The 57531-nt window shown below is 57.8% G+C and carries 60 protein-coding genes (1 of these 60 only partly in view); 12 read left to right on the top strand and 48 right to left on the bottom strand.

Annotated elements, in window-relative coordinates; genetic code table 11:
- The 3 genes from RRB22_08325 to RRB22_08315 form a co-directional block, all read right to left on the bottom strand.
- Window positions 1-359 carry the 5' end (the start) of an ATP-binding protein gene (locus RRB22_08325; protein MDT8384407.1) on the bottom strand. It extends 1591 nt beyond the left edge of the window, so 359 of the gene's 1950 nt are visible here — the first part of the coding sequence; it begins with the start codon at window positions 357-359; its stop codon lies beyond the left edge, outside the window.
- Between the two features lie 170 nt (window positions 360-529).
- On the bottom strand, window positions 530-2917 hold the full coding sequence (locus RRB22_08320; protein MDT8384406.1) for an EAL domain-containing protein: 2388 nt from the start codon (window positions 2915-2917) through the stop codon (window positions 530-532).
- Window positions 2918-2946: 29 nt separating this feature from the next.
- Window positions 2947-4005, bottom strand: coding sequence for a substrate-binding domain-containing protein (locus tag RRB22_08315; protein MDT8384405.1), 1059 nt, complete (start codon window positions 4003-4005; stop codon window positions 2947-2949).
- A gap of 339 nt (window positions 4006-4344) precedes the next feature.
- On the opposite strand from RRB22_08315, the gene RRB22_08310 reads away from it, so the two are divergent.
- From RRB22_08310 to RRB22_08290, 5 genes are all read left to right on the top strand, one after another.
- On the top strand, window positions 4345-5235 hold the full coding sequence (locus RRB22_08310; protein ID MDT8384404.1) for a class I SAM-dependent methyltransferase: 891 nt from the start codon (window positions 4345-4347) through the stop codon (window positions 5233-5235).
- Window positions 5228-6067 (top strand): carboxylating nicotinate-nucleotide diphosphorylase, encoded by an 840-nt coding sequence (gene nadC, locus RRB22_08305; protein MDT8384403.1) that lies wholly within the window; start codon window positions 5228-5230, stop codon window positions 6065-6067. The genes RRB22_08310 and nadC overlap by 8 nt, the downstream gene beginning before the upstream one ends.
- A 159-nt stretch (window positions 6068-6226) precedes the next feature.
- Window positions 6227-6640, top strand: coding sequence for a hypothetical protein (locus RRB22_08300; GenBank protein MDT8384402.1), 414 nt, complete (start codon window positions 6227-6229; stop codon window positions 6638-6640).
- A gap of 111 nt (window positions 6641-6751) precedes the next feature.
- Window positions 6752-8476 (top strand): proline--tRNA ligase, encoded by a 1725-nt coding sequence (locus tag RRB22_08295; protein MDT8384401.1) that lies wholly within the window; start codon window positions 6752-6754, stop codon window positions 8474-8476.
- Window positions 8477-8481: 5 nt separating this feature from the next.
- Window positions 8482-9087: a lytic transglycosylase domain-containing protein gene (locus RRB22_08290; protein ID MDT8384400.1), complete on the top strand. Its 606-nt coding sequence runs from the start codon at window positions 8482-8484 to the stop codon at window positions 9085-9087.
- A gap of 86 nt (window positions 9088-9173) precedes the next feature.
- On the opposite strand, the gene RRB22_08285 is transcribed toward RRB22_08290, so the two are convergent.
- From RRB22_08285 to RRB22_08220, 14 genes are all read right to left on the bottom strand, one after another.
- Window positions 9174-9605: a hypothetical protein gene (locus RRB22_08285; protein ID MDT8384399.1), complete on the bottom strand. Its 432-nt coding sequence runs from the start codon at window positions 9603-9605 to the stop codon at window positions 9174-9176.
- Between the two features lie 61 nt (window positions 9606-9666).
- A complete protein-coding gene (locus RRB22_08280; protein ID MDT8384398.1) occupies window positions 9667-10050 on the bottom strand; it encodes a cupin domain-containing protein in 384 nt (127 codons plus the stop codon).
- Window positions 10051-10078: 28 nt separating this feature from the next.
- On the bottom strand, window positions 10079-10345 hold the full coding sequence (locus RRB22_08275) for an acylphosphatase (protein MDT8384397.1): 267 nt from the start codon (window positions 10343-10345) through the stop codon (window positions 10079-10081).
- The gene (locus RRB22_08270) at window positions 10345-11166 is read right to left on the bottom strand and encodes an efflux RND transporter periplasmic adaptor subunit (GenBank protein ID MDT8384396.1); all 822 of its coding nucleotides are present in this window, start codon (window positions 11164-11166) and stop codon (window positions 10345-10347) included. The genes RRB22_08275 and RRB22_08270 overlap by 1 nt, the downstream gene beginning before the upstream one ends.
- Window positions 11163-12554 (bottom strand): TolC family protein, encoded by a 1392-nt coding sequence (locus RRB22_08265; GenBank protein MDT8384395.1) that lies wholly within the window; start codon window positions 12552-12554, stop codon window positions 11163-11165. Before RRB22_08265 ends, RRB22_08270 begins: the two co-directional genes overlap by 4 nt.
- A complete protein-coding gene (locus RRB22_08260; protein MDT8384394.1) occupies window positions 12551-13117 on the bottom strand; it encodes a thioredoxin family protein in 567 nt (188 codons plus the stop codon). Before RRB22_08260 ends, RRB22_08265 begins: the two co-directional genes overlap by 4 nt.
- Before the next feature lie 90 nt (window positions 13118-13207).
- Window positions 13208-13726 carry a TlpA disulfide reductase family protein gene (locus tag RRB22_08255; GenBank protein ID MDT8384393.1) on the bottom strand — a complete coding sequence of 173 codons (519 nt, stop codon included), beginning with the start codon at window positions 13724-13726 and terminating at the stop codon, window positions 13208-13210.
- Window positions 13727-13931: 205 nt separating this feature from the next.
- A complete protein-coding gene (gene uvrY / locus RRB22_08250; GenBank protein ID MDT8384392.1) occupies window positions 13932-14579 on the bottom strand; it encodes a UvrY/SirA/GacA family response regulator transcription factor in 648 nt (215 codons plus the stop codon).
- Window positions 14580-14716: 137 nt separating this feature from the next.
- Window positions 14717-15400, bottom strand: coding sequence for a nucleotidyltransferase family protein (locus RRB22_08245; GenBank protein MDT8384391.1), 684 nt, complete (start codon window positions 15398-15400; stop codon window positions 14717-14719).
- 45 nt (window positions 15401-15445) lie between these two features.
- Window positions 15446-16516, bottom strand: coding sequence for a phosphotransferase (locus tag RRB22_08240; GenBank protein ID MDT8384390.1), 1071 nt, complete (start codon window positions 16514-16516; stop codon window positions 15446-15448).
- A gap of 86 nt (window positions 16517-16602) precedes the next feature.
- Window positions 16603-17922, bottom strand: a complete 1320-nt coding sequence (locus RRB22_08235) for a tetratricopeptide repeat protein (protein MDT8384389.1) — start codon at window positions 17920-17922, stop codon at window positions 16603-16605.
- A 237-nt stretch (window positions 17923-18159) separates the two neighbouring features.
- Window positions 18160-18597 carry a hypothetical protein gene (locus tag RRB22_08230; protein ID MDT8384388.1) on the bottom strand — a complete coding sequence of 146 codons (438 nt, stop codon included), beginning with the start codon at window positions 18595-18597 and terminating at the stop codon, window positions 18160-18162.
- 123 nt (window positions 18598-18720) lie between these two features.
- Complete coding sequence (locus RRB22_08225) at window positions 18721-19554, bottom strand: hypothetical protein (protein ID MDT8384387.1); 834 nt, start codon at window positions 19552-19554, stop codon at window positions 18721-18723.
- A gap of 100 nt (window positions 19555-19654) precedes the next feature.
- Window positions 19655-20227 carry an RNA polymerase sigma factor gene (locus tag RRB22_08220; GenBank protein ID MDT8384386.1) on the bottom strand — a complete coding sequence of 191 codons (573 nt, stop codon included), beginning with the start codon at window positions 20225-20227 and terminating at the stop codon, window positions 19655-19657.
- A 308-nt stretch (window positions 20228-20535) separates the two neighbouring features.
- Between RRB22_08220 and RRB22_08215 the strand changes: the two genes are divergently transcribed.
- Window positions 20536-21414 carry an SDR family oxidoreductase gene (locus RRB22_08215; protein ID MDT8384385.1) on the top strand — a complete coding sequence of 293 codons (879 nt, stop codon included), beginning with the start codon at window positions 20536-20538 and terminating at the stop codon, window positions 21412-21414.
- Window positions 21415-21441: 27 nt separating this feature from the next.
- Here the strand turns inward: RRB22_08215 and RRB22_08210 are convergent, their stop codons facing one another.
- The 3 genes from RRB22_08210 to RRB22_08200 form a co-directional block, all read right to left on the bottom strand.
- The gene (locus tag RRB22_08210; protein MDT8384384.1) at window positions 21442-23280 is read right to left on the bottom strand and encodes a PAS domain S-box protein; all 1839 of its coding nucleotides are present in this window, start codon (window positions 23278-23280) and stop codon (window positions 21442-21444) included.
- Between the two features lie 60 nt (window positions 23281-23340).
- Entirely contained in the window at window positions 23341-24186 is an 846-nt protein-coding gene (locus tag RRB22_08205) for a sulfurtransferase (protein ID MDT8384383.1), read from the bottom strand.
- A gap of 70 nt (window positions 24187-24256) precedes the next feature.
- Window positions 24257-24691, bottom strand: coding sequence for a secondary thiamine-phosphate synthase enzyme YjbQ (locus RRB22_08200; protein MDT8384382.1), 435 nt, complete (start codon window positions 24689-24691; stop codon window positions 24257-24259).
- Between the two features lie 280 nt (window positions 24692-24971).
- On the opposite strand from RRB22_08200, the gene RRB22_08195 reads away from it, so the two are divergent.
- The gene (locus RRB22_08195; protein ID MDT8384381.1) at window positions 24972-25397 is read left to right on the top strand and encodes a helix-turn-helix domain-containing protein; all 426 of its coding nucleotides are present in this window, start codon (window positions 24972-24974) and stop codon (window positions 25395-25397) included.
- A gap of 515 nt (window positions 25398-25912) precedes the next feature.
- Here the strand turns inward: RRB22_08195 and gpmI are convergent.
- From gpmI to ruvB, 13 genes are all read right to left on the bottom strand, one after another.
- On the bottom strand, window positions 25913-27472 hold the full coding sequence (gpmI, locus tag RRB22_08190) for a 2,3-bisphosphoglycerate-independent phosphoglycerate mutase (GenBank protein MDT8384380.1): 1560 nt from the start codon (window positions 27470-27472) through the stop codon (window positions 25913-25915).
- Window positions 27473-27622: 150 nt separating this feature from the next.
- On the bottom strand, window positions 27623-29245 hold the full coding sequence (locus RRB22_08185; GenBank protein MDT8384379.1) for a fused MFS/spermidine synthase: 1623 nt from the start codon (window positions 29243-29245) through the stop codon (window positions 27623-27625).
- A gap of 54 nt (window positions 29246-29299) precedes the next feature.
- The gene (locus RRB22_08180; GenBank protein MDT8384378.1) at window positions 29300-30034 is read right to left on the bottom strand and encodes an SAM-dependent chlorinase/fluorinase; all 735 of its coding nucleotides are present in this window, start codon (window positions 30032-30034) and stop codon (window positions 29300-29302) included.
- Entirely contained in the window at window positions 30031-30720 is a 690-nt protein-coding gene (gene queC / locus RRB22_08175; protein ID MDT8384377.1) for a 7-cyano-7-deazaguanine synthase QueC, read from the bottom strand. The genes RRB22_08180 and queC overlap by 4 nt, the downstream gene beginning before the upstream one ends.
- Window positions 30717-31421 (bottom strand): 7-carboxy-7-deazaguanine synthase QueE, encoded by a 705-nt coding sequence (gene queE / locus RRB22_08170; protein ID MDT8384376.1) that lies wholly within the window; start codon window positions 31419-31421, stop codon window positions 30717-30719. The genes queC and queE overlap by 4 nt, the downstream gene beginning before the upstream one ends.
- Before the next feature lie 96 nt (window positions 31422-31517).
- Window positions 31518-32381: a tol-pal system protein YbgF gene (gene ybgF, locus RRB22_08165; GenBank protein MDT8384375.1), complete on the bottom strand. Its 864-nt coding sequence runs from the start codon at window positions 32379-32381 to the stop codon at window positions 31518-31520.
- Between the two features lie 96 nt (window positions 32382-32477).
- Window positions 32478-33056: a peptidoglycan-associated lipoprotein Pal gene (gene pal, locus RRB22_08160; GenBank protein MDT8384374.1), complete on the bottom strand. Its 579-nt coding sequence runs from the start codon at window positions 33054-33056 to the stop codon at window positions 32478-32480.
- A 223-nt stretch (window positions 33057-33279) separates the two neighbouring features.
- Complete coding sequence (tolB, locus tag RRB22_08155; protein ID MDT8384373.1) at window positions 33280-34617, bottom strand: Tol-Pal system beta propeller repeat protein TolB; 1338 nt, start codon at window positions 34615-34617, stop codon at window positions 33280-33282.
- Between the two features lie 104 nt (window positions 34618-34721).
- Window positions 34722-35612, bottom strand: coding sequence for a cell envelope integrity protein TolA (tolA, locus tag RRB22_08150; protein ID MDT8384372.1), 891 nt, complete (start codon window positions 35610-35612; stop codon window positions 34722-34724).
- A gap of 44 nt (window positions 35613-35656) precedes the next feature.
- The gene (gene tolR / locus RRB22_08145) at window positions 35657-36061 is read right to left on the bottom strand and encodes a protein TolR (GenBank protein MDT8384371.1); all 405 of its coding nucleotides are present in this window, start codon (window positions 36059-36061) and stop codon (window positions 35657-35659) included.
- A gap of 36 nt (window positions 36062-36097) precedes the next feature.
- Window positions 36098-36772, bottom strand: a complete 675-nt coding sequence (gene tolQ, locus RRB22_08140; protein MDT8384370.1) for a protein TolQ — start codon at window positions 36770-36772, stop codon at window positions 36098-36100.
- Window positions 36762-37202 (bottom strand): tol-pal system-associated acyl-CoA thioesterase, encoded by a 441-nt coding sequence (gene ybgC, locus RRB22_08135; GenBank protein ID MDT8384369.1) that lies wholly within the window; start codon window positions 37200-37202, stop codon window positions 36762-36764. Before ybgC ends, tolQ begins: the two co-directional genes overlap by 11 nt.
- Window positions 37203-37343: 141 nt before the next feature.
- The gene (ruvB, locus tag RRB22_08130; GenBank protein MDT8384368.1) at window positions 37344-38402 is read right to left on the bottom strand and encodes a Holliday junction branch migration DNA helicase RuvB; all 1059 of its coding nucleotides are present in this window, start codon (window positions 38400-38402) and stop codon (window positions 37344-37346) included.
- Window positions 38403-38669: 267 nt separating this feature from the next.
- On the opposite strand from ruvB, the gene RRB22_08125 reads away from it, so the two are divergent.
- On the top strand, window positions 38670-40412 hold the full coding sequence (locus RRB22_08125; protein ID MDT8384367.1) for a c-type cytochrome: 1743 nt from the start codon (window positions 38670-38672) through the stop codon (window positions 40410-40412).
- A gap of 42 nt (window positions 40413-40454) precedes the next feature.
- On the opposite strand, the gene RRB22_08120 is transcribed toward RRB22_08125, so the two are convergent.
- The 5 genes from RRB22_08120 to RRB22_08100 all read right to left on the bottom strand — a co-directional run bounded on the left by RRB22_08120 (window position 40455) and on the right by RRB22_08100 (window position 44038).
- The gene (locus tag RRB22_08120) at window positions 40455-41054 is read right to left on the bottom strand and encodes a hypothetical protein (protein MDT8384366.1); all 600 of its coding nucleotides are present in this window, start codon (window positions 41052-41054) and stop codon (window positions 40455-40457) included.
- Between the two features lie 51 nt (window positions 41055-41105).
- Window positions 41106-41708: a Holliday junction branch migration protein RuvA gene (gene ruvA / locus RRB22_08115; GenBank protein ID MDT8384365.1), complete on the bottom strand. Its 603-nt coding sequence runs from the start codon at window positions 41706-41708 to the stop codon at window positions 41106-41108.
- Between the two features lie 20 nt (window positions 41709-41728).
- Entirely contained in the window at window positions 41729-42277 is a 549-nt protein-coding gene (ruvC, locus tag RRB22_08110; protein MDT8384364.1) for a crossover junction endodeoxyribonuclease RuvC, read from the bottom strand.
- A 48-nt stretch (window positions 42278-42325) separates the two neighbouring features.
- Window positions 42326-43069 carry a YebC/PmpR family DNA-binding transcriptional regulator gene (locus RRB22_08105; GenBank protein ID MDT8384363.1) on the bottom strand — a complete coding sequence of 248 codons (744 nt, stop codon included), beginning with the start codon at window positions 43067-43069 and terminating at the stop codon, window positions 42326-42328.
- Window positions 43070-43165: 96 nt separating this feature from the next.
- On the bottom strand, window positions 43166-44038 hold the full coding sequence (locus RRB22_08100) for an NAD(P)-dependent oxidoreductase (GenBank protein MDT8384362.1): 873 nt from the start codon (window positions 44036-44038) through the stop codon (window positions 43166-43168).
- A gap of 245 nt (window positions 44039-44283) precedes the next feature.
- On the opposite strand from RRB22_08100, the gene RRB22_08095 reads away from it, so the two are divergent.
- On the top strand, window positions 44284-44487 hold the full coding sequence (locus RRB22_08095) for a DUF2892 domain-containing protein (GenBank protein ID MDT8384361.1): 204 nt from the start codon (window positions 44284-44286) through the stop codon (window positions 44485-44487).
- A 105-nt stretch (window positions 44488-44592) separates the two neighbouring features.
- Here RRB22_08095 and nadA read toward each other — a convergent pair whose 3' ends face one another.
- From nadA to RRB22_08075, 4 genes are all read right to left on the bottom strand, one after another.
- A complete protein-coding gene (gene nadA, locus RRB22_08090; protein MDT8384360.1) occupies window positions 44593-45705 on the bottom strand; it encodes a quinolinate synthase NadA in 1113 nt (370 codons plus the stop codon).
- A gap of 282 nt (window positions 45706-45987) precedes the next feature.
- Window positions 45988-47787, bottom strand: a complete 1800-nt coding sequence (aspS, locus tag RRB22_08085) for an aspartate--tRNA ligase (GenBank protein MDT8384359.1) — start codon at window positions 47785-47787, stop codon at window positions 45988-45990.
- Window positions 47788-47907: 120 nt separating this feature from the next.
- Complete coding sequence (locus RRB22_08080; protein MDT8384358.1) at window positions 47908-48567, bottom strand: DUF502 domain-containing protein; 660 nt, start codon at window positions 48565-48567, stop codon at window positions 47908-47910.
- A gap of 124 nt (window positions 48568-48691) precedes the next feature.
- On the bottom strand, window positions 48692-48985 hold the full coding sequence (locus RRB22_08075) for a zinc ribbon domain-containing protein (protein ID MDT8384357.1): 294 nt from the start codon (window positions 48983-48985) through the stop codon (window positions 48692-48694).
- 243 nt (window positions 48986-49228) lie between these two features.
- Here RRB22_08075 and RRB22_08070 point away from each other — a divergent pair, with 243 nt between their 5' ends.
- Window positions 49229-49657, top strand: coding sequence for a YkgJ family cysteine cluster protein (locus tag RRB22_08070; GenBank protein MDT8384356.1), 429 nt, complete (start codon window positions 49229-49231; stop codon window positions 49655-49657).
- Window positions 49658-49671: 14 nt separating this feature from the next.
- Here RRB22_08070 and yrfG read toward each other — a convergent pair whose 3' ends face one another.
- Window positions 49672-50352, bottom strand: coding sequence for a GMP/IMP nucleotidase (yrfG, locus tag RRB22_08065; GenBank protein ID MDT8384355.1), 681 nt, complete (start codon window positions 50350-50352; stop codon window positions 49672-49674).
- Window positions 50353-50481: 129 nt separating this feature from the next.
- Between yrfG and RRB22_08060 the strand changes: the two genes are divergently transcribed.
- The gene (locus RRB22_08060; protein MDT8384354.1) at window positions 50482-50949 is read left to right on the top strand and encodes a cyclic nucleotide-binding domain-containing protein; all 468 of its coding nucleotides are present in this window, start codon (window positions 50482-50484) and stop codon (window positions 50947-50949) included.
- 49 nt (window positions 50950-50998) lie between these two features.
- Here RRB22_08060 and RRB22_08055 read toward each other — a convergent pair whose 3' ends face one another.
- Both RRB22_08055 and RRB22_08050 read right to left on the bottom strand, forming a co-directional pair.
- The gene (locus RRB22_08055; protein MDT8384353.1) at window positions 50999-52138 is read right to left on the bottom strand and encodes a hypothetical protein; all 1140 of its coding nucleotides are present in this window, start codon (window positions 52136-52138) and stop codon (window positions 50999-51001) included.
- Between the two features lie 101 nt (window positions 52139-52239).
- The gene (locus RRB22_08050; protein MDT8384352.1) at window positions 52240-53460 is read right to left on the bottom strand and encodes a VWA-like domain-containing protein; all 1221 of its coding nucleotides are present in this window, start codon (window positions 53458-53460) and stop codon (window positions 52240-52242) included.
- Window positions 53461-53609: 149 nt separating this feature from the next.
- On the opposite strand from RRB22_08050, the gene RRB22_08045 reads away from it, so the two are divergent.
- Complete coding sequence (locus RRB22_08045) at window positions 53610-54002, top strand: MAPEG family protein (protein ID MDT8384351.1); 393 nt, start codon at window positions 53610-53612, stop codon at window positions 54000-54002.
- 132 nt (window positions 54003-54134) lie between these two features.
- Here RRB22_08045 and RRB22_08040 read toward each other — a convergent pair whose 3' ends face one another.
- From RRB22_08040 to RRB22_08030, 3 genes are all read right to left on the bottom strand, one after another.
- Window positions 54135-54953 (bottom strand): class I SAM-dependent methyltransferase, encoded by an 819-nt coding sequence (locus tag RRB22_08040; GenBank protein MDT8384350.1) that lies wholly within the window; start codon window positions 54951-54953, stop codon window positions 54135-54137.
- A 205-nt stretch (window positions 54954-55158) separates the two neighbouring features.
- A complete protein-coding gene (locus RRB22_08035) occupies window positions 55159-55974 on the bottom strand; it encodes a hypothetical protein (GenBank protein ID MDT8384349.1) in 816 nt (271 codons plus the stop codon).
- A gap of 642 nt (window positions 55975-56616) precedes the next feature.
- The gene (locus RRB22_08030) at window positions 56617-57453 is read right to left on the bottom strand and encodes a transposase (GenBank protein ID MDT8384348.1); all 837 of its coding nucleotides are present in this window, start codon (window positions 57451-57453) and stop codon (window positions 56617-56619) included.
- Between the last annotated feature and the right edge of the window lie 78 nt (window positions 57454-57531).

Here is a 57531-nt window from a genome sequence, read left to right as displayed (position 1 = left end):
AGGGGAACGTGTTTATTGGTCTCCGCGCCGGGGCGACGCCAGCCGATGATGCGCTGGCCATCCGCACCAACGATCTCCAGTTGATCAACATGCGGCACCAGACGCGTGAACTCGCCCAACAGTTTATTCAAGACCAGTTGTTGCGGGCCTTCTGCTGGGGCCGTCGCTGCCGCCGCCTCTGGCCACAACAGAATCTCCACCACGCCATCCCGCAATAACAACAACTGCTGTTCAATCTGGATCTGGGCTCTGGCCAAAAGCTGGGTAGATTCCCGTGCATGGATGAACTCACCGGCCGCATAGGCAATCAGCCCTGCCAGCAACAACAGGACAAACCCCAGCTGCGCCCAGAGCGGCATCGGTTGGCGTCGTCGCGGAGCGGTTTGCGAAGCTGAAGGGTTCGGTTTTGTCACAATATTCGATCCAATCAATACTCCTAAGCACTACGCAGAAAACCCGATTTATGCAATTCCGAAAGCAATCCCAAAAACATAACTGAAACAACATACGTCACGTTGTTGATGATCGACTAGCCCGACGCAGATACCGGCCAGTGGCTGGATGATGCCAGACGGGCGAATTCCTCTGCCGACACCGGTCGCGAGATAAAATAGCCCTGCGCAATGTCGCAGTTGAGCGAGCGCAGGAAATCCCAGGTCTTCTGATCAGCAACACCTTCGGCAACAGTCTTTAGCCCCAGGTTATGCGCAAGGTCGATGGTCGCCTTCACAATCACCTCGTCATTCTCGTCCTCGATCATTTCCATGACGAAGGACTTATCAATCTTCAGCTCACTGACGGGCAACTGTTTCAGATAGCTTAATGAGGAATAGCCTGTGCCAAAGTCATCAACCGAGAGGGCGATCCCCATCATATCGAGTGTCTCGAGTATCTCTCGCGCACGAATCGGATTTGACATGATGTCGCCTTCCGTGATTTCCAGCGTGAGGCACGATGGCGGCATATGATGTTCATCAATCAGGCGCCGGACCTGATCAAGCAATGCCGCATCATGCAGATTGTGCACGGACAGGTTCACGGCCACATTGAATTCAGGCCAGATGCTCCGCCATTCCAGACACTGCTGCACGGCCATGTCCAGCACCCAGGTAGTCAGCGGTTTGATCAGGCCTGTTTGCTCCGCCAGGGGAATAAATTCATCCGGTTCAATGCAACCCCGCTGGGGATGATTCCAACGCAACAGGGCCTCGGCACCGATAATTTCCCGGGTCGAAAAATCCACCTTGGGCTGATAGACAATATCCAGCGAGCATTCCTCGATCGCCGTCCTGAACTCGGTCATCAGGGCCAGACGACCAACGCTGTGCGTATCCTTGTCGGGGTCGTAAACACTGAACCCCAGATTGTTGCGTTTGGCGATATACATGGCGACATCAGCACGCTGCACAAGAATGTTGACGTCATCACCGTGCGTGGGACATTCCACCAGCCCCATGCTGATCCCCAGGCTCAGATTATTGCCTTCCACCACGAAGGGGATCTCAAACGCCTCAACCACCTTTTGTGAAATGTGCCTGGCCTGCTCAAGGGACGTCTCGGGCAACAAGATGGCAAACTCATCACCCCCAAGCCGCGCCACGCTGTCGGTTTTTCGGAAGGTACGGAACAGACGTGTCGCAGCCTGTTGCAACACAATATCACCCACATGGTGCCCCAGGGTGTCGTTAATCTCCTTAAAGTGATTCAGGTCACTCATGATTAACACCAGGGATTTTTTATTACGTCCGACCCGTAATATCTCCTGTTGCAGACGATTGTTCAGCAGTTTTCGATTCGGCAGCTCTGTCAGGGGATCGTGCAGGGCCTGATATTCCAGCGCTGCCGTTTCTGATTCAACGGCATCCGCCAAACGATTGAAATTGCGCTCCAGAATATCGATCTCATCCCCGCCACTCTCTTCCGGAGCTTCGTCATGATTGATGTGTTTTGAAAACTTCACGACATAGCTGGTAAATTTCTGTAGCCGACGTGTCACCAGATACATGATCAGTACAAAGGACACGATAAACGCCAGCGCCGTCATTCCACGCACCATCCGCTCTTCGGAGATTACTTCCCGGGTGAGCATTTTCATCTCGGCCATAGACACGAATGAGGCCAGCTCAATAATAATATCGGTCGCACCATAGTCGAAAAAACCCTGGCCGATCATCAAATAGCCGCTCTTCAGATCACCCAGATAATTGCCGGCCTGGATAAGCGCGGGATTACTGCTTACCAGTATTAGTGGATCATGTTCTGCCAACAGGGCGATCGCACTCTGATCCGACAACAGGGAGCCTTGCGAGGCAATGAGGAACTGCTCATCCAGCGGTGAAGCCAGCACAAGTGTCGCTACAGCCTTGCCGGTTTTATCCAAAATCTTTTCCGAGGCGACCAGATAGGGCGCATTGTCAATTTTCGTCAGATATCCTTGATCATGACTTAGCCGCAGCAACATGTTATCCGGCCGTAACAACTTATCGGGCAGACCTTCCTTACTCGCCTGATAAACTTCACGCACATGATTATCGGTGTCCAGCAACAACAAATAGCGAGGCTGTAGAAAATTTCGCATAACCGAAAGCCGCGGCAACCAGCTGGGCGGCCGGCTGTAATATTTAATGTCCTTGGTCACAGCGGGTTTGGTGGCCCAGTCGGTATTCTCGATATAGTCGTGCAGATGGGAAGTGGTAACGAATAGCTTTACGGCGGTGTGGTGTCCTTTTACATAACGGTCAAACATGATCCGCTGCTTTTCCGCCTCGCGACTCAGGCGTTCGGATAGTTTTTCGCGAAACACCTCGCTGAGCACCGAGGTCTGCACCGCATCGGACAGCGCCCATACCACTACGCCAACCACTGCCGTCAACAGCAGCATCTTAAGGGTCAGCGAACAATTCCGCAGGGACACCATCAGGCCTCGCACAAATTCACCGTCATTGGTTAATGGCCATGATGGCTCATGTCGGTTGCCGCAGCATCCATTCCCGGCTCACCCACCAACTCATCGCCCAGGAATTTCCAACCTGCCGCCTTTAATCGTGATACCGGAATAAAGCCGATCTCCGCATGCACCTTTTCCACGTGCTGGCGCAGGTAGTTGATCAGTTTAATGGCCTCATCATTGATCTTATTTTTGGTGGTCCAGGCAGAGAGGCTATAACTGCGGTACAACGGATATTTTCCGGTTAATACATAATCAATATCCGAAGGCGAATGCCCATCAATATCCAGCACCTTCACATCGCCCTTGTCCTGATAGACGTCCAGCATCAGTGGGGTCTCCCAGCCAATACTGCTGGCACTGCGGGACACCTGCGAGATCATGTCCCCGATCACACCCACCTCAAACAGACGGGGGCTGAATTCATCCTCGTTTTTCAATAAGGCGCGCCAATGCCCGGGGCGGGTTTTACAGTGCAGGCGTCCCACCGGTTTGATGAGCTGATTGACGCCGGGAGAGATCTCCGACCAGTTGGAGATCTGGCCCGCGAAGATCTCTTTGGCCTGTGCTGTGGTCACATTCTGCAGGGGGTTATCGGGATGGACCACCAGGGCAATCGGCGAGATACCAATCGAATAAAATTTCAGACCTGGCAGGCGGTCATCTGCACCTACGGGACAGCAGAAGGAACCGACATCCACCTTTTTCTTCAGCAGACGCCCGGAGGTGATTCCGCAGGTGCCATGCTCCACGACGATATTGAGCTTGTGTTCCCTGGCATATTGGGCGATGAGGTCGTTAAACAGGGGATGGCTCTGTTGCCCCAGCGAGAGGACCAGATCGGCGTCCTGGTATTTCGGCAGATGCTGAATGGGCCTTTCTGACCACCCCTCCGGCACCGGTGTCAGGACCGCCGGATCACTAAACTTGCCCTCATGGGAGTGATGCGCGTGGTGGTCGGGGACCTCCGCCAACGCCTGCCCTGCCCACAGGCAGACCACACCGAAACCTATCAGCAGATGCGCCTTCCAGACAACAGACAACTTATCGAACAACATCGCGGTCTCCCTGAAAAATCTAAATAATCCATTCAAATCAAATGGTTGAACATTACCTGTCGGATGATACGCAGTTCGCTCCGCCGCCCAGGCCTCTATCACTACTAATTCGGCCTGTGGTGGTGGATTCTGTAGCTAAAGTCTGGTTTTTTTTGCGGAATTTCCGCCCATTGTCCGGCTGCCGGCCCTTGCACCCCGACATGCCCTGTGGCCCTTCCGCCCCGCAACTTGAATGGTTTCTACTAACCCTTTAGTATCGGCCGCGGCGCCCTGGTGGCGCCTTTATTTTGTGGCGAGGCCATAAAAAAATACCGAAGCAACGAGCAAGAGAAGCGAACCATGGGTCACTCCACCGAAAAAATGAACAGCAAGGAACTGGGCCTGGTACTGGGCCAGCAGATCCTCGGCGTCGACGACCTGCACTATGGGCTGTGGGAGGATGATCTGCCGCTGGGATTTTCCAATCTGGCGGCGGCCCAGCAGCGCTACACGGACCTGATCATCCAGGCCCTGCCCTCCGCCGAGGGCGGTGACACCCGGGTGATCGACATTGGCTGTGGCACCGGCCATATTCTCAGCCAGCTGCTCGAGCGGGGATTTGTGGCGGATGGACTGGTACCCGCCCCCAAGCTGGCCGAACAGGTGCGCCGACGACTGGCTGAACATGCCGAGCGGTCGGCCCGGCTGTTCGAGACCACCTTCGAGCAGTTCCCCGTCGAGGAGCGCCGCGCCTATTACGATGCCGCGCTATTCAGTGAAAGTTACCAGTACATTCCCATGTCCGCCTCGTTCCCCATTCTGGCGCAGATTCTCAAACCCGGCGGCACGGTAGTGATTTGTGATTTCTTCAAAACCGAACACGCCGGCGATGGCCTGCCCGGCGACAGAAGCTTCGGCGGCGGCCACAAAATGGCACAGTTTTATCGCGAACTGGAGAAACACCCGTTCACACTACTGCGCGATGAAGATATCACCCACAAGGTCAGTCCTAACATTAAGTTGCTGGATGAGACGCTGATGTTACGGCTGCTGCCCGCCGGCCAGACCCTTAACCGTTATCTGACCGACAACTATCCGCTGAGCTGGAAGGCCATCAAGGGGATATTCACCCTGCTGCTGGGGAAAAAGATCGCTCGGCAAAAACACAAATACTTCGCGGGCAACCGCACCCAGGCCGTGTTTGAGCGCTACAAGACCTATCGGCTGCTGGTATTGAAACGCGATGAGTAGCCTCCCCCTGCCCGCCGACCTCCAGCGCGTGGTGCAGACCGCGCTGGCCGAAGACGTCGGCAGCGGGGACATTACCGCCGCCTTGATTCCGCCGCAGACCCAGTCCCGCGCGCACATCATCAGTCGCGAGGATGCGGTGCTGTGCGGCACGGCCTGGGTCGATGAGGTGTTTCGGCAACTGGATCAACAGATCCGCATCGACTGGCAGGCCAGGGACGGGGACGCCATTGTCGCCGATCAGGTGCTCTGCATCCTCAGCGGCAATGCACGCCAGTTGCTGACCGGCGAACGCACCGCACTGAATTTCCTGCAGACGCTCTCGGCCACCGCGACCCAGACCCGGCAATTTGTCCGCGCCATCGACGATACCGACACCCGCGTGCTGGATACCCGCAAAACCCTGCCCGGCCTGCGCAGCGCGCAAAAATACGCGGTGCGCTGCGGCGGCGGCCACAACCACCGCTTCGGCCTGTTTGATGCCTTCCTCATCAAGGAAAATCACATCCTCGCGGTCGGCTCGATCGGCGCCGCGGTGCAGTCCGCCCGGGCACAACAGCCTGGCACCAAGGTCGAGGTCGAGGTGGAGAATCTGGAGGAGCTGCAGCAGGCGCTGGATGCGGGTGTCGACCAGATCCTGCTGGACAACATGAACCTGCCCCGGCTGCGGGAGGCCGTGGCGCTGAACAACGGCCAGACCCTGTTGGAGGCCTCGGGCGGGGTCAGCCTTGAGACCATCCGCGACATCGCCCACACCGGCGTGGACTATATCTCCATCGGCAGCCTCAGCAAGGACATCCGCGCCATCGACCTCTCCATGCGGCTGCTGGACTGAGCGCCTGCGCACTATCACCCGAGCATATAAACGCTCCCGCCAGCAGCACCGCGCTGCAGAAAAAATACCCCTGAAATGGCGATCACATCCCCATATCCATTGGCCGAAAAAGCTTCCGCTGTGCTAAAGTGCGCGCTGACTTCAAGAGGAATGACTACTATGAAACACCTACCAATACTCGCCCTCTGCGCCGCAATGATTGCCCTGGCGGGCTGTTCGGAATCCAGCGATGCGCCCAGCCAGGATGCACAGACAGCGTCCCCAGCTCCAACCCAGGTCGCACCCCAGGCGCCAGCACTCAACGCCCAGCAGCAGGCGGCCATTGATGAGGCCAAGGGCATGCCCAAACAGGGTGTGGTGAAAGAGATGATGCACGCCGCCGGCTACACCTACATGAACGTCGACACCGGTAACGGCAAAAACGTGTGGATCGCCGCGACAATGATGCGCGTCAAGCCGGAAAATACCGTGCAATGGGCCGATGCCGCCGTGATGCACAACTTCAACAGCTCCAGTCTGCATCGCACCTTTGACGAGATTCTGTTTGTCTCCAACGCCGCAGTGGTGCAGTAAAACACGCCCACCGACGAACGACAGCACCGGCCGGGGAGCCTTTCGCAGGCTCCCCTTTTTTATGCCCGGCGTTTACAATTCTCCCCCACACTCCAAGAGACCACCCGCCCCATGCGCACATCCCAGTTCCTGCTCGCCACCGAAAAAGAGACCCCTGCCGATGCAGAGATCATTAGTCACCAGTTAATGCTGCGCGCAGGCATGATCCGCAAGCTGGCCGCCGGCCTGTACACCTGGCTGCCGATGGGGCTGCGGGTGCTACGCAAAGTGGAAGGCATCGTGCGCGAGGAGATGGATCGCGCCGGCGCGCAGGAGCTGCTGATGCCCGCCGTGCAACCGGCCGAGCTATGGCAGGAATCGGGGCGCTGGGAACAGTATGGCGGCGAGCTGCTGCGCCTGCGCGACCGTCACCAGCGCGAATTCTGTTTCGGCCCCACCCACGAAGAGGTCATCACCGATCTCTGTCGCCGTGAACTGCGCAGCTACAAACAACTGCCCGCCAATTTTTACCAGATCCAGACCAAGTTTCGCGACGAGACCCGACCGCGCTTCGGGGTGATGCGGGCCCGCGAATTCCTGATGAAGGACGCCTACTCCTTCCATGCCACCGAGGCCTCGTTGCAGGAGACCTATGAGGTCATGTTCGCCGCCTATAGCAATATCTTCACCCGGCTGGGGCTGGAATTCCGTCCCGTACAGGCGGACACCGGCTCCATCGGCGGCAACGCCTCACATGAATTCCATGTGCTGGCGGAGTCCGGCGAGGATGCTATTGCCTTCTCCAGCGAGAGCGATTACGCGGCTAATGTGGAGCTGGCCGAGGCCCTGGCCCCGGCCGGTGAGCGTCCGGCCCCCACGGCCGAGCTGACCCTGGTGGAGACCCCCAAGGCCAAAACCATCGACGAGCTGGTGAGCCAGTTTGCCCTGCCCATCGAGAAAACCGTCAAGACCCTGGTGGTGCATGCCAGCGAGGGCGCCGAGTGCCCGCTGCTGGCCCTGCTGGTGCGCGGCGACCACGAGCTCAACGCCATCAAGGCGGAAAAACTGCCGCAGGTTGCCAGCCCCCTGGAGTTCGCCAGCGAGGAAGCCATCCGCGCCGCCATCGGCGCCGGCCCGGGCTCGCTGGGCCCGATGAACCTGCCGATCCCCTGCCTCGCCGACCGCAGCGTGGCGGCCATGAGCGACTTCAGCGCCGGCGCCAACATCGATGACCGCCACTATTTCGGCATCAACTGGCAACGCGACCTGCCCCTGCCCGAGGTCGCCGACCTGCGCAGCGTGGTCGAGGGTGATCCCAGCCCCGACGGTCATGGCACGCTCTCCATCAAGCGCGGCATCGAGGTAGGTCACATCTTCCAGTTAGGCCAGAAATACGCCGAGGCCATGAAGGCCACGGTGCTGGATGAAAATGGCAAGGCCACGGTGATGACCATGGGCTGTTACGGTATCGGCGTATCCCGTGTGGTGGCCGCTGCTATCGAGCAGAACAACGATGAGCGGGGCATCGTCTGGCCCGCGGCCATTGCCCCCTTTCAGGTGGCCCTGGTGCCGATGAACCTGCACAAGTCACAACGGGTGCGTGAGGCCGCGGAGCAGCTATACACCGAACTGCGGGCCGCCGGCTTTGAGGTGCTGCTGGATGATCGCAAGGAACGCCCTGGGGTGATGTTTGCCGATATGGAGCTGGTGGGCATTCCCCATCGCCTGGTACTGGGCGAGCGTGGGCTGGATGCCGGCAGCATCGAATACAAGGGCCGCAGCGACGCCGACAGCCAGGATGTCGAGCTCGCCGCTGTGATCCATTTCCTCAAGGAAAAGAGCACTCCGTCGACATAAACACCATGCCCTTTCTGCCCTCCTCTCCGTCATGCCACATCGCCCCACAGGCGTTGCTAGTGTTGGCGCTGACGCTGGTCCCAGGCCTCTCGCCGGCGGCCACCCAGGAGCGGCCCGACGCCAACCTGCGGGAGGTGCTGGAAAAGGCCATCGGCGAATCCGACAGCTTCAGCGACCGCTTCGAGGCCGAGGTCTGGCTGATGGATATGTCCACCCGGCTCAAGTCGCGGGTGCCGGATGACGCCGAACGGCTCGAGCTGCTGAAGAATATTCACTATGAGGCCACGCGGGCCGAGCTGGCCCCGGAGCTGGTACTGGCGGTCATCAACGTCGAGAGTAACTTCAACCGTTGGGCCATCTCCCGGGTCGGCGCCCAGGGCCTGATGCAGATCATGCCTTTCTGGCTCAAGGAGATCCCCCAGGCCGGCGACAACCTGTTCGACACCCGCACCAATCTGCGCTTTGGCTGCACCATCCTCAAACACTACCTGCAACGGGAGAAAGGCGATTTCCAGCGCGCCCTGGCCCGCTACAACGGCAGCCTCGGCAAGGAATGGTATCCCAACCGCGTATTCAATACCCTGCGCGACCGCTGGTTCCGATCCCGTTAGGTCTCCAATCACAGATCCATGGATGGAGGTCAGGGATACAACAGCACACCAGGAGGCGCCATTGCGGCGCCCTCCTGCCCATGACGTCAGTGAATGCGATAGGCCGCGTGACAGGCCACACAGGCGGCAGTGACCTCCTGCAAGGCGGCATACGCCCGCAACACATCACCTTCCTGCGCCTGCAGGGCAAACCGGCTCGCCGCACGATGCATGTCCGTGCCGGCCTGGCGCATCGCCTCCGGCATAAACCGGGTAAGATGTTCCGCGCCGTGCTTGTCCAGTGAACTCATGCCCAGGGCCTGCTCGGCGGTATCTGCGGCCCGCTCAAGTTCACCGGCGGACAGCTGCAGCAAGATGCGGTTGATGGCCTCCAGGTGGTCACGCATATTGGCGAGCATATGCGCCTGCATCATCTCCGGTAGCTCTATCTTCTGACGGCTGTCCGCTTGTGCCCAGCTGAACGACGACATCACCAGCAACAGCAGCAGGGCCACGCAGACCCCTATTCCCGTTTTCATTCCCGTTTTCATTCCCATTTTAATAGACCCATCCCCTGTCTCGTCCGACAGCGGTCATCCGTTATTCCAGTAGCTCGGTATCCTCGTGGGCATAGGCCGGCGCGCAACAACACAATATCTTCAGTTCGACATCGCCGGTATTCTCGATCCGGTGTGGCGTGCCCGGCGGGATACAGACCGTATCGCCCGCACAAACCGCAAAGCTTTCCGCCGCCAGGGTCATCAGGCCATGGCCGGCGGTAATATGATAGAGCTCTTCACTGCGATGGTGCCGATGCAGGCTGGTCGACTGGCCGGCCGTCACCGTCGCCTCCGCCAGGCTCTGCCGCTCCGCGCCCAGCGCGGCGGCATGCTGCGCGGGGTGCAGCAGCTCGCGGATAACGGAACCGTCCCGGGTCACGTAGGGAGTGGCCGCCTGATAGCGCGTTTTCAAGCTATGCTCCATAACCCGTACATCCCCCCTCGCCACCCGGTTACTCCACACTGAAGCCTGGCGTAAAGGCACAATCTACCGGCACACAACTCACGCGGGTGACGCTTGCCTGTGGTGGACCCTTGGCCAGCCAGGCGCACAGCTCATCCAGTGCGGTTTTATCAGCGCAGGCCAGCACCTCGACCGAACCATCCTCCAGATTCCGGGCATAACCAGAAATACCGCGCCGTTCGGCCTCATGCCGGGCAGAGGCGCGATAAAACACACCCTGCACATGGCCGGATACCGTACAGCGCAGACACGCCACTAAAAACTCACCTTCGCCGGCAGGCCCGCACGCAGCAGGGTTTTGCCCGAAGCAAACATCACGTCGACCGCATATTCTGTGGCGCCCGGTGCTATGGGCTCCAGCGCAATATGCGCCACCTGCCCCGTATAGGATTTTCCGGCCACGCTCACCGTCGCCTTACTCCCCTTTTGCAGCGAAGACAGGCGTTTGGCCGATACCGCGGTGCGCGCCAGCATGGCGCCGGCCTCGGCCAGCTCGAACAGCGGTGTCGCCTGCAGGCGGCTGACGATGGTCTGCCCGACCGCAACGTCGCGGCTGATGACCCAGGCGTCAAATGGAGCCGTTAGAGTTGCGTATTCCAGATCCAGCTCAGCCTGCAGCAGGCTGGCCCTGGTCATCTGCAGGTTGGCCTCGGCGGCATCGCGCTGGATGACCGCGACCTCCAGCTCATGGTTCGACAGCAGGGTGCGATCGTACAGTTCCTGTGTGCGCTGCAGTTCACGCCCGGCCTCCGCCAGATCATTTTCCGCCCGCTTGAGCGCCGCCCGCTGGGCCAGCACGTCGGCCTGCTGACTTCGACGATCGAGGCTCATCAGGACGCTGCCGCGTTTCACAAAGTCGCCGACACCGGCATTCACCGCCACCACCACACCGGATGTCGGCGTGCCCAGCGGGGTCTTATTGGCCCACAACACCGTTGCCTCCAGCTCTTCCGCATTCACCACGCCTGAAAAGATCGGGCCCAGCATCAGCAGCAAGGCATAACGCCAGCGGTGACTCTTTTTACGAGTGGCGGTGTGCTGCGGTGGCGTGGTCGAAAAAGGGACGGCGGGTATCATGGGTTTTTCTCCACTTGAGCTGATGACACAGCAGATGGGGTAGCGGAATGTTCGGCAAACACCGTTCGGCCCAACAGGGCTTCCAGTCGCGCCCAGGCCAGGCCCATCATAAGATCCGTTTTCATCATCTGGTAACGCGCGGCGGTGGTTTTGACCATCGCATCACCCAGATCAGACTTCACTTCCATTTCATACAGCGCGCGGCTGCGGTCCAGATAGAGATCACGAAACTCGGTCTCGGCCTGTACCTGATCACGCGTCACCTTTAATGACTGCAACTCGCCCCAGGTCTCCATGATGGCCTGACGGATGTCCCGCCGCTGCTGCTCCAGCTCGGCACGGGCGGCCGCCACTTCGGCACGGCGTTTGGCGCGCTCGGCCTGACTGCGCCCACCCGTGGTCAAGGGCACGTCCACCGACACCCCCGCACGCCAGTTGTCGTTTGAGCCCAGTTCCCGGGAATAACGCGACACCTCGGCGCTGCCCAGCAGGGTCGGATTATCGCTGGCGCTGGCGGCATCCAACTGTGCCGTCGCCGCCTCCACACGCAGCCGATAGGCCGCTAACAGCGGATTATTTTCCTCGGCCTCGGACAGCCAGGCCTGGGTATCGTCCGGAATGGCACGCTGCAGGATATCCAGCTTCGGCTCCTCCAGATCACGCGGCAACCGGCCCGGGCGGTTCAGCACATTCGCCAGCTGGGCACGGGTTGTGCGCTGTGCCACGCTGCTGCGATAACGTCGCACCCGCGACTCCTGATACTGACTGCGCTGCTCCAGCAACTCGATGTCCGACAACTGGCCCAGCTCATTGCGCTGACTGGCGCGATCGGCACGCACATAGAACATCGACATATCCTCGTTGTCACGCGCATAGGCCTGGTCGGCCAGCAGCACATCAAAATAGGCGGCCAGAATCGCCAGCCGATGACGATTTTCGGCCTCCCGATAACGCTGCTCAACGCTCAGCGTCGCAGCCTCGCCCGCCGCCAGCTGCGCCGCACTACGCCCGAAGTCATACAGCACCTTATCGACATAAAGACTGAGGCTGTGATCATCCTGCGACTGATCCGGGGCGATGGCGGGAGGCTCAACCCAGCGCAGGCGTGCAGCAATCCCGCTCTGCAGGCCGGTCTGTGCCTCGGTCGCAGCCACAGAGGCGCGCTGCTGGTCAATCCGGGCGACCGCTATTTGCAGTTGTGGGTGTTCATGAGAGGCCTGGGACAGTGCGTAGTCAAGGCTTAATATGTCGGGCCAGTCCTCTGGCTCAGCGGCCTGCGCGATGAACGGCAGACACAACAGCGCCAGCAGAATGCCGGCGGGCCGGCGGCAGCAGCCGTTAACGCTATCGCTCACCGCCTTGCGCGCAACACCATACAGCAAGCTCATTGCGCCTGTGACGCGGCCTTGGCCTGCTGCCGTTTATATTTGGTGAAGGGCATCTGTTTATAGATTCCCTGGGTCACGTAGTCACCCAGCAACAGGAACTCATCCACCCCCGAGGTTGCCCCGGTATAACGCACAATTTGCTTACCCTCGAGATCATAAAAGGCGAACACGGGGGTGGCCCGTACGCGGTTATCCTTCGCGGAAAACACCTTTTGCGTGGTGACCTGACCATCGAAATCGGTCATTTCCACGTCACCTTCGATATCGATATGGAAGTTCAGGAAATGCTCGCGAAAAAAGGCCTGCACCTCGGGCTGATTCAGCACCTGGGTCTTCATGCGATGGCAGAACGGACATTCGTCCAGCTCAAAGAACAGTAAGATTCCCTTCTTGCCCTCGGCACGGGCCTTTTCCAGTTCCTCCGGAAACTGCCCCCAGGTGCTATGAAAGAAATAGGTATAGGGATCCTTGCCGACGGCCGCCTGTACGGAACCCGTCCAGGCCAACATCCCGGCCACCGACAGGAGCAGCATCAGGCAATAACGACAGTATAGAAGTTTCATCATCTCAACAGGCTCACAGTCAGTTTTGGTGCCGGTCATATTGCGGCCAAGCCGGGAACACACATGCAGGTCAATCAAGCCGTTATGACATTACGGCACTTGCTGCTCCTGTTGTTGCTCTGGCTGTTGTTCCGGTTGTTGATCCGCTTGTTGTGCAGCGGATTGTTCCGATTGCTGGGCAATGAAATCATTAATCAGCTTTGCCGTCACAGGCCCCACCTGACGGGCAACCACCTCACCCGATGGCGACACCATATAGGTGGTCGGCAGGCCGGGGATGGGCCCAAGTTCGGACGCGGGGCCCGGACTGGTGCGCAGCACAGGGTAATTCATAAAGTATTCCTCGGAGAACTGTTTCAGACCATTGAGACTGATATCCTCAAAATTGATTCCCAGCACCACGGCATCTCGGTCTTTGTGGTCTTCATGAAAATCCACCAGCTCCGGGATCTCCGTAAGGCAAGGGGGGCACCAGGTCGCCCAGTAATTCACCACCACCCATTTTCCGCGGTAGTCCGATAATTTGTGTTTCGCCCCCTTCATGTCGAGCAGCTCAAACTCGACAGGTTCGGCCTGGGCATTGGCGGTCAGCAGCAGTACGGTCAGCAAACACAAGACACCTGCCCTTGCACGGTAAAAAACGCTCATATTGGTGCTGACTCCTCGATTAAATGCCAGGCAAAATAGTGCCTGAATGTGCCTAGCTATGACAACCACTTCCGGCGAGTGTTCACCCCATCACACCATCTTGGATGCTAAGTGGAGTATCAGACAGAGAAAGTACGACGGGAAGGCGGAATCGCTCCCGTGATGGTTATGCATCCGCTACGGCATCAATAATGCCGTAATTCATGGCCAGTCGCGCCAGATCGACGTCGCTGCCCACTTTCAGTTTTTCATACAGCCGGTGACGATAGGTACTGACGGTCTTGGGACTCAGGCACAGCTTGTCAGAGATCACCTGTAAACGTTGGCCCTGGGTCAGCATTAGCATCACCTGCATTTCACGCGGAGAGAGGGCATCAAAGGGGGACAGGTCGCCGCCCGGGATCATCTTCAGGGCCAGGGTCTGGGCGATGTCGGCGCCAATGTAACGTTCACCGGCATGCACGGCCTTGATGGCCGCAACGATCTCGTCTACGGCGCAGCCCTTGGTGAGATAACCGCTGGCGCCTGCCTTCATCATGCGGCTGGGAAAGGGTTCCTCCGCATGCACCGATACCACAATGACCTTTAGTCGGGGATCATGCTGCACAAGTTTGCGGGTGGCCTCGAGGCCACCGATGCCGGGCATGCTGACGTCCATCAGCAGGACGTCGGGCGATTTTTCGCGCACCACATCCAGTGCCTCTTCACCACTGGCGGCCTCGCCCACGACGCGAATACCGGGGGCATCGTTCAAAATCCGGGTAATCCCTGTTCGAACCAACTCGTGGTCGTCCACGACCATCACTTTAATCATCCGACTCGCCACCCCTCCCGGAACCGCACCGACACAGCATGGGCCGTGTTGCCCTACACAGTGTAGGAAAATGCCTACAGGATGCAAGCATTATATTGTCGTCAGGTTATATAAGACCATGCTTATATTCTTAAATCCTATATGCGCCCCGAAACGAACAGCGCCTCTGCCAGCGACAGGCGAGCGGGTGTGCCCACGTCGAGCCACACACCGGGGTGATATTCCCCACTCACCTGCCCCTGCTGCATCGCCTGACAGAGTAGCGGCGCCAACGGAAAGACGCCGGGGCTACAGTGCGCAAACAGGCCTGGACGATAAATACCGATACCACTAAAAGTGAGCCGTGGCTCGCCCGCCGCTGTGACTTTGCCACCCTGCAACACAAAATCCCCCTGCGGATGGTGTGCCGGGTTTGGCACCAGCACCAGATGCGCCAGACCGGAGATCTGACGTGGCAAGCGGGAAAAATCCACATCGGTCACCACATCGGCATTGATGACCAGAAACGGCGCATCGCTCTCTGGTGCACTCAGCAGGGGCAAGGCGCGATAAATCCCGCCTCCGGTTTCCAGCCCGCTCTCGCCCTCTGCCGAATAGACGATGCTCACCCCAAACGCCGCACCGTTGCCCAGCGTCTGCTCGATCTGCTGCCCGAGCCAAGCGTGATTGATGACGATCTCAGTGAAACCGGCGCGCTGCAAGGCCTCGATATGCCACTGAATGAGGGGCTTGCCGGCCACCGGCAGCAACGGTTTGGGCAGACGATCGGTCAGCGGCCGCATGCGTTCACCCCGTCCGGCGGCAAGGATCATCGCCTTCATTGGGAGGGGCTGCTGCAAATCATGGCCCGCGCCGGCATGGTGGCCTCATCGGGGCAGGGCCTCGAGCAGCAGCCGTAGCGGCTTCAACTCGGGGTAACGGGCTGAGACATCACGCACATAATTCAAGGTGCGGGGGATATCATTGAGATAACCCGGCTTGCCATCCCGCAGGCACAAGCGGGCAAAAATCCCCACCGCCTTCAGGTGGCGTTGCACTCCCATCCAGTCAAACCAGCACAAATAGGTCGCATCGGATTGCCGGGCGATGAGCCCCTCCCTCGCCGCACGGTGCAGGTAATCCAGTGCCCAGGCCTCCACCCGGGAACGCGGCCAGGCGATATAACAATCGCGCAACAGCGACACCAGATCGTAGGTGACCGGGCCGATCACCGCATCCTGAAAATCCAGAATGCCCGGGTTATCGGTAATGGTGCGCATCAAGTTGCGTGAATGATAATCGCGATGCACGAATACCTGGGGTTGCGCCAGGGCGGCATCGGCAAGCTGCTGAAAGATCGCCTCGAGGTCAGACCATTGCGTCGCAGAAAACGGCGCCTTGCAGTATTGATCACAATACCAGTCACGGAACAGGCCCATCTCCCGCAGCAGCAGGCCATGGTCGTAGGCCGGCAGCAACGTGCTGTCACGGGGAGCGTCCCGTTGCATGGTCAACAGGGCATCCAGGGCGTCGGCGTACAGGGCATCGACATTGTGCTCGTCGAGGACATCGAGATAGGATTGCACACCCAAATCACTTAGCAGCAAAAATCCCTGCTCGGTATTCTGCGCCAACACCCGGGGAGCATTAAGCCGGAGTTCCGCCAGCAGGTTTGCAATGCGCACAAAGGGCCCCGTCTCTTCCTTGCCAGGCGGGGCATCCATCGCTATCAAGCTCACCAGCTGCGCGTCGGCAGGCTGAGTGGTACCGGGTTTCATCTGGGCGGTATTCAAGGGTCCCGCATGTGATAGTGGAACCTGCAGACGAAAATAGCGGCGAAAGCTTGCATCCGTCGATGCGGGTGTTAACCGAACATCCACGACCGGCCGCGCGTCGCTCGCGTCAGCATTCAACACATCGTGCAACCAGTTGGTCAGTGCATCAAGCCGTTGTGGCATTTACTTTCCCCAGACTCCCGTTTCGCACCGTATCGAACCATGCTGCCAGTGGTAATGCAAACGTCATGCAGCTAGCGGAGTGCCAGTCAGAATGACCGGCTCACGCCCGCCTTGATAATCGACCGGTCATAGCTCCTGAGATCGACGTTTGATTCATTGGTGATGGCCGTGAACTGCATATGCGCCTCCCAGTGCCGGGCAAAGCTGCGACTCAGGCGCACCGACAGGCGCAGCTGGCTGTCTTCCCGACGCTCGGTGATCCCACCATTCAGGATATTGTCATCGTTATATCGACTGTAACGAAAACGCGCGTCCAGCTGCGCTTGCCACTGACCTGCAAAGTCCCACCAACTGCTGGCGCGCAGACTGTGCCGGGTTGGCGAATAACTGATAAAGGGATCGAAGCTGCCGACCCGGTCCTCCCGGGCGTTCAGCTCCAACTGATAGTAGTAACGCAGGCGCAGCGATTCACGACGTTGCTGCAGGCCTATGCGGAATTGTTGCCGCCAGCCATCAAGATAATCAAACACCGCATCGGTGGCCTGGATGCGGCTCAATTTGTAACGCAGGCGCAACTGATTGGTGCTCGACAGGTCTTTAAGCGCGCGCACATCGGCGCTGACAATGCGCTGATAACCACTGCCATCAAAATATATCTCATCCCAGCTACCGCCCAGCCGCACCCTCCAGTCAGCCAGGCGGTCATAGCGTAACACCCGTGCGCTCAACTGAGCGTCATCATTTTGGCTGAGGCTGCCGAACTTCCGCAGGCTGGCCCCCAGTGTCATGCGCACACCGCTGTTGATCGTACCTTTCAGCCAGCGTCCGGCCGACACGGAAACATCCGCTGCAGTATCGCTCTCACTGGTGACGCCAATCAGCTCGTTATTAGCCAGGGCAACATTGCTATCATGGGTGAGGGAACTGGATATCAGCCCCGTCCAGCGCTTATCCTCTCGCCGTCGCTCGTCAACGGAAGCACCCAACCGGTCCAGTGCAATTGCCGACAATTTCCGCAGCTTTTCACTACCGGGATTACGATAGGCCCGACGGAACCAGGCGATCGCTTCGGCCTCATCTTTTTGCTGGTTGGCAATCAGGCCCAGATTAAAATAGGCCAGCTGTTCAAAGCTCGGCACATCCGCAAGCTCGGCAAAGATTTTACGCGCGGACTCATATTGCTGCAGTCGGTAATAACTGACGGCCAGATTGTATTTCAGCGCCAGCGTATCCAGCCCTGCCTGTTCGGCCTGTTTAAAATACTTCAGCGCAGCAGCAGCATCACCCGCAGCCGCGGCCGCAACACCACGCTCAAAATCGTCCTCTCCCGAAGCGGCATATGCGCTAGTGGCCACCGCCAGGCTCAACACAACACACAGACACCAGGGCAAGAGCCGAAGGTTCATTGGCGGCAGCGTCACGCTCGCATCATCTTCACAGGGGGCTTTTCTTGCAGCAACTTTCATAGGGGGCATCAGTTTACAAAAAGCCGCGGCATCATTCATCCTCAATTGTGCTAGCCACCGACTGAAAAAGCCGATCTCAGGCAGGCACAAAAAATCCCTCCCCCCGAAAAGGCAGGAGAGGGATTTCATTCTATCGTGCAGCCGGCTTATCCAGTCTTGTCTGGAGACACCAGACCGCTAAATCTGGGCATCCCGCACAGTGAGTTGCTCGCTGTTATGTTCTTTTTCATGATCATCCTCAAGGTTTTCCGTCTCCCGGGCCTCCTGGTGCTCATCTTCCCGGTCATCACGATCTTCGATGTGTTCATCGCGATCAAGATGTACCTCATGCTCTTCCTCACGCAGGCCATTGGCTTGGCCCGCGGCAGTCTCTTGTTCCCCTGTTTGTTGCTTCTCTTCCGGTTTCCGGGAAGCCGCGGCCTGGGTCAGGCCACCCCCTGCCGGTTCATGAGCGGCCTCGGCGGCGATGGCGGGCAGGCTGAGCTCGTTGTGAATTTGCTGGACATCATCGGTTTCGATGACGCGGATCGTGAGATCGAGATCACCCAGATCCGCCGCGTAACCTATGCCTGCCGACAGGAAAAACGAAACCCCTGCCAATATTATGGTTTGCACCAATCTCAAAATCGTAACTCCTGGTTTTGCATCTTCCGTATGCACATCGCTACAAGCCATTAACCCTACTGTATTTCCTGGCCGACCTTACCCAACTCCTTACCCAACTCCTTACCCAACTCTCTAGCCGACAACGGCCACCCAGCCAGGCCCTGTCCGTGAGGCGTCTGTCGCCTTCGCCTCAAGACCCAGTGTCAGGGTCTTAACCTGGTCCTGGTATTCGATATCGGCCACCAACTCACCGTGGGCAATCTGGGTCGCAATCACGGGCAGGCGCAGCAGGTTATCGCCCTTTTTCAGGCTGGTGGTCCAGCTCAATTCACGGCGACCGGGGTAACCCACCAGGGCCACGTTTTCCGGCAGACGAATGGTAATCCTGGCGCCCTCCAGTGACTGACCGGAATAGAAGGCCAGCTTGATATCCTGCTGCTTGTTCAGCGTGATGGACAATTCAGGCCTGGGGGCCATTTTCGCGGATGCGGTACTGGCGGGTATCACGGCTGCCGTGTTGATGGCGACCGCCTCCTCGGAAACGACCTGCACCGGCGACACCGCCTCGGGAAAGGCGCCAACCACCACCCAAAGCGCCAGCGCGGCGGCCGCGGCGCTGCCAAATCCCAGCATAAAACTGCGTCGCTGCTGGTGTCGCCCGACCCGGTCAGCGCCCGCTGCCGGCCGCTGCTGAGCGGCTGCCTGGGTGGCTGTCTGCACCGTTGCCTGAATGACGGCGGCCCGCAATACGCGATCGGCGAAACCGGCCGAAGGGGCAGGCACAGGCAGCTTTCGTAACGCCATCGTCAAGGCTGCCGTGGCCTCAGCCTCGGCCACAAGCCGGGCCTGACACGCAGGACAGCCTGCCTGATGGGCGTCGAAGCCCGCCTGCTGGTCGGCACTGAGCCCGTCCAGGCCGATAGCGCCGACGTTGATGAGGATGTTGTTAAATTCAGTACAGTTCATAAATATGCCTTGTTGATCATCAACACGCCCGGTGGATCAAAAGTGTTCCCTTATTTCGCATTTGGTCTGCTTTTCCGCACTATTCGCCGCACATACCCACTTAAGAGACCGCTGCGGGATTGATTTCGGCCGATTCCAGCAGTTCGCGCATCCGGGCCCGGGCCCGGTGTATTCGTGATTTCAGCGTCCCCAAGGGTACCTCGAGGATTTTTTCCAGTTCCACCAGGCGATAGCCTTCGATGTCGTGCAGGGTTAGCAATACCCGGTGATCTTCCGACAGCCGCTCAAAAGCGGACTGGATCTGGCCAATCCGCTGGTCTTCGGCCAGATCCTGGGCCGGACAGGCCTCGCCGCTGGCGGAGGTCTCGTAAAACATGATCTCGTCATCGATCAGCTCCAGTGGCGAGCGCTTCTGGCGACGCGTGCCATCGACAAACATGCGATACAGCGAGGTCACCATCCACGGGCGCAGCTTGTCGACCGTTTCAAGCTCTGCACAGCGCGGAAAAAGCTTGAGTAGGAGATCCTGCACCAGATCCTCCGCATCCGCCTGATTACCACAAAAGCGGAAGGCCAGCCGATAAAGATAGGTCAGATGGGGGCGCACCAGCGCGTCAAAACGCGCGGCGGAACCCTGCTTGGTATCGACAGCGTCGAAGGGAAATATTTTCATACCACGGAAGATTTCAGCATCGGCACTAGATTGAGAAACCGTTAAACCTATTATTTGAACGAATAATTGGAACGAATAATTGGGGCGAATAAATGTGGCACTGCGGGCCCATGGCACAGACCACTACGTAGCAGCCTATTGGCACACTAGCCCCTCGCTTCCACAAGGCGCTCAGATTATAACGCCAACCAGCCACGAAAAGTTCCTTATCGGCGATCATCACCCGCTTGGCGTAGGGCGCGCATAGCGCTACAGTGGGCGAAATTACGCGCTGCACACCGCATTTTCCCCTTAACCAAGCCAAAATTATGTCCGCCTCCCACCACAAGCCCGACCCAAGCCGTAGCGAACGCGCCATTCTCATTACCGGCTGCTCCAGTGGCATCGGCCTACACGTCGCACGCGGCCTACACAGGCGCGGCTACCGTGTGATTGCCAGCGCACGCAAGGCCGACGATGTCGTCCGTTTACAACAAGAGGGTTTTGCCGCCATCCCGCTGGATCTGGCGGACCCGGACTCCATTCGCGCCGCCGTCGCGGCCACCCTGGAGATCGCCGGCAACAGGCTATTTGCCCTGTTTAACAATGGCGCCTATGGACAGCCCGGTGCGGTGGAGGATCTCTCCCGCGCGGTACTACGCCAGCAGTTTGAGACAAATGTGTTCGGCACGGTAGAGCTCACCAACCTCCTCATCCCCACACTGCGCAAACAGGGGTATGGGCGAATCATCCAGAACAGCTCGGTCCTCGGCCTCATCTCATTGCCGTATCGCGGCGCGTACAATGCCAGCAAGTTTGCCCTGGAAGGTATCAGCGACACACTACGCCAGGAACTCAGCGGCACGGGCATCTCGGTCTCCCTCATCGAGCCCGGCCCCATTGAAAGCCGGTTTCGAGAGAATGCCTTTGCGGCCTATCAGCAACACATCAACGCTGACAGCAGCGCACACCGTGACACCTATCGCAAGATGGAACAACGGTTGCAGAAACGCGGGGCCGCCGCCCCCTTTACGCTGACGCCTGAGGCAGTGCTCAAAAAGGTGATCCATGCACTGGAATCACCGCGACCCAGGCCGCGTTACTACGTCACCTTTCCCACTTATCTATTTGGTGTACTGCGCCGAATTTTCAGCACGCGGATGCTGGACAGGGTATTGCTCAGGGTGTCCCGCAAGGAAAACCGATAGACGTCCTGCTGCTGATCAGGCAAGCCTCTACGGCAAGGTAAAATAAAACGTGGCGCCCTTGTCCACAGCCGCCTCCGCCCAGATCGAACCGCCATGTCGATGAATGATGCGTTGCACCGTTGCCAGCCCCACCCCTGTGCCCTCGAAATCCTCAACCGCATGCAACCGGTGAAAGACACTAAATAGATGGTCGGCGTATTTCATATCAAAACCCACACCGTTATCTTTTACGAAATATACCCGTTTTCCCCGCTGATTCACCACACCAAACTCTATGACGGCGCGAGCCTTTTTACTGGTGTATTTCCAGGCATTTTCGATCAGGTTTTCCAGCATCATCCCCAACAGCTGCCGGTCTCCTCGCGCCACGATGTTGGGCGCGACTTCCCACCGCACATCGCGCGAGGCAAGCTCACCGCTCAAACGGGTTTCCACTTTTTGCACAAATGCACTCAAATCCACTTCGGCACTGGAAAGTTGCGTCCGCCCTATGCGGGCCAGATCCAGAATGCCGTCGATCAATTCCGCCATGTGTTGGCCAGAACTGACAATACGCATCAGGCTTTCCAGATCTTTTGCTCCCAGCGTATCGCCAACATCATCCAGCAACACCTGACTGAAACTGGTAATGGACCTCAACGGTGCGCGCAGATCATGCGCGATTGAATAACTGAAAGCTTCCAGCTCGCTGTTTTTTGCCCGCAGCTCTGCGGTACGCACTTCGACCACGTCTTCAAGATGGGAACGATACGCCGCCAACTCCTCTTCTGTTTGCCGACGCTGGGTGATATCCCCCAGCGCAACGGTGAATATCTTTTTACCCGCCAGCACCTTTTTTGAGATGGATGCCTCAACGGGAAATTCCTCCCCATTTTTACGCAGGCCCCGCACATCAGACCGGAACATGGCATTACGTAACGCCATACCTTTCTCGGAGAACGCGTCGATTTTCTGATTATGTGAACCCCTAAATCTCTCCGGCAACAACAGATCCAGAGGCTTGCCAATTACCTCGCGCGCAGCGTAGCCGAAAATCTGTTCTGCCTGATGATTAAACAGGGTTATCCGGTAATCCTCGTCGACAGAAATCAAGGCGCTGCCCGCCAGATCGATGATTGCCTCAAGCCTTTCCTCACTCTGATGCAATCGGCTCTGTGAATACCTTATCGCCTCCAGCAGCTGCCCGATGCTGCGATACAAACCGCCAATCTCATTGGGCTGATCCGATGTTACACGCTGGTCAAAATCGCCATCATCCGCAATACGGCTCACACGCTCTGCCAATCGAATAATGGGGGCACTGAAGTAGCGCTGCAACCACAACGCCAACAGATAGGAAACCAGAAACATGGCAGGGATAGCGATCGCAATCAGCTGATAATACCCGGCCAGCTTTTCACTGATTGCAGCCGTGGAAATGCGGGCAAAAACCCAGCCATATTTTCCGCCGGCGTAGCGCATTGGCATCAGAAACTGAAAATGCTGATCACTAAATGTGGGCCTTGTATTGGCCAGACCGGGGATGAAGTCAGGCGGCTCCATGGCAGAAGATGGCGAATCCTCGTAGCGAAAGATCTGATTTCCCTCCGCATCATAGAGAAAGACATTTTTTACCAGATCAAACTGGCGCAACTTGGAGACTATATCGGAAGCAACATAGGCATCTGAAAACATCACCAGCTTCACAAAGTCCTGCGCCAGAACATTCATTTCTGACTGCGCACGGTCCACCGCCTCAGCACGCGCAGACTGCACATTCAGAAACATGAAGAATGAAAACCCAATGATCGTCACCACCATTGCCGCACTGAAGATAACCATAATCAGCTTGGTTTTAATGGGTAGGTCCTGAAACAATCTAAACATCTAATGGCTCACGGTGCTTAACGCTTTTATAAATATCATTCAAAAGCCCATTATTCCTCATTATTTTTCAACCGGCATGTCCACCATGTTCCCCCACTCAAACCATGACCCATCATAATGCGCGACATCACGGCCCAGCCTGCGCAGCATAAAATAGGTGAGTGAAGATTCTCTGCCTTTATTACAATAGGTAATTATTTTTTTATCCTGCGAAAGTTTCTGGTAAACATTTTCCAGCTCGCGGAGCGTTTTACTCCTTAACCCACCACTGTCACGGACTATATTTTCATCCCACGGGATGCTCATCGCCGTTGGAATATGGCCCAGGCGCGGTGTTATGGATTGTTTCCCCCGATATTCCTCTTTGGCTCGGGCATCGATCAATATCCTGTCAGGGTCTTTTATGGCCAGATACGCATGCAATCGGGTCGCCAGTTTATCCGGTGTAATCGAAGCCACAAATCGCCTGGGCTTTCGCTCTGCCGGATGCACGGAAACCGCATACTCCTGTTCAATCCACCCCTGGTAACCCCCATTCAGCACCGCAACATGACGATGGCCATACACCTCAAATATCCAGAATACACGACTGGCATCCACCAACCTGCCGTCATCGTACAAAACAACATGGCTGTGCCGATCGATGCCCGCGGCGCCAAACAGCTTTTCGATATAGGCCACTGAGCCCAGCCGATCCGTCTGGCCGTGCTGCCGGAAAGTCAGCGCCGTGGGGATATTGACCGCACCCGGAATATGGCCCTGCTGATACAGCTCGGGGATACGCACATCAACCACCACCAGATCATGTCCCGCCAGGCTTTTCTGTAGCCATGCGGCCTCCGTCAACAGCCGTTCATCCATCGTCTTCGCCGCCACGCGCGCGGCGGTGTCGGCCGGAAGCGGCATCGGAAAAATACAAAGCGCCAATAACAGCGGTGATAAGATCCGCCGGATGACCCTGCCTTCCCTGTGCCGCTTAGCCCGACACAGCATGGCGATTACCGTTTAGTGTCACAATCAATCTCCGCTCGTGAGCCTGGGTACGGTGTTCCCACAAATAGATACCCTGCCAGATCCCCAGGGCGCAGCGTTGCCTGGATATCGGCAGAGTCAGTTCGCTATGGGTCAAGATCGTCCGGACATGGGCGGGCATGTCATCCGGCCCCTCATCCTGATGTGCAAACATCGGATCACCATCCGGGATTAAACGGGCCATAAAGGTTTCCAAATCCTGCCGGACACTGGGGTCGGCATTTTCGCAAAGCATCAGTGATGCACTCGTATGCGTCACAAACAGGTGGCAAAGCCCAACACTGACGCCGGATGCAGCGACAACCGCCTGGACAGCGTCGGTAATGCTGTAACTGCCACGCCCCTGGGTGGTGATCGACAAAGATTCCTGGACAAACATCTCCTCTTCCCCTGGCAACACCGTCCTGCCTTTAACCCTATATTTATAGTGGAAAAAATGAGTCCTGCTGGCATCAGTCCCCCACTAGCACATCGGCAGCGACGACGGCTTACTTGATAAAAATCGCCCCTTGGGCGCCCCGATAACACCGGCTCCTGTGTACCTTACAGAGATCCGACCTGCAGCCGCTATTTGTTGACATGTTTTAGAAAATACTTACCCTCAAACCGTCTATTATGCCCACCCACACAGAGATCGTTCACAGATAGCAAAGGTCGACATGCCAAACAAGAAAACCACCTCCAGTGAAAGAATGCGTTTTGCCGAGCGGCTCAACGATGCCCTGGACAATATCCAGTTCCCCAAACTGGGGGGCGGGCGCCAGTCACGCCTCGCCGAATTACTGAATGTCCCCGTTCAGGATGTCGGCCATTGGCTTAAGGGCGATGCCTTTCCGCGGACATCTGCCCTGGTCAAGCTCTCCGACCTCACCAAGGTACGCTCCAATTGGTTACTCTCGGGACAGGGGGAGCCCTATAACAAGAGTGAAAACCCCCGCGGTGAGGGCAAAAATCTCCCCCTCATCGGCAGGGACAAGCTCAGCAAAGAGGCCTTTGATCTCGGTTTAATGTGGATGAAATTACCCAAACTGCAACGTGAGGCCTTGGCCAAGGTCATTGAGGAATTGATCGCCGCCCAGCGCTAGCGCGGCTCTGAGGCGACCGGACCCACAGCGCTGGCCAGCCTTTACGTAACAAAACGCAAAAAAAAAACCGCGCTATGGGGATGGCGCGGCTGGATTCAAACAGATAGGGGGTTTGTTTGGAAGTGACTCCACAGTAGCAAGCGGTGCTTCTCGTGAGAAATGATTATTTCCAATAAAAACATCCCGATTGCAGATAAATGCACCCTTTTCATGCAGCGCCCATGGACGGTTTTTTCGTTCCCGCCTCCCGCCCAGAAAAACACCCACCAAAAAAATACCGCCATCAGCAGGGCTGAGGTGGCGGCTTTTTCGTTTAAACAATATAGGGGGTTTGTTTAAAGTAAGATCAATATAGCAAACCCACATTTTCACTGGAAGTGATAATTTTCAATAAATATATCTTTTTATTATATAAGAGACGGTTCGCGTGCCCCGCTGCTTCAATCAGCGTCCTTGCCCACATCCCTTGTCCCACAGATGCAAGACGGCGGGGGAAGCGATAACCGGGGCGGTCATTATGCAGGGGAAGACGACGCCTGGCGGGCAATCGGCTTCAGCAACAGCGAACGACCGCTCATCGCCTCGGGGATCGGCAGGCCCAGCAGGTGCAGCACCGTGGGCGCAATCGCGCTCAGGCCCGCCCCCACCGCCAATTGCCAGGGCACTTCATCGATAATCAGACAGGGCACCGGGTAGACCGTGTGTCGCGTATGGGGCTCTCCACTCACGGGGTCCACCATCTGTTCGCAGTTGCCGTGATCGGCCGTGAGTACCACCGACCAGTTCGCGCCATCGGCTACATCCAGCAGACGGCCCACCTCACGATCCAGGGCCTCCACGGCCTTTATCGCGGCAGCGGGAATACCGGAATGCCCCACCATGTCGCCATTGGCAAAATTCACCACAATAAAGGCGAAATCCTTGCTATTCATAGCTTCAATGACGGCATCCGCCACCTTGTCCGCACTCATCTCCGGCTGCAGATCGTAGGTGGCAACCCTGGGCGAATCGATGATCACCCGCTCCTCCCCGGCAAAGGGATCCCCCTTGCCACCGTTTAGAAAATAGGTGACGTGGGCGTATTTTTCGGTCTCGGCACAATGGAACTGGCGCAGGCCGGCGCGGCTGATCACCTCGGCCATGGTGGTTTGGGGCCGGTCTTGCTTGAACGCAAACGGCAAACGGTACCATTCGTCATATTCGGTCATGCAGGTGACGCTGATGGGCGTGTAATCGCCGCGATCAAAATGGCTGAACTCCTGCTTAGCCAGCGCCGCCGTCAGCTGACGCGCGCGATCCTTGCGGAAATTGAAAAACAGCAGCGGGTCGCCCCACTGAACAGGTTCGCCGCCATTGATCACCGTGGGCACAATAAATTCATCGGTTTTGCCTGCGGCATAGGCCGCCTCAATGGCATCCCGCGCCGATTCGGCATGCACGCCCTGCGCAAGGGTGATGGCCCGCCAGGCCTGCTCGGTGCGCAGCCAGCGATTGTCCCTATCCATCGCGAAATAACGCCCGCTCACCGAGGCGATGCTGCCACCGGCCGAGCGCAGCGATGGTTCGATCTGATCCAGATAATGCAGGGCGGAAACCGGCGCGGTATCGCGCCCATCGGTGAACATATGCAGCACCGGCCGTACATCGTTGCGCCGACACAGTTCAATCAGCGCCAGCAGATGGGCGATATCGCTGTGCACACCACCATCGGAAACCAGCCCCGCCAGATGCAGGGGGCGCTGGTTATTGCGGGCATGTCCCACGGCATCCATGAGCGCGAGATTTTCAAAGAAACTCATATCGTTAATGGCGCTATCGATGCGTACCAGATCTTGCCGCACGATCGCGCCACAGCCCATGGTCAGGTGTCCGACCTCGGAATTGCCCATTTGGCCGTCTGGCAGGCCCACCGCGCTGCCCGAGGCCTGCAACAAGGTATGGACGTGGCGGGAGAAATATTTATCCAGCTGCGGGGTGTGCGCCTGAGCCACCGCATTATTGAGCCTGCTGGGACTCACACCAAAACCGTCGAGGATGATCAATACGACCGGACGGCGGGGGGATTTTTCAGTCATGATATCGCGAGCATTTCCAAAGGTTGATACATATAGATATGTATCGACATAGCGGCAGGCTCAGGCCCAAAGTTGAGAGGAATGGTTGAGGGAAATGATTGAGATGCACAATGGCGAAAAAAACCAGGGTTCCGTGATTACGGCGACGGCTTAACTGATCAGAATGTCCCAATTCGTCGATTCCAGAATGCTTTTGCGTACCGTTTCACGCAGCCAGCCATCAAAGAAATCGACAGGGTTGTACGCGTCGGTCAATATCATCGCCGGGGTATGGGCCGGAAACTCGTAACGCCGCCCCAGATTGGCAAACACCTGTTCGCTGACGCGGGCATGACTCTGAAACCGGGCGTGATCAATCCGCAATTCCCTGCGCTCGCCCTGATAGGACATCAACGCAAGATTTCCTACACCGATCGTGGATTTTTCCGTGTTAAAGGTGGGATAAATATCGACCACGTTGAAGACGGATTGCAGGGTCTTCACTATGGACGCAGTCATGAAGGTTTCCCGTTGCAGGCTGCCAATCAGGTTGATGGCCAGCACGCCATTGGGCCGCAGGCGTTCGCGCATTAATGACAACGCCTCCCTGCTCAACAGATGTGCCGGGGTAATATCGCCACTAAAAACATCTAACAATATATAGTCATAATCACGATCGGTGCTGTTGAGAAAATAGCGCGCATCTTCAATAAACAGATCGCCGGAAATCCTGAAATTAAAATAGTCACGTGCAATCTCTGCCACGGCCTGGTTGATATCGACCACGTCACACTGGATGCCCTGTTGCTCATACCAGCTGGGAATAACCCCCAAACCAAGCCCGATCATCAGGCATCGCTTCCCCTCCGGCGCCAGCATAAAGGGAAGGAATTTCATAAAATAGGTATATTCATAAACCGACAGGTTATCCGCAAGATCAATCCCACCCTGAACCATGCCATCGATAATCATTTCCCGGTAGTGGGTTTTCCCAAAACTATAATCCACCACCTTAATGTCGCCGTAATAATTATCCTGCCGATGCACAAGATCCACCTGGGTGCCATCCGCCATGGTGCGAGATACCGCCTCCTGTGGCTGGTACAGCAAAAAGGGTAAAACCAGTATCACCAGCACCCACCAGCGGCGCTGAAAGGCCACAAAATAGATCGCCGCCAGGGCCATCAGCAGACCGCCCGTCAGCGCAAAGATCTGATCGACACTCAGATAGGCGATCAACACAAAACCCGTCAGTACCGTACCCGCCGTGCTACCGATGGTCGACAGGGCATACAGCCCACCTACCATGCGCCCCAGATTCTGCAACTCGCGCGCGGCCAGTTTTACCAGATACGGCGAGACACAGCCCAGCAACAACAACACCGGCCCGAACAGAATCAGGGTGCTGGCAAAGGCCCCGGCCTTCAGGCCTAGCGGAAGGCAGGCCTTCAACACGGGACCCTTTAGAATCGGAATGAATAAGGCCAGCACCCCGGCTAGCAAAATAATGCCGAACAGATAACCCGGCTGATGAAAGCGATCCGACAACAGCCCCCCGATGGCGTAGCCCACGGCCAGGGCCAGCAGCGTCACGGTGATCAGGGAAGTCCAGACAAACAGGCTGACGCCGAAAAAGGGACCGACCACGCGGGAACCCAGCACTTGGATGACCATCACCAGGGCACCGCTCAGCACCGCGGTGCAGAGCAGAAAAGCCAGGAAGGCCCTGGAATTCGCCGCAACCATGGTCCGGCTCAGGTTAGGAGTTGCTGCCCGTTCTTCTAAATTCGTCATAGTTTCCACTCGTATAGGTTGGGACCGACATCACGCATCGCGGTAGCAATGAACCTAGCGCAGTTCGGGAACAATAGTAATAGTATCGCCCAGGCCCAGTGACAGCAGCCGGGCGGCATGCCCCTGATTGGCGGCGATCTCGACCAGGCCGTTGGCATTTTCGTACCAGAAGGCCTGCCCGTGCGGGACACTGGAAAACGTGCGCGCGTAACGGAGCAGGGTTTCGCCCAGCCGCAAGCCCGAACGCCTATCCAGCTTGCCGGCGCGCAGACCGGTAATCGCGTTACCGTAATGATCAATGTAGATAATCCTGCACAGATCACCCGTATCGACAGAGGGCCGCGGAAAAGGCAGCAGTCTAACCTGTGGAAATTCGCCCATAGCCAGCCGGGCCGCCACGGGTGCAAACAGGTCTCGGCCGTGAAAACTATGGGAGAGCGATTCCGGACGCCAGTCAATCTCCCACCACTGCACCTCACTGCCACGTGCCGCCACCACATCAAACAGACCATTTCCGGGCCCGACAAAATAGCGACCATCCACTTTCGCGATCACCGGCTTACGCTCAGCACTACCAACCGTGGGATCAATAATCGCCAGAAAAATGGTGCCAACAGAAAAGCTGCCCATATACGCTGCCAGCAGATGCGCGGAAGCGGTGACATCAAACGCAGGCGCGTCATTGAGCAGATCGATGACCGCTACCGCAGGGGCGTGCTGTGCGAGCACGGCCTTCATCTGTCCCACATAGGGCCCACCATCACCAAAGTCTGTAAACAGGACAATCACTGGTAGACGGTAGGATCGCTTATGCCCGCCTCCCGGAAGCCGGCGGCGCGCAGACGGCAGGAGTCGCACTGGCCACAGGCACGACCGGCGGCATCGGCGCCATAACATGAAACGGTCATTCCATAGTCCACTCCCAGAGCCACGCCCTTGCGGATGATATCCGCCTTGGTCAGCTGAATCAGTGGTGCGTGAATGGTAACGGCATCCCCTTCCACTCCCGCCTTGGTAGCAAGCTTGGCCATGGCCTGATAGGCGGCGATATATTCCGGCCTGCAATCGGGGTAACCGGAATAATCCACCGCATTCACGCCAATAAAAATATGCTGCGCCTGCAACACTTCCGCCCAGGCAAGCGCATACGACAGAAAGATGGTATTTCGTGCCGGCACATAGGTAACAGGGATAAGCTCATGTGAGCCAGTCTGCCCCGTTGGCACGTCAATGGCGTCATCGGTCAGCGCAGAACCGCCGATGGCCCGCAGGTCCAGCGAGATGACGCGATGCGATACAGCACCCAGGGTTTTTGCCACCCGGGCCGAGGCATCCAGTTCAGAGCGATGTCGCTGCCCATAATCAAAACTCAGGGCATAACAGGAAAAATGTTCATCCCTCGCCATTGCCAGAGTGGTGGCTGAGTCCAAGCCACCGGATACCAGCACTACCGCCTTTTTTTCCAGACTGTTCATCGGCCCGGCTCATCACCCCAAAGTAATTTGTGTAACTGCAGCTGGAAACGCACCGGTAATTTATCGCCGAGAATCCAGTCGGCCAGGGTGACCGGTGCCAGCTGACCAAAACAGGGAGAAAACAGGATTTCACAACGGGACAGCAGATCATATTGCTCGATCTTTTGCTTTGCCCAGTCATAATCGGCACGATCACAGATGACAAACTTGATTTGATCCTGCGCTGTCAGGTGCGGAAGATTTTCCCAGCGATTTCTGGCTTCCTCACCCGAACCCGGTGTCTTGAGATCCATCACCTTCACCACGCGCGCATCCACCGCGGACACATCCAGTGCGCCGCTGGTCTCCAGGGAAACGGCATACCCGGCATCGCACAGCCGGCTCAACAAGGCGGTGCATGCACGTTGTGCGAGGGGCTCGCCGCCAGTAACGGTGACATGATGCGTTTGCAGGGCGGCAATGTCGGCAAGGATTGCGTCCATCGCCATCCACCGCCCACCCTGAAAGGCATAGCTCGTATCACAGTAACCACAGCGCAGGGGGCAGCCGGTGAGACGCACAAACACAGTGGGGAAACCTACCGTGCGCGACTCCCCTTGCAGAGATAGAAAGATTTCTGTGATGCGCAACTGATCGGTGCGGGAATCGACATCCTGCTGCCGGCTTTGAGTGGTGGGTGTGATGGGGAAATCTGTCGTCATGAAATGTACTTTTGCCAGTCCAGCAACAATGCACAGGGGAAAATCGAGAACCGACGAAAGCTATGATAGCAACATCAAGCTTACCAACGTGAAACCTTACAGCTGCTTCAGATCCTGCAATCGTTTTTTGGCCAGACTCGCCGCGGTGGTATTGGGGTGATTCATCACCACATCATTGAGGGACAAACGGGCCTTGTCGTGCTGTCCCAATGCCTGGTAGGTGTAACCCATTTTCAACAGGGCATCGGCGCGTTTGGGACTGGCCGGATAGTCTTTTATGACTTTTTCAAATTCAGCCAAGGCAACCTGAAAATGACGTTGCACATAATTGGCTTCGCCTAACCAGTATTGCGCATTATCGGAAAACTGCCCGCGAGGATATTTCTGTACAAAGGTTTTAAAGGCCGCTACGGCGAGATCGTACCGACCTTCCTTGAGCAGATTGAAGGCACGCTCGTAATCGTCACGCTCCTGCTGCGGATCGGCCGCAGCCTGGACGCCGGCCGAAACATCCGGCTGCGTTGCGCCTGACATAGCAGAGGAACCCGCAGGCTGTCCACTGGCGCCACCTGCCACGGCCCCATCCGGTATCACCTCTCCAAAAACCGAACCTGTTGCCGGTGCGGCGGGCGTACTGGCCCGCGCCTGTTCCGCCTGACGCAAACGCCGATCAATATCCAGATACAGATCCCGCTGCCGGTTTTTCAGTTGCTCGATATTGTGCGCCTGTTCTTCCGTCCGCCCGGACAGCTGCTGGATCTCATTTTGCAGGCCATCCATGCGCATCACCAGATCAACCAGGGTCTGGTTTTCCAGTAATCGTTCCAGCTTTTCGATGCGTTTCTCCAGGAAGTCCGACCTGGACGTCGACAGATCACCAGAGGCCTCTATCACCGGCGCCGGTTCACGTGCCGCCACATCAAAAACGAAACATGGCGCGGCCAAAATGACCAACGCCATGCCTGCAGACCTGATTGACGAACCTCTTAATACCGAGCTAACAAAAGCTTGCGTCACGAGATACCTGTCTCTTTACACGTAAAATAAGACAACAACCTAGCGCTGGTAGATAAATTCGGCACGGCGATTGAGCGCCCATGCATCTTCATCGTGCCCCAGGGCTGCCGGGCGTTCTTCACCGTAGCTGACTACACGGATCTGGCCGGCCGAGGCCCCCTGCAAAGTCAGCATACGCTGCACGGCGTTGGCGCGGCGTTCACCCAGGGCAATATTGTATTCACGGGTACCGCGCTCGTCGGCATGACCTTCCAGGGTGATCATCACATCGGGATGGCTGGCCAGGTATTCGGCATGCGCCTGAATCACATCGCGCACATCACTGCGAATATCGCTCTTGTCGAAATCAAAATAGATCACGCGAGTGGCGAGCAGGCTATTGGGATCATCCAGCGGATCACCCTGGGCTGCGGCAGCCGAGGTATCTTCTGCTGTCATACCTTCACCACTGGTTACACCACCTGCACCCACGCCACTGGTGGTGGCCTCTGAGCCGGCAGCTGGCGTAGACGTGCTGACGCCTGTATCACTTGCATCTTCCACTTCACCTGACGTACCGCAACCCAGCAGCATCAGTGCAGGCAAAAGTACGAGCACTGTCTTGATCCAGAATTTCATAGCTAACTCCCTCGGTTTGTTCTGTAAATTACTGTGTAATAACTAAAACTGTTTAATAACTAAAATAGTTGCGTTGGTTTTTGTCCATTTTGTGAAAATAGGCAAAAAAATGCTACCGGCCTCAATAATGACGGTTCATCCTGCAAAATGGAGCATAATACTACCATTGTGTTACCAACGCATGACGATCGAGTTCAGCGCGGACCATTCATTATTGCATAAATCACTGCATAAACGGGGACCATGCCGGTTCACGGACATCGCCCGCTGTATCCGTGAAGCGTTGTTGTACACCGCCCTCTACCGATACTGCCTTCAATATGCCGCGGCCTCTGGCACTGGTCGCGTAAATCACCATACTGCCATTTGGTGAAAAACTGGGCGATTCATCCAGATCCCCATCCGTTAATACCCGCAGATTACCGCTCGACAGCTCCATAACCGCCACCCGGTAATGGCCATCTATACGGTGGATCATTGCCACCTTTGTGCCATCCGATGATACCGATGCCCTGGCGTTAGAGTGACCTTCGAAGGTCAGACGCTCCGCCTGGCCGCCCATGGCCGGGACCCTGTACAACTGCGGTCGTCCGCCACGATCCGAGGTGAAAATGATGCTCTTGCCATCCGGCATCCAGGCCGGCTCTGTATCTATCGCCCAGTGACGCGTCAAACGCCGCTGTTTTTTGCTCTTCAAGTCTATGACATATATCTCAGCGTTGCCATCCTTGGAAAGGCTGATGGCCAGGGATTGGCCATCCGGCGACCAGGCCGGTGCGCCATTCAGTCCTTTTTGGGCTGACACCTTCTCGCGGCGACCACTGGCTACTTCCTGTACAAATACCACCTGATGACCCGCATCTTCCAGTGAGGCATAGGCGATCCGGGTTCCGTCAGGTGACCACGCCGGCGACAGGATCGGCTCGCGTGAACGCATCATCGACTGCGCACCATGACCATCTGCATCGGCAATCCACAGAGAGTATCGTCGCGCATTACCCTGTCCATCTGCCGTGACATAGGCCACATTTGTGCTAAATGCCCCGCGCTCACCCGTGAGCTTTTCATAGATGATATCGCTGACCTGGTGGGCCGCGCGGCGCAGATCGTTGCCACTGGCCGAAAGGCTGACCCCCTCAAGCTGCTTTCCCTTGAAGACATCGAACAGGCGGAAACGGATCTTGTATCGATTCGCCCCAACGTATTGCAGGGTGCCCACCACCAGATTTTCCGTCTGAAAAACCCGCCAGTTGGAAAAATTGATCGTCGTATCGGCATGTGGCCTGGCCACCATATCCTTGGGCGGCAGCGGTGCAAACCGCCCGCTGCGCGCCAGATCGGCACTAATAATCGCCGCCACATCGACGGGGGGCTTTAGTGGCGCCGTCAGTGCGGTCGGCATCTGGGCGCTTTGCGGTGGCACCTCCCAGCCAAAGGGCACGATGGCCACCGGCACGGCACCCTCGACGCCCTGGGTGATTTCAATATTCAGCACGGCATGGGCGGTCCCAGCCAGCAATACGAAATAGAGGCCCAGCAGGGCAGAAAAAAGTAGTTTCATTTTAAGCATCAGATTTTTTATATGTCTCACGTGTTTTTTGCTATGAATTTCGGTACGAATGGGCATGGCTTGTATTGTTCAGTTTCTGATATCTGCCTGGCCGACTAGGTCTTGGGTTTAAAGTTAAATACGATCTCACGGTCAAACAGATCGGGATCCGAGGGTCGCGGCAAGGGCGAGGCCTTATAGACTGCCGCCTCCACTGAGCGCCGGAACACATCATCACCGGTGCACTCGGTGACGGTAACATTAATCACCTCGCCGCCCGGAATCTGGTGCACCACCACCTTGCACTTCAGACCCTCCCTGGCACTGGCGGGACGAATCCAGTTACGCTCGACCTTATTCTGGATGTCGGCAATATAACTGCCGCGTAGCGTACTGAGGCGTTGCTGCTTGGCCGCCTCCATGCGCTGCTGTTCCGCCTCGAACTCGGCACGGCGCGCCGCGGCCTCGGCTTCACGTCGCTGCTGGGCCTCAAGCTGCTGCCGCCTGGCCTCGGCATCCGCCAGACGTTTTTCCTCGGCGATGCGCTGCTGTTCGAGTCGCGCCTGTTCGGTCTTCAGGCGCTCCACCTCTTGCTGTTTTTTGATCCGCTCGGCGGCAATTCGCTGCTCTTCGACCTCGCGTTGCTTTTGCAGTTTCTTTTGCTGTATTTTTTCCGCCTCGCGTTCCTTGCGCAACGTGGCCAGCCGCTGCTCTTCGCGTTCGCGCTTTTTCTTCGCCTCCAGGGCCTGCTTTTCCAGCGCCTTCTGTTTGGCCTGCTCTTGCTTGCTCTTTTTTTGCTCGGCCTTTTTGAGCTTCTCTAGCTCCTCAGCAACCCTGGATTCGTCCACCACCACGGCCTTGACGATATCCACCTTGGGCTGTGCCGGGGTGGGCACATCGGTCCACTCCAGGCTGATGAACAGCACGCCCGCCAGCAGCAGGTGCACCAGGATGGCCAGGGTCATGGCCAGCGGGTTTTGCAGGATTTCTTTTAACAGGGCTCTCACGATCGATATCTATTTATGCATGTCTAATTTTGTTTACCCGGGCGTTACGGTTGACGATTTTCGGGCGCCTGGGTGATCAGGCCCACACTGGGCGCGCCGGCCTTTTGCAACAAGGCCATGGCCACGACCACCTTACCGTATTCCACCTGGCTGTCGCCGCGCACCATAATCGGGGTCTTTGGCCGGTGTCGCAGGACCGCCGCGACCTTGGTGACCAGCAATTGATGATCAATAGGCTTGTCGGGATTGTCGCCCACGCTGAGGTAGTAATCGCCGCTAGCGGTGACCGTCACCACCAGCGGTTCGTCAGTCTCGCCCGCCATGGGTTCGGCCTCGGCCTGCGGCAATTCCACGGCCACCCCCTGGGTCAACAGCGGCGCGGTGATCATAAAGATCACCAGCAGCACCAACATCACGTCGATATAGGGCACCACGTTGATGTCGGACATCGGCCGACGTCGCAGCCTTTTCGCCGGAGCCGCCATCTATTTGTGCGCCTGCCGTTGCAGGATGCTGGAGAATTCCTCCAGAAAGGCATCGTAACGATTTATCAGGCGTTCCAGATCGGTGTTGAAGCGGTTAAAAAAGATCACCGCCGGAATCGCCGCAAACAGGCCCATCGCCGTGGCCACCAGGGCCTCGGCGATGCCGGGCGCGACCATGGCGATGGTCGCCTGTTTGACATTGCCCAGCGCGCGAAAGGAATTCATGATGCCCCACACCGTACCGAACAGACCCACGTACGGGCTGGTCGATCCCACCGTCGCCAGAAACGGCAGATGGACCTCGAGCTTGTCGGTCTCGCGTGACAGGGCCACCCGCATGGCGCGCTGCGCGCCCTCCAGCGTCGCCGCGGGATCGATACCGGGCTGCTTGCGCAGACGGGCAAACTCCTTGAAGCCCGCCTCAAAGATGATCGCCATGCCCGCATTCCCGTGACGCCCGGAGGTCACCTGATTATAGAGATTGGAAAGATCGCCACCGGACCAGAATTTTTCCTCAAACTCATCGGCCGCGCTACGCGCCCTGGACAACATCCTGAGTTTCTGAAAGATGATATTCCAGGAAAACAGCGACGCGATAAGCAAGAGCAACATCACCACCTGCACCAGTACGCTGGCATTGGTGATTAATGAAAGAATCGATAGATCAGCCGTCACCGAGAATCTCCTGTCGGATAGCAATGGGGATGGCGCGCGGTTTCAGGCTGCTGGCGTCCAGACAGGCGATCTTGATTTTCCCCTGACACAACAACAAACCGTCTCCCTCTCCCTCTGTTAGTAAACTGTTTTCATCCACGAGCATAACACGCTGCTCAAAGCTCAGACTGGCCCTGCCGGCCTGCGCCACGCTGACGCTGACGGAGAGCCGCTGATTGAATCGACCGGGTTTGAGGTAATCCAGCTGCGCCGAGCGCACCGCAAAAATCAGCCCTTGCTGTTGTGCCAGGAGGTCCTGCTCCACGCCCCGGGCCCGCAACCATTCGGTACGCGCCCGCTCCATGAATTTCAGGTAATTGGCATAATAGACGACCCCGCCGTTATCGGTGTCTTCGTAGTACACCCGCACCGGCCAGCGAAAATCAGCCACGGCGGTCACGCTCCCCTTTCCCATTCCCTGCTAATGACCACAGGCGGGCGCAAAGATTCCACCCGCGTTGCGTCGGTCTTCTCGCCGGATCTGCAACCGATAGTTTTTGTGATGATCGGTCGGTTCTGATTCGTCGTCGCATCAGGCGGATTCCGGGCCCTCAAACAGGTCTTCCAGCGGTGCCACCCGGGCGGGCACGGGCAGACCAAAATGCAGATAGGCACTGCGTGTCGCCACGCGACCGCGGGGGGAGCGCATCAGAAAGCCCTGCTGAATCAGATAGGGCTCCAGTACATCCTCGATGGTGCCCCGCTCCTCGCCAATCGCCGCGGCGAGGTTGTCGACGCCCACCGGGCCGCCGTCAAACTTTTCGATCACCGCCAGCATCAGCTTGCGATCCAGCATATCAAAACCATTGTCGTCCACGTCCAGCAGATCCAGGGCGCGACTCGCCACCTCGGCGGTGATCCGCCCATCGGCCTTCACCTCGGCAAAATCCCGCACCCGTCGCAGCAGGCGGTTGGCAATGCGGGGGGTGCCACGGGCACGCCGGGCGAGTTCGCCGGCACCCTCGGGGTCCATGTGCACACCGAGAATGGCCGCCGCACGCTGCACGATGTGGGCAAGATCCGGGATCGAATAGAATTCCAGCCGCTGCACGATGCCGAAGCGGTCGCGCAGCGGCGAGGTCAGCAGGCCCGCGCGCGTGGTCGCCCCCACCAGGGTGAACGGCGGCAGGTCCAGTTTCACCGAGCGCGCCGCCGGCCCCTCGCCGATCATGATGTCCAGCTGATAATCCTCCATGGCGGGATACAGCACCTCCTCCACCACGGCGGAGAGACGATGAATCTCGTCCACAAACAGGACGTCGTGCGGCTCAAGATTGGTCAGCAGGGCGGCAAGATCGCCGGGGCGCTCCAGCACCGGCCCGGAGGTGTGGCGCATGTTGACGCCCATCTCGGTGGCGATAATATGCGCCAGGGTGGTCTTGCCCAGACCGGGCGGACCAAAGATCAGCGTGTGATCCAGCGCCTCGCCGCGGCCCCGCGCGGCGGCGACAAAGATTTCCATCTGTTCCTTGACCGCGGGCTGGCCCACATAATCGGCCAGCGTCCTGGGACGAATCGCCCGATCCTGGGCCTCTTCCCGATCGTCGCGGGCGGTGGCCGTGGGGGCAATGAGGCGGTCGGTTTCGATCATGGGCTAGAGTGTACTACAGCATTAGCCCGGATATTTCATAAATGGCGTTGCGCGAGGCCGTAAAACCATGAAGATGCAAGGCGCGCGAAGGATAATACGCGCAGACGTACTTAACGTACGTTGAGCACATTTTTCCAGCGCAACGCGGCAGACTCATGGGCTTACGGCCACGCAGCAGGCGCTTATGAAATATCCGGGTTAGTGCCCTTGCCCTGTTCGGCCGTACAATAGGGCATCACTGGCACTACCCGCAAAGGAATTCATCGCATGCCACACACTGCACCGCCATCGATACCGTTTCTGCCAAACATGATTCTGTTGGGCATGATTCTGATGCTTGCCAGCCTGTCCGCCTGTGATGCCAATACCCCGTCGGAGACCACGGACACCCCCGCCCCGCCGACCCCGGCCGCACAGGATGTGACCCTGGTTGCCGGCTGCAATAGCTGCCACGGTGAGGATGGCGTGGGCAATAATCCGGAGGTGCCTTTTATTGCCGGCCAGGATGCCAATTATCTCGAATCCGCCATGCGCGGCTACCTTATCGGTGACCGCCAGCATGAGGTGATGCGGGCTGCGGTGTTTGACATTGACGCACTCGAACGCCAACAGCTGGCCGAACACTATGCCCAGCTCGATGCGCCCTGGACGGCAAAAACTGGGGCCGCGCCCGCCGCTAGCGGGCAACCGCGCGACCTACGCGCGGGACAGGCCTTGTCTCGACCCTGCGCCGGCTGCCACGGCAGGGACGGCAACAGCATCATCGAGGGGGTACCGAGTTTGGCGGGACTGCAGCCCGCGTATTTTATCCCGGCGCTGAAGAGTTATCTGCAGGGTGAGCGGCAGGGGGCGGCGATCATGAAAAACTTCAAACTGAGCCTGAGCGAAGCGGATATCCGCCAGCTCGCGGCCTTTTTTGCGGCACAGAAACGCCAGCGCTCGCCCCTGGGACGACAGCTCAAGGCCAGCGACGCCAGTGATGAGCTCGCCCATCGCTGCCTGGGCTGCCACGGCGAGGACGGCAACAGCACGCACCCGGCCATGCCGAGCCTGGCCGGCCAGAACGCCGGTTATCTCATCAAGGCCATGCAGACCTATCGCGACCGGGAACGCCAGAACCGGATGATGACCGATATCGCCCAGGGCCTCAGCGACGAGGCGATTCAGCGCAATGCCGTCTATTTCGCCACCCGTACCCCGCGGGCCGTCGGCGTTGCGCAGGCGTCCCAAACCGGCACGGAAAATTTCGACCCCCTGGGAGATGGCGAAAAACTCGCCGCCTCCTGCAATGCCTGCCACGGCGAACGCGGCAACAGTAAAACACCCGGCACCCCCAGACTGGCCGGGCTGTCGGAGGACTACCTGCAGACGGCCATCGCCCACTACCGTAACGGCGACCGGCAGCACGCCATGATGCAGATGCTGACCCGCTATCTCGGCGACACCGACATCGAGAAACTGGCGCTGTACTATGCCAGCCAGACACCAATGCCGCCGGCACCCGTAGCGCAGGCCGCGCAGCCCGACAGCACTGTCACCGAACTCGCCGCCGGCTGCGCGGGCTGCCATGGCGAAGACGGCAACAGTCAGGACAGCGCCATACCGAGCCTGGCGGGACAGGATGCCCGTTATATTGCCGCCGCCCTTGCGGCCTACCGCAATGATCAGCGCCAGCACAGCGACATGAAAAATGCCGCCCAGGCGCTGGACAAATCCGCCAGCCAGAAACTCGGGGTTTACTACTCGCGGTTAGCACCGAAAAATTCACCGGTGCACATCATGGAGGCGCCGGCCGTGCTCTCGCAAAAATGTGATCGCTGTCATGGTGAGGGGGGCGGAAACCCGGATGCGGACAAACCCCGTATTGCGGGGCAGCGCCAGGCCTATCTGGTCAAGGCATTAAACGGTTACAAAAACAAAGACCGCCTGAACTCCACCATGAACAAGATGACCGCCGAGCTCAGCCAGCTCGAGATCGAGGCCATCGCCGCCCACTATTCGCGGCAATAGCCGTTATCACCGGCGCCCGCCACTAGTGCGCTCGCGGAAAGGCTATTTTTCCCTGGCTAGGCGGTTTTTGGCGATACCGACAATTCCGGTGTCCGCCACCGCCTGCTGGATCGCCTCGAAATCCAGCACATAGGGTCGATTGCCATCACTGGCACTCAATCCATCAAACACGCTATTCGGCCGGGTCAGCAGACTGCGGCAGGCGCGGTGGCCTGGCAGGGCCTTGTCTTTCGGACAACCAAAAGAACCATCGATCCTACTGAAGCTCAGGGCCTGCGTGCCAAAATAGGCAACGACCTCTTTACCATCCGTCCACAACACCTCGGTGTCAGCCGGCACCTCTTTGACATCACCTGCCGTTTTTGCAAAGGCCTTGGCATCGTAAGAATCGTACATCACCCGCCAGCGGCCATCGGTCTTCTCGAGCAGATAGGCATAACCATAACCCGCTGCCCCCATTGTCTCGCCGATCACATAGGCAGGATTTTGTGCGTCTTTAGCAACCGCCATGTGAATGCCGTTGGAGTAGTCGTGCAGCCCGCTCGACTCGATGGTCTTGCAGGAAGCCAGCAGGGAAACCGCCAGCAAGGTCGGCATGATTCGAACAATAGTGATTGGATCGCTGAATGATCGTGTAAACATCGGTAAGCCCCCGGTCCCTTTTTTATAAAATTGCGATGGATAAAAAATGATTCATGATGCCGCCGCCCGTAATGCCAGACGGATCATCTCCTCGCTGCTCAGCGCGGCATCTTCCACCTGGCTCACCATTCGACTCGCCTCCTGCGGCTTGTAGCCCAGCGACACCAGCGCGCTGACGGCATCTTTCACGGCGGCATTGGCCGGCATTACAGGCTGTCCTGCGGCTTCGGTCGCAAACGTCACACCCTGCCAGTCTTTCAGGCGGTCTTTCATTTCGACCACCAGACGCTCGGCCGTTTTCTTGCCGACGCCCGGCAGTCTGGTGAGCGAGCTGCTGTCGCCGGTCTGCACGCAACCGGCAAACTGGTCGGCAGACATGCCGGAGAGTATGGCCAGCGCCAGCTTGGGGCCAACGCCGGAAACCTTGATCAGGCTGCGGAACAACATCCGATCCTGCTCGCGCAGGAAACCGTACAGCACATGGGCATCTTCACGCACGGCAAGATGGGTGTGCAGGGTAATGTCATTGCCGGTTTCCGGCAGCTCATAAAAGGTGGTCATCGGCGCGGAGATCTCATAACCCACGCCGCCCACGTCTAACAATAACTGGGGAGGTTTCTTTTCTATCAGGGTGCCATGCAATCTACCGATCATCGTTTTTCCATTTTTATTTTTTATCGTTTTTTACTGTTTTTATTGTCGTTCAGCTGCGCCTCAATCGACGCATTCAGTCGCTGGGTCAGGATTCGGGTATTGCCGTGACACAGCGCCGCCGCCAGCGCATCGGCGGCATCCTCCTGCGGATTGCCGGGCAGATTCAGCAACACCCGCACCATATGCTGCACCTGCGCCTTGGCGGCGTTGCCCTTGCCGACCACGGACTGCTTGATCTCGGTGGGAGAATATTCATGCACCGGCACGTCATTGGTAATCACCGCGCAGATGGCGGCGCCGCGCGCCTGCCCCAGCTTGAGGGCGGAGTCGGCATTGCGGTGCATGAAAACCCGTTCGATGGACATCTCGTCCGGCCGATGGGTCAGCACCAGTTCGGTGATGCCCTTGAAAACGACCCCCAGCCGCTCGGCCCAGGTCTCGCCGGTGACGCGAATAAAACCGCTGGTGATATAGCGTGCCTGACGGCCATCGCTTTCGATCACACCAAAACCGGTGAACCGGGAACCGGGGTCGATGCCGAGAATGCGAATCGTCTTGTCAGTGTTCAAATGGCCTGCTCGCCTGTGGCACTCATGATGGCAAATGCGTTAGGGCCGTCAAAGCTGCGCCATGACCTCGTCGGAGAAGTCCGCATTGGTGTGGACGCTCTGCACATCGTCGAGATCTTCCAGCATATCGATCAGGCGCATGACCTTTTCGGCCTCTTCCAGTTCGAGATCAACAGAGACGGAAGCCTGCTGAATGACTTCGGCATTCTGCGGCTCGAGACCGGCGGCGGCCATCGCCTCCTTGACGTCCACCAGGCTCTCCCAGGCAGTCAGCACATCAACGCTGCCATCTTCATTGCTGACGATATCGTCAGCACCCACCTCCAGCGCCGCCTCCATGATGGTGTCCTCGTTCGCCCCCGGGCCGTAACTGATAATCCCCCGCTTGGTGAACAGGTAGGCCACGGAACCGTCGGTGCCCAGATTGCCGCCGCTCTTGGTGAAGGCGTGACGCACCTCGGAGACGGTACGATTGCGGTTGTCCGTGAGACACTCCACCATCACCGCCACGCCGCTGGGGCCGTAGCCCTCGTAACGAATTTCGTCGTAATTTTCACTGTCATCGGCGCCGGCGCCACGCTTGATGGCATTGTCGACGGTGTCCCTCTTCATGTTGGCGCTCAGCGCCTTGCTCACCACATCCCGCAGCCGGGGATTGCTTTCCATGTCGGCACCGCCGGTCTTGGCGGCGACCACGATCTCACGAATCAGTTTGGTGAAAATCTTACCGCGCTTGGCATCCTGGGCGGCCTTGCGGTGTTTGATATTGGCCCACTTACTATGTCCTGCCATAAAAACCTCAATTTGCCATCATAAAGTGCTGTCGATTCTATCATACCGTTGCGTACCGCAAAGACTGCCACCCCCGGTTCCTGGAGGCGAGTCGCTCTATTTAGGCGGATGGATCACCTCATTGATCGCCGAATAGTCCGCGTCCGCCAGCCCCTTGGCCAGCGCCAGGGCGATGATATCCCGCACCCCCTCCAGCCCCACGGTGGTCAGCCCCTGATCGGCCGCGGCATCGATAAACAGTTCGGTATCTTTGAGTAGATGGCGGGTAGGGAAGTTGGGGTTGGCATAGTCGCGTTCCAGCATGCGCAGCAGCTTCTTGTCGAAGGTCGGCGCGTACAGGGCGGAATCCCGCAGGATGTCCATGAATTGCTCGACCCGCAGCCCCTCTTTCTGGATCAGCCCGAGGCTGAGGCTGAAGCTGGCCGTCAGTCCGGCGATCAGCTGATTAAAGGCCAGCTTCATGGCCGCCGCTTTACCCACCTCGCCCACGTAAACGGGATTTTCGCCGAACACCGACAACAGCGGCAGAAAGCGTTCAAACTGCTGTTCCGTCGCCCCCACCATCAGCAGCAGTCGACCCTTTTTCGCCTCGGGGATGCTACCCAGCACCGGCGCCTCCAGGTATTCGGCGCCATGGGCGATGGCGGCATCCTCCAGCCCCCGGCTGTGCGCCGGACCAATGGTGGCCATTTGCAGAATGGTTTTACCCTTTAACAGGCTGGCGCGCTCGGCCGGAAACAGCACCTCCTGAATCGCCACCCGATCCGCCAGCCAGGTGATCAGCACCTCGGCCGAGCGCACCGCCTGCGCCGGCGTCTGTGCCCGCAGGGCACCCCGGGCCACCAGCGGATCGAGCTTCTCGGGGCTGCGGTTCCACACCACCACCTTGTAGCCGGCCTCCAGCAGACGCTCTACCAGCGGCGCGCCCATCAGGCCGGTGCCAAATACTGCCAGCGTTTGTCGCTTCATCTGCGGTCAATCCCTGCGAAAAAAATGCCAGCTTACCATGCAGGCCGGTCCGTGGGTCCTGGGATTTTTCCGCGCGGCGCGGTCGCCCGTCACGCCGCCGCCTACTGCGAAAACCAGCTAAGCCGCCGTTCTTTTAGCACCAAATGTTTACCGCCCAGCTGTCCCGTCCTGTATAGCCGGGTGGCGAATGTTGATACAATCACCGGCAACACCGTGTGTCTTGCATATTGCATCGAGGAGTTTCTATGAGTATTGATAAAATCGTTATGGCCTTTGCCGGCATCGTCATCCTCTGCAGCCTGGCCTTGTCCCAGCTGCACTCCGTCAACTGGTTATGGCTGTCGGCCTTCGTGGGCGCAAACCTGCTACAGGCCGCCTTCACCGGATTTTGCCCACTGGCATTGATCCTGAAAAAACTGGGTGCGAGACCGGGCCAGGCCTTCAACTAGGACGCTTCGCCTGGCCGCAAAAAAACCCGCCTCTGGCAGCAGGGGCGGGTTTTTTTCGGCCGGGATTTTAAACCGGGATGAATCTTCAGGCCGGATCAGCGCCCGCTACGGCGAGACTTCCAGCATGCGGTTCAGGGCCAGCAGGGCCTGCTCGGCTTCGGCGGCCGGCACCTTGATCTGGTTGACCACCTTGCCTTCCAGCAGGTTTTCCAGCACCCACAACAGGCTGGATGGTCCGATGCGGAACATGGTCGAGCACATGCACACGGTACCGGACATGAAGTGCACATTTTTGCCTTCGTGTTTGAACTGCTGGTGCAGCCGGTTGACGAGGTTCAGTTCAGTGCCCACCAGCCAGCGCGTGCCGGGCGAGGAATCACGAATGGTGTTGATGATGTATTCGGTGGAACCCACGTAATCAGACTTCTGGCAGACCTCGAAACATGCCTCGGGATGCGCGATCACCTGGGTCTCGGGATATTTTTCTTTGAACTCGTCGATGTACTCGGGGGTAAACAGCTGATGCACCGAACAAAAACCCTTCCACAAAATCATCCTCGCGTTTTTGATCTGCTCCGGCGTCAGCCCGCCTAACGGCAAATCAAAATCCCACACCACCATCTCGTCCAGCGGGATGCCCATGCTGTAGCCGGTGTTGCGGCCCAGGTGCTGGTCCGGGAAAAACAGCACCTTTTCGCGCTGCCTGAAGGCCCACTCCAGCACGTGCCGCGCATTGGTGGAGGTGCAGACGATGCCGCCGTGGCGGCCGCAAAAGGCCTTCAGGTCCGCCGCGGAATTGATGTAGGTCATGGGGGTGATCTGTTCGTCCGGCGCCAAAACCTCGGACAGCTCACGCCAGGCGCGCTCCACCTTGGCGAGGTTGGCCATGTCGGCCATGGAACAGCCGGCGGCCAGGTCGGGCAGGATGGCGATCTGCTCCGGGCGGGAGACGATGTCCGCCACCTCGGCCATGAAATGCACGCCGCAGAACACGATGAATTCCGCTTTGGAATTGGCCGCACTGCGCGACAGCTTCAGCGAGTCGCCACTGACATCGGCATGGCAGAAGGTCTCTTCGCGCTGATAGTGGTGACCAAGGATGATCAAACGCTCACCCAGCGCGGCCTTGGCCGCGACGATACGCTGCTGAATTTCGTCTTCACCCAGGGCGGTGAAGTTTTGCATTTCTGTTTGTAACAACGGGGAATTTGCAGACATCTAATTCTCTCTCAGCCATAACCGACAGATGATGGTATCATTTTGAATTTCAAGTACAACTTAGCCTTAAGGGGTACCCGACAGGGAACATGGAAAGGGGATCCTTTGCATATGTCTCAGCAATATGTCCTGGTAACAAGGCTTACCACAGGGAAAGGCGCCCCGGCAGTGGGACAGCCTCAGGAGCCGGCGAGCCGCACTGTCGCGCCCGACGATCGCCCGCACTGGTGTGCGGGCATCCGCCAGGGCCGCAGCCCGTGGCAACGCGCCTGATCGCCGATTTCACTCCGCGACTGGCGCGGCCGCATCGGCCTTGGGCTTGCTGCGCAGCTTGATGCCCAGTTCGCGCAGCTGCGTATCGCTCACCGTGGAGGGGGCCTGGGTGAGCAGGCAGGCGGCCGTCTGCGTCTTGGGGAAGGCCATCACCTCGCGAATGGAAGACGCGCCGGTCATCAGCATCACCAGACGGTCGAGGCCGAAGGCGATACCGCCGTGGGGCGGGCAGCCGTACTTGAGCGCGTCCAGCAGAAAGCCAAACTTTTCCTGTGCCTCGTAGTCGTCGATACCCAGGTGGGTAAACACTTCCTGTTGGACCTCTTTGCGGTAGATGCGTTGCGAGCCACCACCCACTTCCGTGCCGTTGAGCACCATGTCGTAGGCGCGGGACAGGCAGGCGCCCGGATCGGTATGGAGCAGCTCCAGGTGCTCTTCCTTGGGCGCGGTGAAGGGGTGATGCAGGGCCGTCCAGCGCGTGCCGTCGTGCTCAAACATGGGGAAGTCCACCACCCACAGCGGACGCCAGCCCTTCTCCACCATGCCGCGGTCGTGGCCGAGCTTGATGCGCAACGCACCCAGCGCCTCGGTGACGATACTGGCCTTGTCGGCACCAAAGAACACCAGGTCGCCGTCTTCGGCACCGGTGCGACTCATGATGCCCTCGATGGTGGCGTCGGGCAGGAATTTAAGGATCGGTGATTGCAGGCCGTCGCGGCCCTTGGCCCGTTCGTTGACCTTGATATAGGCCAGCCCCTTGGCGCCGTAGATGCCGACGTATTGGGTGTAATCGTCGATCTCCTTGCGGGTCAGCTCGCCGCCCCTGGGCAGGCGCAGCGCGGTAACCCGGCCCTGCGGATCACTGGCCGGGCCGGAGAAGACCTTGAACTCCACGGCCTGCATCAGGTCCGCCACATCCACCAGTTCCAGCGGGATGCGCAGATCGGGCTTGTCGGAACCAAAACGCCGGATCGCCTCGGCATAGGTCATGCGCGGGAAGGGCTTGGGCAGCGGCACCTCCAGCACGTGGGCGAAGATGTCGCGCATCATCTCTTCCATCAGCGACATCAGCTCCTCCTCGTCCATGAACGAGGCCTCGATATCCAGCTGGGTGAACTCGGGCTGACGGTCGGCGCGCAGGTCCTCGTCGCGGAAACAGCGCACGATCTGGTAGTAGCGGTCGATGCCGGACATCATCAGCAGTTGCTTGAACAGCTGCGGTGACTGGGGCAGGGCAAAAAACTGGCCGGGATGGGTGCGGCTGGGCACCAGATAATCGCGTGCGCCCTCCGGGGTGGCGGCGGTGAGCATGGGGGTTTCAACGTCAAGAAAGCCCTTCTCATCCAGCGAATTGCGCAGCGCACGGGCGATCTCGGAACGCAGCTTGAGGCGCTGGAACATGGCCGGGCGGCGCAGGTCGATATAGCGATAACGCAGGCGGTGTTCTTCGGACACCTCGTCGTCCGCCACATCCAGCATGAACGGCGGGGTATCGGCGCGGTTGAGTATCTCCAGCTGCCTGCCCAGCACCTCGACCATCCCCGTGGGCATGTCGGCGTTTTCCGTGCCCGCGGGACGCCGGCGCACCAGACCGACCACCTTCAGCACAAACTCGTTGCGCACGCTCTCGGCCAGGCTAAAGGCCTCGACGGTGTCCGGATCGAACACCAGCTGGGCGATGCCCTCCCGGTCGCGCAGGTCGATGAAGATCACCCCGCCATGGTCGCGGCGGCGGTGCGCCCAGCCACACAGCGTGACCGTTTCGTCGGTATGGGATTCGTTGATCTGGCCGCAATAATGACTGCGCATGGTGATTCTGTCCTGTTGGTAGTAGCTAGATACGTCTAAATGGGGAAAGGCGGGAATGGTACGGATTGGGCCCCTGGCTTGCAACCCGAAGGGGTGGCGGAGCGTGGCGCTCCAACCTACTCAGGGGCTCTCAGGAGTCGTCCTGCCGAGGGATTTGGCCTGCCGCTCATCCAGCTCCGGCGACCATTCGTGGTTCCATTCCGGCACCACCACCCCGGCCGAGATGATCATCTTCAGGCCATCATCCACACTCATGTCCAGTTCGATCACCTCGCTGCGCGGCACCATGATAAAAAACCCGGAGGTGGGGTTGGGGGTGGTGGGAATGAAGACATTCAGCACCTCCACCCCGGTCTTGGCCTGCGCCTCACCGCGCGTCTTGCCGGACTGAAAGCCCAGCGTCCACAGCCCCTTGCGGGGATATTCGATCAACAGCACCTTGCGGAAGGCCTGGCCTGAGGAAAACACCGTCTCCAGGATCTGTTTGACGCTGGCGTAGATGGTGCGCACCAGGGGGATGCGGGCGAGCAGCATCTCCCAGCCCCGGACCAGCTTGCGGCCAAACAGATTGGCCACCACCACGCCGGTCACCATCACCACGATCACCGACAACAACACCCCAAGGCCGGGCAGGTGAAAGCCCAGCAGGGCATCGGGCCGAAAGGCCGCCGGCAGCCACAGCAGGGTCTTGTCCATGATGCCGACCAGCAGGTTGATGACCATCACGGTCACGCCCAGCGGAACCCAGACCAGCAGCCCGGCGATCAGATAACGTTTCATCTAGGTGTTACCCATGTAGATAGTACCCATGTAGAAAGCACTCATGCGGGTAGTACTCATATAGACAGCACTCATGTAGACAGCACTCATAACCATGACCGGGAAGGCGACAACGGCAGGCCGGTTAATGACAGCCACAGCCACCGCCGCCACAACCGCCGGCCGATGCCTTGGGTTTGGTCTCGCTGCTGCTGGGCTTGCTGTCCGAATCGGTCTTGGCGACATTCTTTTTACTGCCCCCCTTAAAGTCGGTTTCATACCAGCCACCGCCCTTGAGGCGGAACCCCGCGGCCGAGATCAGCTTCTTCAGTTCCGGCTTACCGCACTCGGGACAGTCCACCAGGGGGGCATCACTCATTTTCTGAATGGCCTCCTGACGGTGGCCACAGCTCTTGCATTCATATTCGTAGATCGGCATGACAACTTCCTCAACAATTACCTAACGGCCAACAGTGGCGGCACCCACCAAGATTGGGGACAATCACCGCGAAATCAACCGCGCAGTATACTCGCCCACAGGCGGCCTGCCCATATCGGCCTGCCGCTTGACGCGCGCCGCCGGCGGCTTGCCCGGAGGCCGGAGAATACTGATAAACTGCGGCGGTTGATCGCCCTGGCGGCCAACTCGCCGACATTCGACCTATTGCAGACGAGTTATGACATGACCCAGAGAACCACCTTTAACGGCATCACCATCACCACCGAAAACAAGTGCGGCTTCTGTGATGGCGCCAAGTGCTGTACCTACATCACGCAGCAGCTGGAAACACCGCGCTCCATGCACGACTTCGACCACCTGCTGTGGCAGATCTCGCATGAGAATATCCGCATCTACAAAGATGAGGATGGCTGGTATCTGCTGGTGGAGAACACCTGCCTGCACCTGCAGAAAGACGGCCGCTGCGGCATCTACCACGATCGCCCGCATGTCTGCCGCGAGCACAGCAATGACTATTGCGAATTTGATGCCCCGGCCGAGGATGGCTTCGACCTCTATTTCCACGACTTCGAGCAGCTCACCAAATACTGCAAGAAGAAATTCAAGGGCTGGAATAAACGCTTTAAGAAGTTCGCCAAGGAGTACGCATAACAGGCAGGGATCAGCTATCCGCTGACCCAGCGGCCAGCGGCCAGCGGCGGCATGATGTCGGCAAAACCCCGAATTGCCGCAAACTCACCCACATCCTTGTCCGGCGCCTTGCTGTCCGGCCGATGCACGCACAACAGACTGCCCATGCCGTATTCCTGCGCCGAACGCAGCACCGGCAGGCTGTCATCCACCAGCAGGGTCTTCTCCCGCTCGAACGGCTCCACGGTGTGCAGCCGGTTCCAGAAGCCCGGATCCTCCTTGGGCACACCGAGGTCGTGGGCGCAGATAATCGCGTCAAGATGGCCGGCCAGCCGGGTGCGGTCCATTTTCAGGGTGAGGCTCTTCATGTGGGCGTTGGTCACCAGCACGGCGCGGCGCTGGCTGGCCCGCACCGCATCGAGAAACCTGACCACGTTGGGGTGCACCGCGATGAGGTGATCGACCTCCTCCTTGAGCGCCGCCACGTCCATGTTCAGCTTGCCCGACCAGTAGTCGAGACAGTACCAGTCCATGGTGCCTTCCACCGCGTGGTAGAGTTTTCGCAACACGGCGCGCGCCTCTTCCAGCGGCACCTCCCGCTCCTCGGCATAACGGCGCGGCATGTGTTCGAGCCAGAAATGGTTGTCGAAATGCAGATCCAGCAAGGTGCCGTCCATGTCCAGCAGTACGGTGCGAATATCATCCCATTGAATCAAACCACTCACCCTCATTTTATTGTCTGTTTCGGTAATGCCGGAACGGGGACCAAATCAGGCCTAAACCCTGGCCCCCAGCGGCCGAAGATACAGTATCACTCCACCCGAATCGACACGACTGACGCCACTATGCCACCCGATAACTATGACATCTCGGCCATTCTGAAAAAGCTGCCCGTATTCGCGGGGCTGTCCGCGGATGAATATGCCCATATCCAGAAGATCTGCCAGCCCGCCCGCGTCGCGGATGGGGAGACCCTGTTTGTGGAAGGCGACAACAGCCCCTGCATGTATGTGCTGCTGTCCGGCGACATCCAGCTGCGCACCCACAACCAGGGCCCCATCCATTCCCTGTCGCCCGGTGAGCTGTTCGGCGAGATCGGCCTCATCAGCCAGCAGAAGCGCACCGCCACCGCCATTGCCCGCGCGCCTTCGGTGCTGCTGCGCATCGACGGCGATGTGTTTCAGAACCTGCTGGCCCGCGAGCCGCGCATCAGTTTCCATATCATGCGCAACATCACCCTCAATCTGGCCAATCACATCGCGCGCATGAACAAGGGCGATATGATGGACTTTATCCCCACCGGCAACTTCTGATCGGTCACCTCCCGCCTGCGCCCCAGGCAGGATGCGATGCCCTTCGATATCAACCCTGCAACACGCTGACCTGCTCCAGCAGGGGCTCGATCCACGGCTTCATCTTGCGGCGCATTAATGGGCCGACCGCATCCGAGTGGGAAAAAAAGGCATCCAGCAGAGGCTCACCGGCAAAGGACAGGGCCACCATCGCGGCCAGCATGGGGCGATGATCCGTCAGCACCGCCTGCACCTGCGCCAGCTCCGCATGATAAGGGTCAAGCTCATCCATAAAGGTCCGGGCAAAGGCCACGACCAGTTCGCTGCTGCGCCCGGCGGCAATGGCGCCCGGATGGCCTTGCGGCAGGGTCGCCCGGAAGTAACCGCCGAGGGTATCAAACAGCGCCACCGCCGCCGCCTCGTCGGCCAGCTTGTCCATCGCCTGGGTGACGGTCTTCAGAAAGGCCTGGCCCGCGGGGCTCAGCGCGCGACACAGCTGGATGGCGACCGCGTTGCCCTGCTCCCGCAAGGGGGCGACGGCCGCGGCCAGTTCGGCATAGGCCGGATGGGCCTCGTCCATCTCCGGCAGGGCATCCGGCATGGCCTGCAAAAAACCGATATAGATGGTGCCCTTGCGCGCCGCGCGCTGCCACAGGTCCTGGTGCACGGCCTCCTCCACCAGTCCCGGTTGCAGGATCAGCCGCACGCTGTTGAGAATCGCCTCGGGTTCGGTCTCAAAGGGCAGATACTCCAGCAGAAACTGCGCCAGCTCGCGGCCGATCCCGGCCTCCACCACCTGCGGCGAGCGCAACATGCGGCGGGCATTTTCCGCCTCCGGCATCACCCACCACGCCAACTCGGCCAGCTCCGGCGTCAGCCCCGGCGTGTGCACCACCGCGACCACCGCCTCCGGCTCACCTAACTGCAACAGGCTATGCAGGCTACTGTTTTCCCGCGCCTGCCCCATGCGGGTCCAGCGCTTGAGATACACGGGATAACCACCGGGCGAACCCAGCACATGGTTCGAGAACAGCTCGCGCACCTGTTTGAGATACTGCTCATCCCGGCAGGTGGGATTCAGCACCACCTTCGCCTCACCCTGTGCGGTGAGCGCGAACACCGTCATTCTGGATTCGTCGATACGCACCGCTTGCAGCTCCTGGGCAAGCAGGACATTGAGGCGGAGGCTGTCTTCAGGGGCAAGGTTCATTGGCATCTCTGGTATTGTCTGGCGACACGCTGTTAACTATTAATAGATCGCCACGAATAGAATACGATAAATTGATTGTGCGGAATGATAAATAACAAACATCAGTTCAGCTGGATACGCCGGCCCCAGGGCACCGCTTGTTTGCCCTTCACCAGCCACAACACGGCAAAGCCGGGTTCCCGCTCGGGAAACTCGCCATCGGCGTCGGTAAAATAGATCAGCAGGTCCGGCGGCTGATCCTGCCGCTCCAGCCAGTCGAAAACGGGCGTAAAGCGCGTGCCACCGGCTCCGGTAAATTCACGCGGCAGGGTCAGCTCTTCCCAGGGTTCAAACAGCCACGGACCATCCTCGGCCAGTTGCGCATCACAGGCATGCAGGACAATACGCGCCCGCATCTGCGCCTTGATGGCATCGATCTCACTAACAAACTCATGCAGTTCCGCATCGGTCATCGAGCCGCTGGTATCCAGCACCACGGTGACATTGATCTGCGCGCTGCGCAGACTGGGGTATACCGCCGGATCACCACGCCGGGTGGAGGGGCGGGCATAACTGTAATCGTCTCGCGCAACATTGGTCACATGATGCGCCAGCAGATTTCGCCACGGCAACTGCGGCTGCAGCAGATGATCGATCAGCCGCGCCATGGCGCCGCCCATCTTGCCCGCCTGCATGGCGATCTGGGCCGCGCCGGCCAGTCGCTGTTGCCACTGGGTGCTCAGGGTTTCACGCTGATCCGGTGTCAGCGGCGCCGGCGGGCCGCCCACACTGCCCTTCTCGGTCCGCTCCCCACCCCCGGTACCGCCCTCGCGGGGCGCCTGATCGGGGGTGATTTCTTGCTGCCTGCCCTGCACCTGATGTTGGTCGTGGTCCGCATCATCCTGCTCATCGTACAGGTGCCGATCCATGGGTTCTTCAATTTCGTCCAGCAGCGACGGATAAATCTCCTCCGCCGTCAGGCCCTCGAAACCCATATCCACCAGCGCACCTGGCGGCGGCGTGAGACCGTCCTTCACCAGCAATTCATTTACCGCCAGGTCGCAGGCCATATCCCAGCGTTTTTTGTCACGGTGTCCGCGCCGCGCAAAATGCGATAGCGCGCAATGTAGGGCCTCGTGCGCCAGCACAAACTGCAGCTGTTCACTGCTCAGGGTCTCAATGTAGTCGGGATTGAAATAGAAGCTGCGCGCATCCGTGGCGGTGGTGGGACACCATGCCGGATCGCCGGCCTGCATCGGCAGGCGTAATACCAGCGCGCCGAGGAAGGGCTTATCGAGGATAAGCCGGGTACGGGCAGCGCTTAATTTCGTATCGAGCAACATCAGTAGACAATAACCAAAGCGAAAGTGGTAATTCAGATTTTGAATTCAATGCCGAGTATATCAGTAATAATTTTGACATCATCCCCCACGAGTCTAGCTTAGACAGCGGCAATACCTGCGCGAATCATTCATCACCACGGAGACACTCTATGACCATGACCACCGACCTTCAAATGCTGCTTGCGGCCAGCCTGTTATCGCTGTTGCAGTTTGTGCCCTATTTCCTCGCCTATCTAAAACACTGGGGAATCTCGGGGATTGTCGGCAATCGGGAAAATATGCCGGCGCTACCGGCCTGGGCCAATCGGGCCAGAGATGCGCAGAGCAACCTCAATGAAAACCTGATCCATTTTGCCGCCTTTGTCCTCATCGCGCATATCCTGGGCCTCTCCAACGAGATGTCCGCGCTGGGCGCCAGCATCTTCTTTTACTCGCGTCTGGCCTACTGGGTCATCTACATTGCCGGCATCACCTGGCTGAGAACGATGGCCTTTCTGGCCGGCCTGGTTGGCGAGATACTGGTGATCCTGCAACTGTTCTGATCAGGCGCTGCCGCCTATCCTGAACATCTGTTTCACACGAAAATCAGGGCGCTGATGCGTAACCAGGCATCAGCGCCTTTTTGATGGCTATCGGAATCAAGTGCCCAGACAGGCAGATTGTCATACCGCTGATTATTTTGCCTGAAAGACACCTCTGACAAACCGGATCTGGCCTTCCCGCAGACTGCGCTGGGCGTTCTCGGCCTTTTGTCCAAGATTGTCGACATAGGCCGACAGGCTCAGCGGCGCCGGCGGGGCAACCTCGGGGGTATTTTTTACCGGGGCGACACCACCCAACTGCGAGTCGCTGGCATCCTCAAAGAATTCCGTGATGAACCCTATCTCGCCGAGAAGCGACTGCATCTGTTCGGCGGAAACCAGCAAATTGTCCGCCGGGTCAGTCGCCCAGGGCAGCGGAAAGTAGGACACCGCCGCATCCCCGGCGGCCATCTCCTGAAAGGCAAATCGTCCACCCGGCTTAAGCACCCGGTAGACCTCGGCGTAGAGCGTCCGCTTGTCCGCGATGTTCATGCCGACATTCTGCATCCAGGCGGCATCAAACGAATCGTCAGGAAAAGGCAGTGCGAGGGCACTGCCTTCGTGGATGTTGATTTGCTCGTCAAGGCCGGTCAGCCGATTCAGCAGTTCCGCACCGATGCAGTAATCACGCGACAGTTCGATGCAATCAACATTGCAGCCCGGCGAGGCCGCCAGCATCCGGGCGGCGCCGGCCAGTCCGGCCCCAATATCAAGCACGCGCTCTCCCGCCTGGATCTGTGACAGCTCCAACAGTCTAAGCGAGGCGGGGAAGCCACCGGTGTGAAAATGGTCCAGCGCCCCCAGCTCCTGCGGCGTCAGGCGTTGCTCGGGATTTAATCCTGCCGCGCGGAGAGCGTCGAGGATTCGCGCCTCAATGTCACGGACCGAATAGTGGGTGATCAAACTTTCCATAAACAACGAGCCTCACTAGTAAAGACGGATAAGCTGCCAAGTGAGCAACCCCGAATTCCGGGGACAGCATACCTCTTTAACCTACTGAACCTGATCGGATTATAAATTAGTATTCTATCCCTGTATTCGCGCTGCTACCTTCCTGCGAAGAAAGCACGAGGCAAGATCTGAATCTATTACCTTTTGATTGTCAATATAGATAGTGCTATTTTTCTTTTCCGAAATATTTCTTCGTGAAAATTAGTTTATTAAAAGCGACAGCAGTATCTTCACGATTAAGAATTTTTACTATGGATAATGTGGCATTTAAATTTTGGGAAATAACTTCTGAAGTAAGGGCGCCTCTAACACCGCCTGCAAGAACATTTATATAATCGTAGGCTTTATCGCAAGCGTTATATAATTTTCTGTATTTTTCTTTTTCGATCTGCTCCAAAAATCGATCTCTTGGATTTCCATCTTCCAAAATCCCTATGCCGGTTGGCACATGACTATAAGTCACTATATTGCTTAAGAGGCCGTTTGCAATATCTAATCTTTTCGATACACCAATATAATTACTTAAAATAATGCTGTGCTTTGCAACCAGTGAGTAGCTCCGATTAAGTGTAGCTAATTTGGATATAGACTTTTTATGCTTATCCATTCGCCTTAACGCGTATTCAATATTAAATTGAATAGAATTAGGGTGATCCTCGTTTTTCTCAACAGTTTCAATTATATCCAATATCTCGTCAGAAAATAATTGAGCTTCAAGAATTTTTTGTGATGCATCCTGATAAAAATTTATGATTTCATCCGCTGCGGACATACGATAAGTTAAATTAAGCTGCTTAATAGCATTCGATGACCCAACCTGAAATGCAATTAAAAACCCGAGCATGGTTAGCAATGAGGTTCCGATTGATAGCTTAGCTGTTTCCGGTAAAGCTATAAACCAGTCAACTAACTCAGCAGGCGTAAATGGAGTTATAGGCCCCCAAATGTATAAAAGTATGGCAATAAGTAATATTCCCAACATGCTCCTATTTAGGAAATTGAAAATATACGCTATCAGGATGTACAGTTGAATAAACCTGACGATCATAAATTTCTTATATTCAGCTATTGCATCCAAAGGGACTATTTCACTCTCTCATGAAAATTATAGTTATAGGACAATAGGGGACTCCTCATTAGGTTGAGGTGTCCGATTCAACGGGGGAAGTTCACCATCGCTTGAATGCGCCTGTTATGCGATAATTCATTTTGGCTTATATAGAGCTGCACTAAAATTGCATTTATTGCACTCCATGATATTACTTGTTTCTCCATACGCTACAATTACCAAATTATTCTCAACGACGCTATTTACTAGGCACTTAGGGCAAATAGGATTATTTAGTGATATTGCTCTTACGTAGGCATTATTAATCATTAAAGTTTGCCCTCTAAAATTACGTGCGACACAGTTCGCTGCCATTATTGCGTACTGTTTAAGTTCTATAACCATCTCTTTCATCTTGAATCACCTCGTATTCTATTTGACTTGTAATTCAGAATAATAGGAGTAAATCAACTTCTCCAACGCCAATGCGTTATTTCGCTAAAAATCAGGAATATATTTCACATAACAGGAGAGCGGGGTCAGTTCTCGAGGAGAGCGGGGTCAGTTCTCGTATTGTTACATCCTCGTCCGAACAAGCCGCCCGACCGTTGCAAGGTGAATTCCAAAATGTTCGGCAATTTCTCGATAGCTATACGCTCCGGTAGCGTAGGCGGCGATGATCGCGTCATTTCTTGTGCGGTGTCGAGCAGCGATCTTTGCCAGGGTGGGTGCAGGTCCGCGTCGTTGGGCCCGGGGGATACTCAGTTCGTCGCCCTGCACGTCGGCCTTCTTTTGCATCCGTGCCACAAATTTCTCGTCGCCCAGATAAATCTGCTGACGCAGTCCTTCCCATATACTGTTTCCCGAGATCCCTTCCAACACAAATTCGTTGTATCGCCGCCTTGCCTCCGCGCGCCGTCTCCCAAATCGTGCCAGCGTGACATCCGTCGCCAACCAACCGGGCACAGGCGCATCACCCAACATTGCGCGATAGCTACTCCAGGGATATTTCCCGGGATGCTTGACCATGCCCGCGCGCACTGGATTAAGAACGACATAGCGGGCCAGTTCAAGAAGGTAGCTTTCCTTGTCCACCAGGATGCCTTTGAATCGCCCTTGGAACAGATGTCCTGTCCTCCCGTGGCGCCGGTTTGATGCTTGTGTATACATGCCATTGAGCTGCCGCATCCCTTTCGACAGATTGCCATCCGGTGTTTCAACAACCAGATGATAGTGATTCGTCATCAGGCAATATGCATGACACATCCAGTTGAACCGAGTCACGACCTCTTCCAAGATACCAAGAAACATCAGCCGATTTTCGTCGTCTTCAAATATCGGCTCGCGCCGGTCACCGCGCGAGGTCACGTGATACAGCGCGCCAGGGAATTCGATTCGTAGGGGTCTTGCCATGGTTGGAGCATACCTTAAGATGGGGCGAATTCAGGTAGCAAGTGCACCACTCAATGATCCATAGAAGACTTCGTGAGG

Source organism: Gammaproteobacteria bacterium (genome assembly GCA_032250735.1).
Taxonomy (GTDB): Bacteria; Pseudomonadota; Gammaproteobacteria; order SZUA-152; family SZUA-152; genus SZUA-152.
Note: the sequence above shows the minus strand (reverse complement) of the source record. Positions and strands in the feature narration are given on the sequence as shown.

Bases quoted from the DNA above. Each gene is read 5' to 3' on its own strand.
- RRB22_08320 (MDT8384406.1), bottom strand. From the start codon at position 2,917: ATGGTGTCCCTGCGGAATTGTTCGCTGACCCTTAAGATGCTGCTGTTG.
- RRB22_08315 (MDT8384405.1), bottom strand. From the start codon at position 4,005: ATGTTGTTCGATAAGTTGTCTGTTGTCTGGAAGGCGCATCTGCTGATA.
- RRB22_08310 (MDT8384404.1), top strand. From the start codon at position 4,345: ATGGGTCACTCCACCGAAAAAATGAACAGCAAGGAACTGGGCCTGGTA.
- nadC (MDT8384403.1), top strand. From the start codon at position 5,228: ATGAGTAGCCTCCCCCTGCCCGCCGACCTCCAGCGCGTGGTGCAGACC.
- RRB22_08300 (MDT8384402.1), top strand. From the start codon at position 6,227: ATGAAACACCTACCAATACTCGCCCTCTGCGCCGCAATGATTGCCCTG.
- RRB22_08295 (MDT8384401.1), top strand. From the start codon at position 6,752: ATGCGCACATCCCAGTTCCTGCTCGCCACCGAAAAAGAGACCCCTGCC.
- RRB22_08290 (MDT8384400.1), top strand. From the start codon at position 8,482: ATGCCCTTTCTGCCCTCCTCTCCGTCATGCCACATCGCCCCACAGGCG.
- RRB22_08285 (MDT8384399.1), bottom strand. From the start codon at position 9,605: ATGAAAACGGGAATAGGGGTCTGCGTGGCCCTGCTGCTGTTGCTGGTG.
- RRB22_08280 (MDT8384398.1), bottom strand. From the start codon at position 10,050: ATGGAGCATAGCTTGAAAACGCGCTATCAGGCGGCCACTCCCTACGTG.
- RRB22_08270 (MDT8384396.1), bottom strand. From the start codon at position 11,166: ATGATACCCGCCGTCCCTTTTTCGACCACGCCACCGCAGCACACCGCC.
- RRB22_08265 (MDT8384395.1), bottom strand. From the start codon at position 12,554: ATGAGCTTGCTGTATGGTGTTGCGCGCAAGGCGGTGAGCGATAGCGTT.
- RRB22_08260 (MDT8384394.1), bottom strand. From the start codon at position 13,117: ATGAAACTTCTATACTGTCGTTATTGCCTGATGCTGCTCCTGTCGGTG.
- uvrY (MDT8384392.1), bottom strand. From the start codon at position 14,579: ATGATTAAAGTGATGGTCGTGGACGACCACGAGTTGGTTCGAACAGGG.
- RRB22_08245 (MDT8384391.1), bottom strand. From the start codon at position 15,400: ATGAAGGCGATGATCCTTGCCGCCGGACGGGGTGAACGCATGCGGCCG.
- RRB22_08240 (MDT8384390.1), bottom strand. From the start codon at position 16,516: ATGCCACAACGGCTTGATGCACTGACCAACTGGTTGCACGATGTGTTG.
- RRB22_08235 (MDT8384389.1), bottom strand. From the start codon at position 17,922: ATGAACCTTCGGCTCTTGCCCTGGTGTCTGTGTGTTGTGTTGAGCCTG.
- RRB22_08225 (MDT8384387.1), bottom strand. From the start codon at position 19,554: ATGAACTGTACTGAATTTAACAACATCCTCATCAACGTCGGCGCTATC.
- RRB22_08220 (MDT8384386.1), bottom strand. From the start codon at position 20,227: ATGAAAATATTTCCCTTCGACGCTGTCGATACCAAGCAGGGTTCCGCC.
- RRB22_08215 (MDT8384385.1), top strand. From the start codon at position 20,536: ATGTCCGCCTCCCACCACAAGCCCGACCCAAGCCGTAGCGAACGCGCC.
- RRB22_08210 (MDT8384384.1), bottom strand. From the start codon at position 23,280: ATGTTTAGATTGTTTCAGGACCTACCCATTAAAACCAAGCTGATTATG.
- RRB22_08205 (MDT8384383.1), bottom strand. From the start codon at position 24,186: ATGCCGCTTCCGGCCGACACCGCCGCGCGCGTGGCGGCGAAGACGATG.
- RRB22_08200 (MDT8384382.1), bottom strand. From the start codon at position 24,691: ATGTTTGTCCAGGAATCTTTGTCGATCACCACCCAGGGGCGTGGCAGT.
- RRB22_08195 (MDT8384381.1), top strand. From the start codon at position 24,972: ATGCCAAACAAGAAAACCACCTCCAGTGAAAGAATGCGTTTTGCCGAG.
- gpmI (MDT8384380.1), bottom strand. From the start codon at position 27,472: ATGACTGAAAAATCCCCCCGCCGTCCGGTCGTATTGATCATCCTCGAC.
- RRB22_08185 (MDT8384379.1), bottom strand. From the start codon at position 29,245: ATGACGAATTTAGAAGAACGGGCAGCAACTCCTAACCTGAGCCGGACC.
- queC (MDT8384377.1), bottom strand. From the start codon at position 30,720: ATGAACAGTCTGGAAAAAAAGGCGGTAGTGCTGGTATCCGGTGGCTTG.
- queE (MDT8384376.1), bottom strand. From the start codon at position 31,421: ATGACGACAGATTTCCCCATCACACCCACCACTCAAAGCCGGCAGCAG.
- ybgF (MDT8384375.1), bottom strand. From the start codon at position 32,381: ATGGCGTTGGTCATTTTGGCCGCGCCATGTTTCGTTTTTGATGTGGCG.
- pal (MDT8384374.1), bottom strand. From the start codon at position 33,056: ATGAAATTCTGGATCAAGACAGTGCTCGTACTTTTGCCTGCACTGATG.
- tolB (MDT8384373.1), bottom strand. From the start codon at position 34,617: ATGAAACTACTTTTTTCTGCCCTGCTGGGCCTCTATTTCGTATTGCTG.
- tolR (MDT8384371.1), bottom strand. From the start codon at position 36,061: ATGTCCGACATCAACGTGGTGCCCTATATCGACGTGATGTTGGTGCTG.
- ruvB (MDT8384368.1), bottom strand. From the start codon at position 38,402: ATGATCGAAACCGACCGCCTCATTGCCCCCACGGCCACCGCCCGCGAC.
- RRB22_08125 (MDT8384367.1), top strand. From the start codon at position 38,670: ATGCCACACACTGCACCGCCATCGATACCGTTTCTGCCAAACATGATT.
- RRB22_08120 (MDT8384366.1), bottom strand. From the start codon at position 41,054: ATGTTTACACGATCATTCAGCGATCCAATCACTATTGTTCGAATCATG.
- ruvA (MDT8384365.1), bottom strand. From the start codon at position 41,708: ATGATCGGTAGATTGCATGGCACCCTGATAGAAAAGAAACCTCCCCAG.
- RRB22_08105 (MDT8384363.1), bottom strand. From the start codon at position 43,069: ATGGCAGGACATAGTAAGTGGGCCAATATCAAACACCGCAAGGCCGCC.
- RRB22_08100 (MDT8384362.1), bottom strand. From the start codon at position 44,038: ATGAAGCGACAAACGCTGGCAGTATTTGGCACCGGCCTGATGGGCGCG.
- RRB22_08095 (MDT8384361.1), top strand. From the start codon at position 44,284: ATGAGTATTGATAAAATCGTTATGGCCTTTGCCGGCATCGTCATCCTC.
- nadA (MDT8384360.1), bottom strand. From the start codon at position 45,705: ATGTCTGCAAATTCCCCGTTGTTACAAACAGAAATGCAAAACTTCACC.
- aspS (MDT8384359.1), bottom strand. From the start codon at position 47,787: ATGCGCAGTCATTATTGCGGCCAGATCAACGAATCCCATACCGACGAA.
- RRB22_08080 (MDT8384358.1), bottom strand. From the start codon at position 48,567: ATGAAACGTTATCTGATCGCCGGGCTGCTGGTCTGGGTTCCGCTGGGC.
- RRB22_08075 (MDT8384357.1), bottom strand. From the start codon at position 48,985: ATGCCGATCTACGAATATGAATGCAAGAGCTGTGGCCACCGTCAGGAG.
- RRB22_08070 (MDT8384356.1), top strand. From the start codon at position 49,229: ATGACCCAGAGAACCACCTTTAACGGCATCACCATCACCACCGAAAAC.
- RRB22_08060 (MDT8384354.1), top strand. From the start codon at position 50,482: ATGCCACCCGATAACTATGACATCTCGGCCATTCTGAAAAAGCTGCCC.
- RRB22_08055 (MDT8384353.1), bottom strand. From the start codon at position 52,138: ATGAACCTTGCCCCTGAAGACAGCCTCCGCCTCAATGTCCTGCTTGCC.
- RRB22_08050 (MDT8384352.1), bottom strand. From the start codon at position 53,460: ATGTTGCTCGATACGAAATTAAGCGCTGCCCGTACCCGGCTTATCCTC.
- RRB22_08045 (MDT8384351.1), top strand. From the start codon at position 53,610: ATGACCATGACCACCGACCTTCAAATGCTGCTTGCGGCCAGCCTGTTA.
- RRB22_08040 (MDT8384350.1), bottom strand. From the start codon at position 54,953: ATGGAAAGTTTGATCACCCACTATTCGGTCCGTGACATTGAGGCGCGA.
- RRB22_08035 (MDT8384349.1), bottom strand. From the start codon at position 55,974: ATGTTGGGAATATTACTTATTGCCATACTTTTATACATTTGGGGGCCT.
- RRB22_08030 (MDT8384348.1), bottom strand. From the start codon at position 57,453: ATGGCAAGACCCCTACGAATCGAATTCCCTGGCGCGCTGTATCACGTG.